Source organism: Pseudofrankia asymbiotica (assembly GCF_001983105.1).
Taxonomy (GTDB): domain Bacteria; phylum Actinomycetota; class Actinomycetes; order Frankiales; family Frankiaceae; genus Pseudofrankia; species Pseudofrankia asymbiotica.
The window spans coordinates 1-55127 of sequence record NZ_MOMC01000062.1 but is presented as its reverse complement, the minus strand read 5'-3'; the positions used below and the strand labels follow the sequence as shown (position 1 = coordinate 55127).

Here is a 55127-nt window from a genome sequence, read left to right as displayed (position 1 = left end):
CGAGCCGCCTGGCGGTGGGCGCCCGGCCGGGCTCGACCGGTCACGGACCGGGGGTCCGCCTCCCACGGTCCCGGCTCCGCCGACGGCCGCCTGTCCTTCTCCTTTCCGTGCTCTCGCTCCTTTCCGTGTTCTCGGCATTCTCGGCCGAGGGTTCCGGCCCTCAGCCGCGCAGGAAGTCGACGAGGGCGCTGTTCACTTCGGCTGGATGTGTCCAGGCGATGTGGTGCGGGCCGCCCTGGACCGGCAGGAACGTCACCTTGTCGACGAGAGCGGGCAGCCGGGCGGCCGTCGCGCCGATGGGGAGGATCCGGTCCTCGACGCCGTGCATCACGAGGGTCGGCACGTCGAACTTCCGCAGGTCCGGCCGGAAGTCGGTGAGCCACGCCTCCACGCAGGCATACATGGCGAAAGCCGACGCGCCGACACCCATGACGAAGCTGGCGTGCCAGGCCTGGTCGCTCACCCGGTCACCGCCGAGTACATCCATGTTGTAGAGATCGTTCAGGAAACTCTCGAGATAGGCATAACGGTCTTCCTGGATGGCGGCMTTCATGCCGTCGAAGACCGCGCGGTCCACCCCCTCGGGATTCTCGGGCGTCCTGAGAAGACAGGGCGGCAYGGCGCCGAGGAGAACGACCCGCCGGATGCGGGCCGACCCGTAGGCGCCGAGGTAGCGGGTCACCTCGCCGGTGCCCATCGAAAAGCCGACGAGGCTCACGTCGGTCAGGTCGAGATGCTCGACGAGCGCGTGCAGATCCGCGGCGAGGGTGTCGTAGTCGTAGCCGACCGTGGGTTTGCTCGACTGGCCGAAACCGCGGCGATCGTACGTGATGACCCGGTAGCCCGCCGCCACCAGCGCGCAATGCTGGCGTTCCCAGGAGTAACAGCTGAACGGGTAGCCGTGGACGAGTACCACCGGCCGCCCGGAGCCGTGGTCCTCGTAGTAGACCTCGATGTCGGCATCATTCTGCCTGCCGACCGCCAGCATGGGCATGGTTGTCTCCCGCCCCGTCGCCGCGCCGCGATCGTCTCCCGAGCGTTTTCAGCCCACCGTGCGCAGGGCCGCCAGAATGACGTCGGTAACCACGTCAGGACGCGACATCATCGGTACGTGGGAGGCGTCGACCTCGGTGATCTGGGCGCCGGCACGCTCGGCCATCGATCGCACCACGTCCGAGCCGGCGGCCTTGTCCGCCGTCGCGACGACCGCCCAGGAGGGCAGGCTCCGCCATGCCGGAACCCCGGACTTCTCCTCGAACGCCGCCACGGCGATCGGCCGTTGCGAGAGGCCGAGCACCGCCGCGACCGACTCGGGCAGATCGGCGGCGAAGGACTCGCGGAACTGGGCCGGGTCGATCGACAGTTCGACGGCGGTCTCGTCGCCCAGGCCGGCGGGATACTGCGCCGGCCGCAGCGCGGTGGGCAGCACGCTGTCAGTGGAGCGTGCCTCGATCTCGCCGAGGCTCTCACCTTCGTCGGGCGCGAAGGCGGCGACGTAGACGAGCCCGACCGCGTTGCTCACCGCCGACGCCGCGTTGGTGATGACCGCGCCGCCGTAGGAGTGACCGACCGCGAGAACCGGGCCGGGAATCTGGCCGATGACACTCGCGACGTATGCGGCGTCGGCGGCAATGCCCCGCAGCGGGTTGACCACGGCYCGGACAGGCACGCCGGCGGCCAGCAGCCGCTCGACGACGGGCGCCCAGCCAGAGGCGTCCGCGAAAGCGCCATGGACGAGGACGACGGTAGTGGTTCCGGTTGTGTCGCTCATTGCGGTCCCTTCGAATCGAGACGCCGGCCTCTACGGCACGGTCGTTCTCCCAGGGCTCACTGTCGGTGCGGCGATGACGGGCCGCTAGCGTCGTTTGACGACCTACGCCGCTGAGGTCGTCGGTGCCCCTCGCGGACGCGACAGCACCGTCGACAGCACCGTCGACGGTGCTGTCGACGCGACGTCAGACCAGGTCGGGTCGGGTCAGGCGRCCGACCACAGGTTGTGGCGGCGTAGAACGTCGCGCAGCAGCTCCGGCCGGTCGGTGATGATTCCGTCGACGCCGAGCTCGAGCAGCATGGACATCGACGCCTCGTCGTTGACCGTCCAGACGTGGACGGGCAGGCCGAGCGCGTTCATGTAGCGCACGAACCGTGCGTCGCACACCGGGAACGCCCGGAACGCCACCGGCACCTGCACGACGTCCCGCCCGATCAGGCCGCGAGGCCGCCGCGGGTGCCCGTTCGCCGGCCCGGTGGCCTGGGCCGGGACCAGGGCCGCGTCACCGTTCGATGTGTCACCGTTCGACGCGCCGCCGCGCTGGCCGGCGGCGGACCAGGAAAGGTCGCCCGACCTCACGACCGTCGGCGCGGCGTCGTCGTGGGTCTCGGCGTCCAACACGCTGTTCGCCCGTGGTCCGGCCTGGCCCGCGCCACGGCCGCCACGGCCGTGGGCGTCATGTCCATGGGCGGGGCCGTTGTCGCCGCGGTCGCCGTTCAGACGAAGGCCGCCGCTGCCGCTGGTGGGCCGTCGCCAGCCTCGTCTGGCGACGCTCAGCCATGGGGGGAGGACGCTGCACAGGCGGGCGACGGCGATCGCGGACATCCCCGCTCCGACGCACAGCCCTGGCCCGGCCAGCCGGCGCGCCTCGCGGGCGACCGCGTCGTCGAACGAGGTGACGCAGACGCGGTCCAGCGCGTTCGCCCGGCGCAGCGCCGCGAGTGTCGGCTCAAGCGCGGCCGGCTCCTTGACGTCGAGGTTCAGCCGGATCTCCGGCCAGCGGTCCAGCAACTCGTCCAGCCGGGGGATCGGCTCTCCTTCGTCCGAACCCGCCCAGGCGCTCTCCGAACGAACCTCGGCGGTGCCGGCGCGGTCGGCGCCCGGGTTGCCAGTCGGGTTGCCAGCCGGGCCGTCAACCTGGGCGCCATCGGCCGTCGAACCGCTGGAGGGAAACGCGGAGGAGAGGCGAGGAACGGCTTGGCCGGGCGCAGACGGCGACGAGGACGGCGTTCCGGAAGTTGTGGGCGTTGTGGGCGGGCGGCGGAGGCGGATGCGGCTGGCCTCGGCCAGGGGCAGGTCGGCGAGCCGGCCGGGCCGGTCCGCGACCCGTTCCAGGGTCGAGTCGTGCAGGACCATGGCCGTCCCGTCACGGGTCACGCGGACGTCGGTCTCCAGATAGCGGTACCCGAGCGCGACGGCGTTCTCGAACGCCGGCCATGAGTTCTCCGGCCACGGCCCAGCCCCGCCCCGGTGCGCCAACGGGATCGGCCCGGGGTGGTCAAGAAAGCGGTGGCGGCTCATCGTCCTCCATGGTTCCGCGCGGTCGTCGGCTGTGCCCTCCCCATTGTCCGCGAGAAGACCCAGGCGGCCACCTCCGCCGCGGGTGAACCGGCGTCCGTGGCGAGGTCAGCCGTCGATGAGCGCGGCGACGGTGCTGGCCGTCGTGGCTGTACGTCCTGTGGTGCGCTCATATCGCCGGATGAGGCCCTGGCCGCGGATTCGGTGTCCAAGCTGGCGATCGGCACGCAGCAGAGCGTTGCGGCGCGGGGGAGGGAAGCTGGCCGCCAGGTCGGCGACAAGCGCGTGCCCGTCGACGCCCGCGCTCGCGAGCACCCACGCGGCACCGGGGTCCAGCGTGCCGAGCGCGAGAGCCAGGTGTTCGGGTCGGTGGATGCGTTCGTGGCGGGCAAGCGCGAGGCGGAGCGACGCCTCGTAGGCCGCCTGCGCGTCGAGGCCCAGCGGCGGGCTCATCCGGGCGCAGCGCCGCCTCGCCGTTGCCGCGCCAAGGGGAAACAGCGGCTCGCGCAGGGGCGGTCGATCCATCGACCGCGCCCCCGCAAGGCGGAGCAGATTGTCGACATCGATGCCGAGCGTGGCCAAAGTGTCCCGGTCGGCGGCCACTCCAGCCCCGGCGGGCGCGGCCGCCAGGACGGCTTCCCGCAGGACGGCCGCCGTCGCTCCGTGCCTGACAAGCACGGTGGAAACGCCGTCGTCGCCCGTCGCCCGTCGCCCGTCGCCCGTCGCGAGCGCGAGCAGCAGATGCTCGCTGCCCACGCGGGCGTGCCCGAGGCTGCGGACCAGCGCGATGGCCCGGCCTACCGCTCGGCTCAGTTCCGGATGATCGCCGCCGAACATCGGCCTCCTCAGATCCCGTCAGTCCGGTGGTACTTGCGGTGCACGGTCTGTTTCGTGACGCCGAGCCGGACAGCGATCTCCCGCCACGACCAGCCCGCGCGACGAGCGGCCGCGACCTGCTCGGCTTCCAGCTGCTCCACGAGCCGACCGAGACGGGCTACGGCCCRCAGCCCCGTGTCGGGATCCACCGCTCGCACGGCATCACCAAGACCGGCTCCGAGCTCAGCCTCAAGATCGACGGTTGGCATTTCGTCAGCATATGCTGACGAAGGATGGTCGTCAACATATGCTGACGACCGTGGTGTCCGTACTCATTGGCTCGCGCGGCTCCGGCCCCATGAGGCTGTGACGGCGGCCGGCATCATGATCGAGCGCGGCAGGCGTCGGGGCGGGGAGCCGCGACGCCGCGAGCCCGGCGGGTGGCCAGGTACGGCCTGGCCTGGGCTGGCTCGAGGTCGCGGACGCGCTGGTGGCGGGACTTACCGGCACAGATCGGGCGACGGGTMCTGCTCGAGGGAAGGGCCCTACCCACCCGTCCGTCCCGCGAGCTGGTACAGTCRTCCACGTCGACGCGGAACCACGCTTGGCAGCAAGGCTGGCACCAAAGTAAAACCGAAACATGCGCCGCTAGCTCAATTGGCAGAGCAGCGGACTCTTAATCCGCGGGTTCGGGGTTCAAGTCCCTGGYGGCGCACCCGTGATCATGGCTCTGACCTGGGCGTTTGTCGCAAACGACAGATGCTCGGGCAGGGCTTCGGGTGCGTGTGTGCTCATTGTGTGCCCCATCAGTCTACGACGTGGCTCGCGGGACGAGCCGGGCGGCAGCCTCCGCGGCTTTGAACGCGATCTGGGGCAGCACCGAGGTGTAGATGTCGGACGTGAATGCCACCGACGAGTGACCGAGCATCTCCTGGACGACCTTCATATCCGCGCCGCCCGCCAGCGCCAGCGTGGCAGCTCCGTGGCGAAGATCGTGGAAGCGGATCGGAGGCAGCCCGGCCTCGGCGATCAGGACGCGGAACCGTTCTGTCACCTCGGCGGGGTGTAGAGGTGAGCCGTCGCGTCGGGTGAAAACCAGCCCGCTGTCGGTCCACACAGGGCCGGCGGCGAGCCGCTCGCGCGCCTGCCAGGCGCGGTGCCTGCGCAGCACGGCGACGGTCTCGTCGTCGAGCGCGACAACGCGGTTGCTGCTGTCCGACTTGGGGCGGGTCATCTCGGTCTCCCAGCCGAGCTGGACGATCTGCCACTGGATGGTGAGGGTCTTCTCCTCGAGATCGACATCGGCCCAGTGCAGGCCGCAGGACTCACCTCGGCGCAGCCCTCGGAACGCCGCGACGTGGAACAGAGCGTAGAGGCGGTCCTTCTCCGCGTGGTCGAGGAACTCCCCGGTCAGGTCGGGGGTCCAGACCATGATCGGGCTTGGGCGCTGTCCGGTGCGCTGCCAGTCCTCGACACGTCGGGGCGTCCAGACCAGCGATCGAGGTGCTTTTCCGGGCGGAAGCTCGACGTCCTTCGCCGGGTTGTAGGTGATCTTCTGTTGCCTGCAGGCGGTCGTCAGGGCGGATCGCAGCGTCGCTCGGATCCGCTGCTTCGTCGCCGGGCCTACTGTCCGGCGGAACGGCGGCATGTCCGCGAGTTGCTCCCGGATCTTGCGACGCTGGGCGAGTGCCGTCGTGCGCTCCAGTTCGGCCTTGAGCTCCCGCCGCGCGGCGTTGGCCTCCTCGATCTGGTCGTTGAGCTCGTCGATGGCATCGAACAGGTCGTAGAGGTGGGACACCGCGAGGCGGTCGAGACGCAGATGCCCGAGGTGAGGCCTCAGGTACAGGCGGACGTGGGACTCGTAGCTTCTGACGGTGTCCGCGGTGCGAGTCTTCTTCTTKCCTCGCAGCCACTGGTCGAGCCATTCGCCGACGGTGAGCCGTTCGGTCAGCGACTGACCAGAAAGCAGTCGCCGACGCACCTCCTCGGGCGAGGGAAGGGCGCCGCCTCGGGCTGTTCCTTGCGTGACGAGGTCGATGACCAGGCGCAGGGACTCGGTGTCGTCGGGGTCGGGTATCCGCAGCAGCGCCTTGACGTCGGCGATCTGCTGCTCCGCCTGGTCCAGTTCGGCAAACCCGCCGCGACGCAGCGTCTCGCGTCCCGTCGACACAGCCGGGAGTTCAAGACGGTAGTGCCAGCTGCCGTGGTTGCGATTCCACTTCCCGTTCGCGCGTCGCAGCTGGGGACAAGATGCTCCGAGCATCGCCCGGGTCTCCGGGTGGCGGCACCCGCATCGCTTGTAGATGTTCTCTGATTTCGGCGTCACGGTCCTCGTCCTGTCTAGCGATGTTCTCTGAGAGATTTCTAGAACGCCTATAGCCGACGGCGTCGACCGTCGGTTATAGGCGCAGTGGCGAGCGCGGAAACGTGTAGCCCTACGTTCCGTGGATCGCAGGTTCGAAGTATTACGTGGCCGGAGGCGCTCCGGCAAAGTGCTTCTTATCTCTCCGGTCCGTCATCCACCGGATCGGTGGAATCCTCGCTGACGCCGAGTACCCTCAGCAGCTCGGCGGTCGGCACGTGATAGATGTTGTTGATACGCAATACCCGGCAGGGAAACTCGCCCGCGCGGGCGAGGTCGTAAGCTTTGGTGCGTCCCATGCCGAACGCGCGCGCCGCCGTCTGAAGATCGATGACTGCGGGCAATGCGAGCAACTCTTCCCGGGTAAGCGCTGCTCGTCTCGACTCAGCCTTCATACGCTCTCCCTGGAATCCCGAGGACCGGATCCTGGGGCAAGGCGGCCAGCCAGCTTGGCGTCGAGGCGGATCGCATCGTCGATGAACGGTCCACGACTGTGCCCTTCGGGCCGGTGAGTGCCTCGACGGTGCCGCTCGCGCAGGGCGTGACCCTGGGGCTGGCGGGGCGCGACCGGGGCGGCAAGCTCACTGCATCACCTGTCCAATGCCCTCGCCGTGCGGGCCGTCGGAGCCGAGGAATTCCCACGGCAGGAGCCGCGGGCTGAACACTCCCTGACTGGCGGGAGCGAGGAGTTGGGCCCGGTGGAACGTCCGCCCGTCGATGATCGGTTCGTGCGCGTGTGGGCAGATGACCCACTGGTCGGGAGGGACGGGCTGGCCGTTGGCTGTTCGGCCCCAGACGGTGGCTCCGGTGTAGACGGGGTTGGCCAAGATCCGGCCGACCGATGTGGAGGTCCACGGCCTCGGCAGGCCCGTGGCAGGGTCGGAAATGTCGGACCACTGGTTCTGGATCCTTTGCAGGCTGGTGGCGATGGAACTGGTGGGGACCTGGTGGTCGACTCGCAGCCGGAAGATCGTCGCGACGAGGGCGGCCGGTCCCGGGTCGATCACGAGGCGGACGTGGCGGCGGGGCTGCCCCTGATGGTTGAACAGGGTGACTCGGTGGGGCTGGTAGCCGTAGGGCACAGGGCCGAGGTGGTAGCCGGCGCGGACGAGGTCGATCTGGGCTTGGCGGGCGCGTTCGGTGGTCCAGGCGTGGTGGGCGGCGAGCAGCCGGGCTTGGCGGGCGGCGCGGGGGTGGGTGAGGCGCCACCAACGGCCGGGCTGGCGTTGCGGCTCGGGCGGAGCGGGTGGCAGTGCGGGGATGGGCAGCAGGTCGGACATGCGGGGCTCCAACGAGAAGGGAGAGCCGGCCGCGGCGGTGCGTCAGCGCACGGGCCCGGCCGGCAGCGGGCTAGGCGGCCGGGCGGTGCGATGCGCTGAGGACGGTGTGGGGCGCCGGTGGCAGCGGCGGGTGCGGGTGACGGGCGCGTCCGCCCTCGGCGCGGAAGATGATCACGTCCTGATGGACCGGGTGGGCGCGTGCCGGTCCGGTCGGGCGGTGCGTGCCGAGTTCCCGGGTGTAGGGGACGGCGGTGAGTGCGACGGCGCGTTGCACCGGTCGCCAGCCGGTGTCCCGGCCGGCGGTGGCGATCTGGCTGGCCAGGTCCGTTCCGCCGCTGAGGTGGTGGGTGGCGAGGACGACGAGGTGGCCGCCGGGCCGGGGCAGCTCCCGGTAGGCCGCCAGCTGTGGGTGCAGCCGGTCCTCGACCGGACCGGTCGGCTCGGCGGGGCCGGGCGGTCCGATCGCTGTCAGGACCAGGTCGACCGGTCCGAGTCCGGTCCAGGACTCGCTGTCGGGTAGCCGGTCGAGGACCATACCGTCGCCGCGGGCGCCGCGGGTCTTCGCCAGGGTGAGCGCGGAGCGTGCGGCTTCCCACTGGTCGGGGTCGTTGGTGATGCCGATGGCGTGGCGGTGGGCGTGGACAGCCTCGGTTACGACGGTCCCCGGTCCGCAGTCCGGGTCGCACACCGTGTCTCCGGGCTGGCTGTAGACCGCGATCGCGTGGGCGGCGACCGCCGCCGACACCGCCGGGCCCCCGCGCGGCGCATCAGCCGTCGGTCCGTAGGTCCGTGAGGTGGTGATGCTGTGCCGGCCGGTGGGCCAGACCGTCGCCCACCGCGCGTCGCAGCGCCACGTCTCGGCGTCGCCGGTCATCGGGCGGCGCTCCACGCCGGCGGCACCTGGGGGAGTACTGCTGAGAACAGCAGCAGGTCGGAGTGCACTCGCTGGGCGACGATTCCGGCGGGGATGGGTGTGGCGGGCCGGTCGAGCTGGTCCAGCGGGATCTCCAGCAGGACGATGCGGTCGAGTAGGGCGAGCCCGCTGCGGCCCGCCGCGGTGGCCAGCTCGACGGTGGGGTCGATGAGCCAGCCGCCGATGCTGTCGGCGCGGCTGATGACGGCGAGGGTGCCGCCGACGGCGAGCAGGCCGCCCCAGTCGATGCGGGTGAACCAGCCGAGCCGGGTCGGTTCCACGACCGTGACGACCAGCAGAAAGCGGTCGGGGTCCGGACCGTGACCGGCCGCGAGGTCCGGTCCGCAGCCCGTCTCGGTCCATCGCGGCGGCGCGTCGCCGGGCGCGGTCCGGACCTGGACGCGCCGTCCGAGTCGGGCGACGGTCCCGGCGCAGCCGGCGAGGTTCTCGCCGAGCTCGTCGTCGCCGGGCTCGGCCGGCCGGGCGGGCTGGGACAGGGGTGGTTCGGTCAGCAGCAGGACCGGGTCGTCGGGCCGGCTGACGGTGACGACGAGGCGTTCCACGGCGGCCGGAAGCCAGCCGGTCGGGGTCTGGTCGGCGGTGGTGGGTGGGTACGGCCAGACGGTCGCCGGCCGGCCCGCAGGGACGACCGGCAGGATGGTGCGGCCGGAGTCGGATGAGGTGGGCATTGGTGGTCCTGCCTTTCACGACGGGCTTGTTTCCGCGGTCGTAAAAGGAGACCGGCTGCTGTGCCGTTTTTTGCCACCACCCCCACGACTTTTTCCAAGGTTTTTCCCGCTGTGCAGGGTCTAGTCCGACCGGACTATTGATCGCTGTCATCCCGCTGGCAGCACTCCGGCGAGTGGGCCGGAAACTTTTTTCAAGTTTTTTCTCGCCGGTGCCGGCGGGCGCTGATGGATGATCGCTGGCCAGGTGCCAGCGATCATGGCGGAACGCTGCTGTCGTCACAGCGCACCAGGTCAGGGGCCCGCTGTCAGGTCCGGTCCAGCTGCTGGCACGCGGCGGAGCCGGGGGCCTGGGGAATGCCTTGCACGGTCCCGCTGTGACTGTTCCGAATGCACAGCAAAGATCGCTGTGCATTCGCTGGGAGATCGCGCTGTCTTTTCGCTGTCTTTGATGTGGCGTCCTTGGGCTGTCCGAATTCCGCGACACCCGAAGGACGGCGAACCATGCCCGATGAAACGTCCTCCCTTCCTGCGCGAACCGCCGGTACGAACAAGCCGACATTGCCGCTGACAACCCTGCGGGACTGCTTCGCGCTCCTGGTCACCGAACCCGACCCGCTCGCCCTGGACGGCACACCGGTGCCCGGCCTGCCCGACCGGCTGGTGGCGCTGGACGAGCTGCGCGACCGGCTGTTGGCCCGGTCCTGCCCGCAGGCCACCAGCGACACCGCCTGGAAGACAGTGATCTGCCGCTCCCGCGCCCGCGGCGGCGCGTGGACGGTCGGCGCCGCCGGCATGGCGTTGCCCGCTCTACGGGCGGTGGCCTCCCGGCTCGGCGAGCACAGCGACCTCGACCCGGCCGACGTGCAGGCCGAGGTCCTGACCGGCTTCCTGTCCGCGCTGGCCACGATCGGTCTGGATCTGCCGCGGATCGCGGTGCGGCTGCGCTGGGCCGCCTACCGCGCCGGCCTGGACCTGCTCACCCAGTCGCTGGAAACCCCCCATCCCAACCCGGGCCTGCTCCTCACCCGCACCGTCGCCCAGACCCAGGCGGACGGTCCGTATGAGGTCCTCGCGGGCGCGGTCGCGGACGGGGTCCTGACCGAGACCGAGGCCGCCCTCGTCGCCGCGACCCGGCTCGATCACGTCTCGGTCGCCGCCTGGGYCACCCGCCACGCGACCCCGGTGCGCACCGTCTACCGGCTGCGCGACCGGGCTGAACAGCGTCTGCTCGCCCACCTCACCGGCCACAGGCCGCAGGCGACCGATGGCGAGCCGCCATCCCGGCCGCCCGGCCCGCCGGCCGGCAGCGCGACGCCTGCCACGGCGCCCGCCCCGGCAGGGGTGTTGGCGGTCACGGGGGTGCCGGCATGAGCCCAACCCCGCCAGCCCAGGCCCGCCCCTCGCGTTCGCGCCGGCGGGTCGCGTGGCGCCGCACGGTCCTGCTCGTCGCCGTCGTCGGGGTGCTCGTCCTGGCCGGCGGCACGGCGGCGTTCGCGGCCGTCGTCCCGCCGGGGCCACCCGTGGCGACGGACCTGAACACGGTCCTGAACAACATTCGCAACTGGATCATGGGGATCCTCGGGACCGTCGCGACGGTGTTCCTGTCCATCGGGGGCTTCCGCTACATGATGGCCCACGGCGACCCCGGCGAGATCAACAGGGCCAAGGACGCCCTGAGGAACGCCGGCTGGGGCTACGGCTTTACCGCGCTGGCGCCGGTCGTGGTCGAGATCCTCAAGACGAACATCGGCGGCTAGGCCATGGCCGCCTCTTCTCACCGCCGGGTCCGCCCTGCTGGCCTGCCAGGTTCTTCGTCCGTGCCCGCGCGTCGTCGGCTTGGCCGCCGTTGGCTACGGCGCCGGTGGCTGCTGGCCGGGACGGCGACGTTCGCGCTGCTGCTGGCCGTGCTGGTCCCGGCGGTGGCCTCCGCCGCGACGACACCCCCTGCCCCGTCGTCCGCGCCGTCCGCGGACACGCCCGGCTACACCGGTCCCACGCCCAACCCGCAGCCCGGTCCCGCCCCGACCCCTCCGGGGCAGGACCCGCCGACCACCCCGCCACCCTCGGGCGGCGATACCACCCCCGCCCCCAGCACTCCTGACACCCCGCCCGAGGGTGGCGGCACCGGGGAGCCGTGCCCGGCCGGCCAGCCGGACTGCGCCACCACTCCAGGAGCGCCGGCGCCGCCGGTGCCGCAGACGACGCCGCCAGCGCCGGATACCGGCGGTGGTGGTGGCGGGGTCGCCGGGTGGATTGCCGATGCGATCAGCGACGCGATCACGGCGTTTTTCCGCCTGTTGGTGACCGCCGCACTGAACTCGCTGCTGGATCTGCTCGGCCGCACGTTGCTGACGACGCCGGAACCGTCGCAGCTTCCCGCGATCGGGGAGATGTGGTCGACATCGTGGGCGATCAGCGCCACCGCCTACAGCGCCCTGATCATGTTCGGTGGGCTCACCGTCATGTCGCTGGGAACGGTCCAGTCCCGCATCTCGATCAAGGAGATCGCGCCGCGTATCCCGCTGGGTTTCCTCGCGTCCGGCCTGTCGCTGTTCCTCTCGACGAAAGCCATCCAGGCCGCCAACGCCCTGCCCGGCGCGATTCTTGGTCAGGGGTTGAACCCGGACACCGCCGCCGTACAACTACGGAACATCATTCTCGGGTCGCTCTCGCCGAGCGCCGGTGGCGTCGTCAACCGGAGCATTTTCACTATCTTCCTCGCCCTGTTCGTCGCTGGCACTGTTGCTGCGCTGCTGTGTACCTACATCGCCCGGATCATCGTCGAGGTCGCTCTCGTCGGGGCGGGGCCGATCGCGCTGGCCGGACACGGCCATCCGCTGACGGAGCGGATGGCGTTCTGGTGGTGGCGCGCGTTCTTCGGCTGTCTCGGCATCCAGATCGTGCAGTCGTTCGTCCTCCTCGCCGCGTTAAGGGTGTTCTTCAGCCCCGGTGGATTCACGCTGTTCGGCCCGACCCCGGACGGCGTCGTGAACCTGCTCGCGGCGCTGACCCTGATGTATTTCCTGTGCCGGATTCCGTTCTTGATGATCCCCAGGATCGGCCACGGCGGCGGGGGCATTGTCGGCCGGGTCGTGCGCGCCTTCGTCATCGGCCGGGCGCTGGGTCTGCTCGGGGGCCGGTTCGGACGCGGCGCCGGACGCGCCGGCCACCGGGCCGGCCGAGGTCGCGGCGGACGCGGCCGGGGCGGACGTGGCAGGGGTGGACGTGGCAGGCCGGGCCGAGGCCGGCCAGGAGGCGGCGGACCGCGAGGCGGGCCGGCCGACCCCTACGACCGCATCGAGGTGGACGCCGACGGACAGGGGCTCATCCCGCTGACCAGGGTGCCCCGGGTCCGCCGCCCCGGGCCGGCCCGGGGCGTGCCCCGCCCGCCACGGCCGGCGAACCCAGCGGGACGGTCCCGGCCGCGGCACCGCCAGCTGTCCATCCCGTTCGGCCAGGCCGTCGCCCCGGGCGGGCGCTACCTGCCCCGCGACGGCGGGGCCTGGGTGGACCGCGACGGCCAGCTGCTGATCCCGTTCGAGGTCGACCAGCCCCACCCACCGGCGACCCCCCAGCCAGGGCGGCGCCCGGCCGCCGCACCGGCGCGGGCCCGCGGGGGCCGGCCTGGTCCTGGCCGGCAGGCCCCGTCTCGTCCGGTGCCGCGGGGTCGGCAGTTGGAGCTGCCGTTCGACCCCTACCGGGGCATCCGGCCGGACCGTACCGGCCAGTACGCCCTCCCGCTGGAGGGCCTGCACCGCACCCCACGTCCCGCGCGGCCGGCCGTGCCCGCACCGCCCGCACCGCCACCGCCAGCGCGGCCGGTCCCGCCGCGCTACCGGCAGCTGATGTTGCCGAACATGCCCCGCCGCCCCCGCCCACCCCGAAACGAAGGTGACCAGCCACGATGACCCACCCCGTAAGAATTCCCGCCGATGTTGATCGTGAGGATCGGATCGTGGCGGGCCTGACCGCCCGCCAGGTGTTGATCCTCGCGCTGACCGCCATCGTGCTCTACCTGGCCTGGGCCGCGACCCGCAGCCTGCTGCCGCTGCCGGTGTTCGCCCTGGTCGCCGTGCCGGTCGCCGCGGTCGCCTGCGCCCTCGTCCTCGGCCAACGCGACGGGCTGTCCCTGGACCGGATGCTGGTCGCCGCGATCCGCCACCGCACCAGCCCACGACACCGCATCAACGCCCCCGAAGGCATGATCCCACCGCCGTCCTGGCTAGCCGCCCGCGCCACCAGCAGCTCGGGTGACCGCAGGCCAACCGCCGGCGGGCAGAGCGCGGCGCCGCTGCGGCTGCCGGCCCGCACCGTCACCAGCACCGCCGGGGTTGGCGTGATCGACCTCGGGCCGGACGGGCTGGCGGTCGTCGCGGTCGCCTCCACGGTCAACTTCGCGCTGCGTACCCCCGGCGAGCAGGACGGGCTCGTCGCTGTGTTCGCTCGCTACCTGCACTCGCTGACCGCGCCGGTGCAGATCCTCGTGCGGGCGATGCCCGCAGACCTGTCCGGCCAGATCCAGCTGCTCGACGACGCGGCGTTCCGGCTGCCTCATCCCGCGCTCGCGCACGCGGCCCGCGAACATGCCACCTACCTGGGCCAGCTGGCGGTCGAGATGCAGCTGCTGACCCGTCAGCTGCTGCTGGTGCTGCGTGAACCGCTCGTCGCCGCCGGGCCGGTCGACGGGCTCGGCGGGGCCTCCCCACTGGCCGCGCTGTCGGGACGGCGGGCGGCGGCCCGCGACGGCCGCCGCGCCGGGGCGGCAGCCCGCCGCGCCGCGCACACCCGGCTCGCCCGCCGCCTCGCCGAGGCGACCGACCTGCTCGCCCCGGCCGGGATCGTGGTCACGCCGCTGGACGCCGGCACGGCGACCAGCGTGCTGGCCGCCGCCTGCAACCCGGCCGGCCGGGTGCCGCCGGCCGCGCTCGCCGCACCCGACGAGGTCATCACCGCCGACCTGCCCGAGCCCGCCGACAGCTACCCGGCCTATCCACCGGACACCGACGGCGGCGGCTTCCTGGACGACGCCGGGTTCGACGACCCGGACGCGGCCGTCGGCCCCGGCTACAGCGACCGGTTCGACGACGCGGACGGGGACGGCCTGTCCGACGCCGACGACCCGGACTTCTGGGACCCACCCGTCCGCCGCCCGTCGGCCGGGCGATCCGAGGGCGGCTCTCGACGGCCAGCACGGCACACGGCGCGCAGGGGGCATGCCCGATGAGTAGACGAGCCCGACGCCGGGCCTCCGCACCGACCCACGGCCCGTCGCCACGGCCGGTGGACGCCGCCGCGGCGGCGTTCGTCCCGGATGCGCTGTCGATCGCGCCCCGCCATCTGGACGTGGGCGGGGACTTCCTGGCCACGATGGCGATCACCGGCTATCCGCGCGAGGTGCACGCGGGCTGGCTCGCCCCGCTGGTGACCTACCCCGGCAGGGTGGATGTCGCGGTGCATGTCGAGCCGATCGACCCGGTCACCGCGGCCAACCGGCTGCGCCGCCAGCTGGCCAAGCTCGAATCCGGCCGCCAGCTCGGCGACGAGAAAGGCCGGCTGATCGACCCGCAGCTCGAAGCCGCGACCGAGGACGCCTACGACCTGTCCGCCCGCGTCGCCCGCGGCGAAGGAAAGCTGTTCCGCCTCGGGCTCTACCTCACCGTCCACGCGACCAGCGAAGCCGAATTGGCCGACGAGGTCGCCGCGGTGCGGGCGCTGGCGGCCAGCCTGCTCCTGGACGCCAAACCGGTCAGCTACCGCTCCCTGCAAGGCTGGGTCAGCACCCTTCCCCTGGGGTTGGACCAGGTGCGGATGCGCCGCACCTTCGACACCGCGGCGCTCAGCGCGGCGTTCCCATTCACCAGCCCGGACCTGCCGCCCGCCGACCCGACCTCCTTGGCGCCGACCGGGGTGCTCTACGGGCTCAACGTCGCCAGCAACGGGCTGGTGCACTGGGACCGGTTCGGCGACATCGACAACCACAACTCGGTCATCCTCGGCCGCAGCGGCGCCGRCAAGAGCTACCTGGTCAAGCTCGAACTCCTGCGCTCGCTGTACCGGGGTATCGAGGTCCACGTCGTCGACCCGGAAGACGAATACGCCCGCCTTGCCGCCGCGGTCGGCGGGACCTACCTGCACCTCGGTGGCGACGGGGTGCGGATCAATCCGTTCGACCTGCCCATCCAGGTCACCCCTGACGGCCGTCGGACCGCGCCGCGGGATGCGCTGGTACGCCGCAGCCTGTTCCTGCACACCGTCGTCTCCGTCCTGGTCGGCCAGCTGACCGCGGCCGAACGGGCAGCCCTCGACACGGCGATCACCGCCACCTACCAGGCGGCCGGGATCAGCTCCGACCCGCGCAGCTGGAACCGGCCAGCACCCCTGCTGACCGACCTCGCCGCGACCCTGGCCCGCTCCACCGACCCGGCGGCGGGGACGCTCGCCGCCAGCCTGCACCCGTTCACCGCGGGGGCGTTCTCCGGCCTGTTCGACGGCCCCACCAGCGCGCCCGGCGACGGCCACCTCGTCGTCTACTCGCTGCGCGACCTGCCCGACGAGCTCAAAGCCATCGGCACGCTGCTCGTCCTCGACGCGGTGTGGCGGCGGGTCTCCAACCCGGCCGACCGCCGGCCCCGCCTGGTGGTGGTCGACGAGGCATGGCTGCTCATGCGCCAGCCCGCCGGCGCGGACTTCCTGTTCCGGATGGCGAAGTCCTCGCGCAAGTACTGGGCCGGGCTGACCGTCGCCACCCAGGACACAGGTGACGTGCTGGCGAGCGATCTCGGCAAGGCGATCGTCACCAACGCGGCCACGCAGATCTTGCTGCGCCAGGCCCCGCAGGCGATCGACGAGATCACTCAGGTTTTTGACCTGTCCCAGGGCGAACGGCAGTTCTTGCTGTCCGCCGACCGCGGACAAGGACTGCTCGTGGCGGGCGCCCAGCGGGTCGCCTTCCAGGCCCTCGCCTCGCAGGCCGAACACGCCCTGATCACGACAGATCCGGAGTTCCTCGCAACTGTTCAGGATTCAGAGTCGAACTCAGGGTGGCTGGACCTATGAGGCCGGGGTCTGGGACCCGGAGTTGGGCTACTGCGRCCATGCCCTCACTGTGTCGGCGCSTGGCAGCCGTCGATCGGACAGGGTGGCTTGGCCTTGGCGCGGCCTTGGGGCTTGTGAGCGAGCCAGACCTTCTCCATGTCCAGTTCATCGACCGCCTTTTGCATCTTTCTGACCGCATTATCCGAATACATTCGGTGACGTATCGAACCGAATATGAAATCGTGGCTACATGCCTCGTCGGTGTCGATACCAAGATGTTCGCGCAGGCTATGGCTGCGAGGAAGGCTCAACCCGAGGGCATTGGCCAGGTCGGTCGGCGACATATGGAACTTGCGCTGGAGATCGACCTCTCGGATTGCCGCTGCGGGTGCGGACTCGTCGGCGACGTATCGGACCGGGGCACCCTGCTTCTTCGTGAAGTGCACGGTGATGGCGAGACCGTCGCCGTCGACAGTTGTCGCGATGTCCTGAAGCCTAGGGAAGACCTGGTCGCGTGGACTGCCGTGGCGGATCCCGCGCTCGACACGGTCGACGTCTTTCTCCGAGACGTGAGCCTCTGGTTCAACGTGCGCTTCCATCGCGAGCAGAGTACGGATCCGGGCCCGGGCCTCGTGGCGGGCGCGTCGRCTGGGCGCCAGAAGCGCGGCGATCTGGCTGTACTCCTCATCGAGAACGACGGTCAAATCGCGCGGCGGATCGATCGATATGGGCAGTACGCGGGTCGGAAGGTGATTCGCCAGCCGCTCGCCAAAGACGCGCTGCATCAGGTCGTCGAACAAGGTTACCCCTGCGCGCGCATGCAGGTAGAGCAGCTGTTCCGATACCTCGTTGAACCAGTGTTGCTCATCGTCGCGCATCGCGTCGATGGCGCGCAGCGTGCCGGCGTCCTCTGTGCTGAGCTTGATAGTCGGGTGGCTGGCGGCGAGTCCAAGGCACTTCTCGAATCCGATCGACCGTCCGGTGCCGTGGTCGAATACCTTGACGCCTTTCTGGACAAGCGCGGCCTTGAGCAGCATCTCGAAGGCGTGCTGGAGATGCAGCAGGACCCGCGTGGGGCGGCCTTCGTTGTGAGGCGCGTTGAACGCCTCGATGGCGTGGGTCAGCGAGGCGAGTGCCTTGCCCTTGAGCACTCGACTTTCCTGCTTCAGCCTCACGAGATCCTCCGCACCCGCCGCCCCACGGATACTCGACTCTACACACGCCGAGGTCCAGTGAATTTCGGGGTCGCGCTAGTTCTGTGGGTCGGGGCTGCGCGCGAAGCGGGCGATGCCAGGGTGGTCGACGGTGGTGAGATAGCGGTAGGCGCCCGCGACCGACAGGCCGAACAACTCGCTGATCATCCGGATGTCGCCACCGCTGGTTTGGACCTCGTCGAGGATGCGGTCCATCCGGATCGATTGCGCCGCCAGGCCCAGCCGAATGTTGATCCATCGCGGCAGGACCGGGTTGGTGGTCGTGGCGTTGCGGTAGTGGATGAACAGATAGGGGTTGGCCGTGTTCGGCCAGGTCCGCTGCCGGTAGTCAAGGTAAGCGGCCAGCCGGTCGCGGGCGGGGGTTGCCAGCGGGACGACGCGGTTGGGCAGGTGCAGCCGGCCGTCGCGGGCGTCGGTCAGGCGCAGGTGGCGCAGTTCCCGGACGCGCGGGGCGTGGAACGCCAGCAGCGCGGCGAGCGCGGCGCGGGTCGGGTCGTCGCTGTTGAGAGCGTCGCGTACCGCAGTCAGGTCGATCGGGTCGGGCGCGGTCCTGGCCGGGTTCGGGACGCTGATCCTCGCGGTCGGGTTGACGAACACCAGCTTGCGGGCACGCAGCACCCGGAAGATCGACCGCAAGCCCTGAAGCGTCGTGGACCGGGGGGCGCCGCTCGGGGGCAGGGCCGCGCGGAGGTCCTCACGGCTGATCTCCCGCAGCGACGGGTGCGTGGCTGCCCAGGCGCGGATGGTCGGCAGCGCGAACTCGAGTTGGCTTTTCACGGTGGCTTCCGCGCGTGGCCGGAATCGTGGCGGTGTGYTGCTGCCGTTGCGCGCGATGTCGAACCACACGCCGAGTTCGGTGCGGATCTGCTCGGGCAGGTCGGCGACTTGCTGGTCGAACCAGCGCACGATCGCCGGCACGCGGTTGTCCACGAACATCCCCGCGGCGGCGAGCACCTCGCTGGTGGGCCGAACCGGCAACCCGATCGTGGAGAGCGCCGCAACGTCGCTGGCGAGGATCGGGGTGCCCGGGGTGTCCTGGAGCGCGAGCAGAATCCGCAGCGCGCGCCGGGTGCGCTCAAGCACCCAGACGCTCCAGCCATGCCGGTCGGCGTGCTCACCGGCGACGGCCCACAACGCGCCGTCGAGCATCGGGTCCGGCGGCGGTTCGAACCCGCGGGCCGCACCGGCGGCCAGGTCGCGGTGGGCGGGAAACAGCACGAGCTGGCGGTGATCGACTGGGCGGATCGGCGGCGAAGGCTTGTCCGAGGTGTCGGCAGGCGGGCGCGGCCGGCGGCTGTTCGCGCGGTAGAACATGTCGGCCAGGAACGTCTGCTGGCCGTACCGGTTCGCCTCGGCCAGCGAAACTCGTCCGCCGAACAGGGTGTTCACCATGCGCCGCTGCCGGACACACAGCCGGCAGGCGCCGTCGGGATCGACGGGCTTCTCGTGGCGGCATGCCGTGCAGGTACTGACGGGGTATTTCTCCCGCCAGTGGCCGCAACCGGCGCACAGCCAGCCGGTGGTCCTCGTGGCGCCCCACGCGTGGCAGTCAGGGCAGGAATCCACGACGACTGTCCGCCGCGGGTCGGCTGTTTTCCCGCCGGGGGCCTGCGGATGGCAGCGAGCACACAGCCCCGAGGTGTAGTAGTTCTCCGTCGATCTGCACTGCCGACACGGTGGCGGGGTGACCGGCCCGCCGGGCCAGCAGTCGAAACAGATCGGGATCTCCCGCATTGCCGGTGGCCGCTGCCCGCAGGACTCGCACAGATGCCGCCGACGGGTAGTCATGCCGGTGGAACCGACCGGTGCCGACCCAGCCGCGGGACGACCGGCGACGGAGCGGCAGTCTGGACCTGTCTGGGCCGGCGGGCCGCGACCACGTCCGGCTCGCAGAGGAGCAGATCGCTCGGCGTGCAGCCGAGCACCGCGCAGATCACGTCCAGGTCGTCGAGCCGGATCGTCGTCGGGTTCCCGATCCACAGCCCGGACATCTTCCCCGCCGAGATCTCCAGGCCGGCGTCCGCGAGCCGCCGGCGCATCTCGGTGGACTTCCAGATCCCCGCCTCGGCAGCCTTCATCCGCAGGTTCCAACGCATCGGGCTACCTTTCCTCCAGCTGTCCGAGACGTTCTTCGATTCGCCGGTTGGAGATGGCCCACGCCTGCTCGATATGGTCGGACTGGACGTGGATATACCGGGTCGTCGTCGACAGCCACTCGTGACCGAGGATTTCCTGGATCGCTTTCAAGTCCATTCCTCGCGAATAAAGCGACGAGGCGCAGTAATGCCGCAGCGTATGCGGAGTCAGTCGCCCCTCCCAGCCGGGCAGCCACCGCCGCGTCGCCGCGGCGAGCCCGTCCCGCAACGACTGATCGCACGCCCGCCGACAGAAGCCGGAGTGCGGGTCGCGCCGCTCTCCGGGCAGCAGTGGGGCGTCCGGCGCGTTCCAGTCGTCGCCGAACTGGTGGCGCACGTCGACCATCCACCAGTCGAGCAAATCCGCGACCGCGTTGATCGCGGGGACCAGCCGTGTCTTCGGGCCCCGGCCGCGGCTGCCTTTCCCGAACCGGATGTGCAGTTTGCCGAACTCACCGAGGTCGCGGCGCCAGTCCCGGATGTCGAGCATGTAGGTCTCCTGGATCCGCAGCCCGGCACGCCGCCACAACGACGCAGCCAGGTAGTCCCGCGCCGCGGTCAGAAACTTCCGCGCGTGCCCGAGCGAGTCCCGCCAGCCCGCGAACAGCGCCTCGACCTCCTCATCGGACGGCGGGACGCGGGCAACCCCGTAGTCCGCCTTCGCCGGCCGGTTGTGCTCGTCGATCGGCTGGGACACCACACAGCCAGTCAGCGCATGGATATCTGCCTGGTAGCGATCAATCAGGAAGTCGAAGAAGCGCCCGACCGCCCATGCCTTCTGCTGCACCGTCTGCCGAGCCCGACCCAAGTCCCTGCGCTGATGGACAAGGAAACGATCAGCATCCCGCGGCTGCGCCTTCCACACCGGACCATCCAGGAACCGGGTGAACTCGAAGATCACCGCCCGGTCCTGGGCGACCCAGCCGTCCCCGTTACCGGCTCCGAGCGACGCCAACAGGTACTGGTCGACCAGCTCCTGCTCGAAATCCTCACGTTCCTGCTCGGTCCGCACGCTCCGGGGCGCGTCGATCGACCGGACGATCGCCAACGCCACCGGACACCTCCGCAGGCCGATCCCTCACCTCGACGGGAACGACCATGCCTCGAACACCCGGGCGTCCTGTCGGAAATCCCGACGGCATGTCGACAACGGCCGTGGTCCACCAGTCCCTGCGGCACCGAAAGCATCCGGCCGCTCGCGATCGCTGGCCCGAGGCAACTCCGAGAAATTCCCGCAACGAACCCGGCTGAACTCGCCGCTGGCCCCCATGACGGGGACGACGACGGCTTCTTCGATCTCGCCGCACCGGATGACCCGGCCGATCCCGACGGCCAGATCTACCTCGACCCCGCCTGACCGCCGTAGCCGTATGGAGATCGTAACCATGGACCTGCTCGCCGCGGCGGCGACCACGCCGTCGTCGCCGCTTGCCACCTACCTGACCGACCCCTGGGGCTTCCTGCACCAGCTGCTAGGCCACCTGCGGGCATGGGCGGTGGCCTGGGGACCCGTCGCCGGCCCGCTGCTCGCCGGCACCGCCGCCGGCCTGGTCACCCTGCGTCGGCGGATGCGCCGCCGCTACCAGCAGCGGCTGATCGCCGGCGCCCGTCTCGTCACCGTGCTGGCCCCACCCACCGTCGACCCGGCGGGCGCGGGCGCGCTGTGGGCGAACCTGCTCGGCCTGCTACGACCGTCGTGGCGACGGCTGGTCGGCCAGCCGCACCTGGTGTGGGAGTACCTGTTCGACGCCGACGGGGTCCGCATCCAGATCTGGGTCCCCGGCGTCGTCCCCGAGGGATTCGTCGAACGGGCCATCGAGGCAGCCTGGCCCGGCGCCCACACCCGGACCGCCCCCGCCCGCGCGCCGCTGCCCGTCCTGGCCCGGCCCGGCAGGCGGCTGCTGGCCGCCGGCGGGGAACTGCGCCTGGGCCGGGCAGAAGCGCTCCCGATCCGTACAGATCATGACGTCGACCCGGTCCGCGCGCTGCTCGCCGCCCCCGGCGGGCTTGCCCGCACCCAACGGGCGGCCGTGCAGATCCTGGCCCGCCCGGTCACCGGCCACCGCGTCGCCAAAGCCCGCCGGTCGGCCCGCCGCGTGCGCGCCGGCGGCTCGGCCACCCTGCTCGGCGACCTGCTCGACCTACTCACCCCCCACATGGGCCGAACCCGGCGCACCCGCCGGACTCCCGCGCCGGCGAAGGTCGACCATCAGACCTCCCTCGCGCTCTCGGCGGAGGACCGCGCGATCGTCGCCAAGGGCCGCGGCGCCCAGTTCGAGGTCCGCGTCCGCTACGCCGTCGTCGCTGTTCTCGACGAGTACGCCGACGAGGACACCGCCGCCCGGGTCGGCGGGCAGCTGCGCGGCCGGGCGCACGCGATCGCGTCGGCGTTCGCCGCCTACGGCGAGCACAACTACTACAAGCGGGCCCGGCTGCGCCGCCCGCTGCCCGTCCTCGCCGCCCGCCAGCTCGGCCACGGGGACCTGCTGTCGGTCGCCGAGGTCGGCTCGCTGGCCCACCTGCCGGTCGACGAGGCGACCCCCGGCCTGCAACGCGCCGGGGCAAAAGCGGTCGCGCCACCGCCCGATGTCGCCGCTGCCGGTCCGAATATCCGCCCGCTCGGCCGCTCCGACGCGGGTCATGCCCGCCCGGTCGGCCTGCGGATTCCAGACGCCCGCCATCACCTGCACATTCTCGGCGCCACCGGTTCCGGCAAGTCCGAGCTACTCGCCCGGATGACGTTGGACGACGTCGCCGCCGGCCGTGGGGTGGTCAACGTCGACCCGAAGGGCGACCAGATCATCGACATCCTCGCCCGCTACCCGCTGGATGCCGTCGACCGCCTTGTCCTGTTCGACGCCGAATCCTCCAGGCAAACACCCTGCCTCAACCCGTTGGATCAGCCCGACCGGGCCCGCGCCGTCGACAACCTCGTGTCGATCTTCAGTCGGGTCTACCACGAGTCCTGGGGCCCACGGACCGACGACATCTTCCGTGCCGGGCTGCTCACCCTCGCCGCCCAGCCCGAGGTCCCCGTTCTGACCAACCTGCCCAGGCTCCTGACTGACGTCGCCTACCGGGAGCGCCTGGTCGGTGAGATCGACAACGCGATCCTGGCCGGTTTCTGGCAGTGGTACGAGGCCCTGTCCGGACCCGCGCGGGCACACGCCATTGCCCCGCTGATGAACAAGCTGCGCGGCTTCCTGCTACGCCCGTTCGTGCGGGCCGCGATCGCCGCCGGCCCGTCCACCGTCGACATGGACGCCGTGCTCAACCAGGGCGGGGTGTGCCTGGTCCGGATCGCCCAGGACGCCCTCGGCGTCGAGACCGCGGCGCTCATGGGCTCGATCGTCGTCTCAGCCGTCTGGCAGGCCACCACCCGGCGCGCCCGCATGCCCCAGGGCAGAAGGCCCGACGCCTCTCTGTATTTGGACGAAGCACACAATTTCCTCACGCTTCCGTACGCGCTGGAGGACATGCTCGCCGCCGCGCGCGGCTACCGCCTCGGCATCACCCTCGCGCATCAGAACCTCGCCCAGCTGCCCCGGCATCTCGAAGAGAGCATCGCCGCGAACGCCCGCAGCAAGATCTACTTCACGATGTCGCCGGCCGACGCGAAACGGCTCGTCCGCCACGTCGAGCCCCGCCTGTCCGAACACGACCTGGCCAACCTCGGCGTCTTCCACGCCGCCGCCCGCCTCGTCGTCACCGGAGAAGAAGCCCCGGCCTTCACGCTGCGCACCGAGAAGCTACCCGCCCCGGTACCGGGCCGGGCCGCCCAGATCCGTCGGGAGCTGCGCCGCCGTGCGCCCGCCCCTGCACCGACGCAGCCGGACCCGACGGCCCCGCAGGCGCAGGCCGACCCCCGCCGATCCGCAAACTGACCACCACGGAGATCTCATGGTCGCCTACCCGCAACCCCAGCGTGCCCTGCGCATCCCGCCCCGCGCCCCCGGCCGCGTCGTCGCCGACGCCGCGCTGGTCACCTACCTCGCCCGCCACCTGTCCCCCCGCGACCGGTGGATCACCCGGCTCGTCCACGAGCACCGGGTGCTGACCACCCACCAGATCGTCGAGGCCGGCTGGACCAGCCGCCGCGCCGCCAACCGCCGGCTACTCGAGCTCTACCGCTGGCGGGTCCTCGACCGCTTCCAACCCCTGATCCCCGTCGGGCAGGGACAGCCCCCAGCGCACTACGTCTGCGACATCGCCGGCGCCAGCGTGCTCGCCGCCGAGGACGGCATCGAACTCAAGGAGATCGGCTACCGCCACGCCCGTGCGATGGCCATCGCCCACTCGCTGCGTCTGGCGCACACCGTCGCCGTCAACGGCTTCTTCACCAACCTCATCGCCCACGCCCGCCAACCCACCCCACCCGGCACCCTGACCGCCTGGTGGTCAGAAACCCGCTGCCTACGCTCGTTCGGGGACTTGGTCCGCCCCGACGCCTACGGACGGTGGAAGTCCGCCCGGGGCGAGATCGAATGGTTCCTCGAACTCGACTGGGCCACCGAACAGCTCAGCCGCCTCGCCCTGAAGATCGGCGACTACGGGCGGCTCGCGACGGCCACCAGGATCAGCACACCGGTGCTGTTCTGGTTCCCCACCGCCGAGCGCGAGACCAACGCCCGCCAGGTCCTGGCCACGGCGCTGCGCGGGCTCGACCAGCCCGACATGGTCCCGGTCGCCACCACCGCCGCCACCCTCGCCCCCGCCGACGCCCAGCTCGATCCCACCCTTCCCCGCTGGCTACCCCTGACCAGTACYCGCGCCCACCGACTCCGCCTCGACCAGCTCACCCGCGCCTGGCCCAGGCTGCGCCCGCCCGACCCGGTCGACGGCCGGACCGGTGACACCGCGGCCGGGCCCCGACTGCGACCGCCCGCGCCAATGCCACCCGAGAAGTACCGGGGGTGAGCGGCCACGACCAAGTACCTCGCCGCCGCCGTCGCCACGATCGTGTTGCTCATCGTGATGATGGGCGCCGCCGCCGCCCAGATGGCCGAACGCGTCCTGTGCGCACCCGTCATCGGCTGGTTCCTCGGCTGTAGYAACGGCGGCAGCCCCAGCCAGACCGCCCTCGACGACATCCCCGCCGACTACCTCAACCTCTACATGCAGGCCGCCGCGACCTGCCCCGGCCTGTCCTGGACGACCCTCGCGGCCATCGGCAAGGTCGAATCTGATCATGGTCGTAGTCGGCTGCCGGGCGTGGCCAGCGGCACCAACACCGCCGGGGCCGGCGGCCCGATGCAGTTCCTCGCCCCGACGTTCGCCGCCGTCGTCGCCCACCACCGGCTACCCGCGGGCGGCGCGAACCCGCCGTCGCTCTACAACCCCCAGGACGCCATCTACGCAGCCGCGGCCTATCTGTGTGACAACCACGTCGCCACCGACCTGACCGGGGCGCTGTGGGCCTATAACCATGACGATTCCTACGTCGCCCAGGTCGTCACGCAGGCCACCCAGTACAGCTCGACCAGCGGCTTCGGGGCCGACACCGCCCCGTCCGACGCCGGCTACGCCGCCGTCGTCTACGCCCAGGGACAGGTCGGCCTTCCCTACCTGTGGGGCGGAGACGGCCCGGCCGAAGGCGGCTGGGACTGCTCCGGCCTCACCCGCGCCGCCTACCTCGCCGCCGGCATCGACCTGCCCCGCACCGCCCAGACCCAGTACGAAGCCGGACCCGTGGTCCCACCCGGACAACCACTCCAGATCGGCGACCTCGTCTACTACGGCACCGCCACCAACATCCACCACGTCGCGATCTACATCGGAAACGGCCAGATGATCAGCGCCCCTGGACAGGGCAAAGTGGTACACGTCGCCCCCTATAGGTGGACAGGAGACGACTATTTCGGGGCGACTCGTCCCCAAAAGTGAGATTTTGTAGGTTCTCAAAAGAGATGACAGTTTCTCAAAAGACTTGTCGCCGGTCTGTCGCTGGCTGACAGATCGATGAGAAGGCCGCTCGGCGTGGCGTCCTCGGGTCCGGTGGCGCGGTGTAACCATGATCTGGTGGTTGACGGTTCGTCGCGCTCTGGGCGGCGTGTCCGGATCCCCGGGATGGGGCCGATGTTGGCCGCGGTGTTCGTCACCGAGGTAACAACACCCCGGTTTGCCGGGATTCGGGTGTCGGCAGCGAGCGGCGTGCAGACGGCGACAACAGTCATCGCGCTGGCTGGCGGAAGCGCGGGTGCGTTCCGATTTCAGATCGTCACTGGCGTGCGAGGAGCCGCGCTCGGGTCGCGGCACGGGTACACATCCGATCTTGGTTAACACGACGTAGCCGACGGGCCATGGTCCGGGCCGGGACTGGTGACGTGTCGAGCCACGCGGGGCGGCCCGGGCGAGGCCGGCGAGCTCGGACAGTAGCGGGCTGGTAGCCGGGCTCATGTCGCAGGGGCTCATGCAGCCGGCGCAGCTCGAATTGCTGGCTGACGCCGGAGTGGGGCTGAGCTGCACGCCGACGCCGACGTCGCCGGTGAACTCGGCGTCGTCCAGGCACACAGAATCGCCGTCGACGCCGAGCACGCCCTCATCTACGCCCATCCCACGGTTCACCTCGGCTACCGTCCACACCGACGCGCAGCGTGATGTCGAAGGTTAAACGGCACCTTAAGGCGCAAATCCTCTGGGCCATTTAGTCTCGCCGTCGGTAATCACGCCATCTAGGCGGGTGGCGTCCAACGCGGCATCGGAAAGGTCGGCTCCGAGTAGCTTGGCGCCGCTAAGGTCGGCTCGGCTGAGGTCGGCACCTCGAAGGTCGGCGCGGCTGAGGTCAGTGCTACGTAGAATCGCATCGGAAAGGGTGGCACCTGCCAGCTTGGCGGCAATCATGCTGGCACCCGCAAGGTTGGAGTGGGCGAAGCACACGCGTGGCATGTCGAACGCGTCCAACTCGGCGTCGCGCAGATCGACTCGTTCCAACTCCGACCAGGCATCATCGAGGATCATCGAGCCTCGCTGGAGYGCGCCAAGGGCCGCTCCGACATCATCGGCTACGCCGCCATGGTACTGGCTTCGATCCGCCTCAACGTCCGGTTCCGGGCGCCGTGGCGGCCAAGGCGCGTTCTGACGTACGAAGGAGGTGAGCAGCGCGTGGACMTTCCCCTGGTAGCGCGGGTCGAGGTCGGACAGGAGTTCCAGCGCGTAGATTCCGCCGAACCGGACGGAGAGCACGTCGCTCGCCAACTGATCGATCGCCTTAACAAAGAGATCGATTGTCTGACCTTCGCGACTGACGCGGACCTGACGCAGGGTAATCGCCGCACCGAGGAACACACCGATGAGGGCGACTAATCCGCCGAGTCCCTGGAGCAGTGTGGAACGGACGTCGTTCTCGGCTCCCAACCGCTCCGCTTGCGTCAGAGCCGCACCGGAAGCGTTGCGGCGATCCACGATCCAGGTGGGCCCAAAGACAACACACACCGTGAGCGCGCCGCCTACAGCTACGAGGGCAACCAGCGCGATCGTCAGAACATTAATTGATCTTCGATTGCCCAGCCCCATGGAACCCCCTTGATTGAGACTGCCGCGGCGAATGTACCGTCTTGCTCCGCTGTCTGGGACGCGACTTGTCTTGTCCGGGGTGGTCTTCGTTTGATGTGGTGCTCCGCGGTACGAGTTGCTACCGACCTCGTCGCGCCAGTTCTCGGTACGCCGGCCGGTGGCGGCGCACGATCCGGCCGACCTCCTCACGGCCTCGTCCGGGCTGGTCGAGCCGCCGGGCGATCTTGTCCGTCAAGCGGTGGCCAAGTGGCATCGGCAGCTGGACCAGTCGGCGGCGGCCCCGGCTATCGGGCGATCTGTGTTTCGACCGCGACGGCGGCGTGAAGCAGTTGGCAGGATCCCGCTTACTGAGGATCCGGTACCGGTCGGTCGCCGGGACCGAGGTGGACACGACGCTGGATCGCGTCGCCGCCGATGACGTGGCGGTGTCGCTGCCGGTGCGGGAGTTCCGCTGGTACCAGGGCCGCAGGCGTTGTTCGGGCTGGTACTGGTCGTCGACCCTCAGCCGTCTGGTGATCTACGAGGGCAGCTCGGACGGTTGCCACCAGACGTTCGCCACCGCTGACGGGTTTTCTGCTTACCAACCCGAGGGCCTGTGTATCGGTCCCACCTCGGTCGGGATGACCCTGCACGAGGGGTACTGGCGGCTGGACGGGGAGCTTAGAGCTCTACGGCTTCGCGACGGGCGGTCAACCGGCGGCCCTCGAAACTAGCCGTGGCCATCTGCCAAGGCAGGGATTTGGCGGTGCGGCGACCGGCGCTCAGCGCGGCGGAGGCTTCAGTGCACCGAGCTGCAACAGCATCGCCAAGTCGTCGCGTACCGCCCAGCGTTCGGAGATCCGCCCGTCGACCAGCCGGTAGGCGAAGGCGACGTCTCTGCGGTAGGTCCCGCTCGGCACGTCGAAGCCTCGGAACGTTCCTCCGGGCCACTCGTGCTCTCGCACGCCGAACTGGACGACCAGGTCGCCCTCCGCGACGATGTGCGACTCCACCCAGCGAGCTGGATGCTGATCACGGCGGGCACGCAGCAGGAACTGCCGCGTGCCCTCGATCCCAGTCGGCATGTTGGGTGCCAATGCATGGTTGACCATGTCGGGCGTGCACAATGCATCTAGCCGACCAAGATCGCCACCACCGTTGCCCAGCTCGTCCAACTCGCGAACGACCGCCTTGTTGTGCTCCGTATCCACCCTGCCGAGTGTTCAGTAGTCCCCCGCCGAGCACAACGGAACGGTGGGTTTCGCGTGTCCGGCCTTCGCGCTCTTGATGTTGTCCAGGAGTTGGCGGCGTGCGTCGTCGGGTCCGTAACCGAACGGGTCAAACGAGACGACGCCGTTTCCGTCACGACGATCACCTTGGCTCATCTGTTCCCTTCCGAAGTCTTTCGGATTCGGCAGGTCGACACGCAGGCCGTGCCGCGCGGGCTGCCGGCGGGCGGCAGTCCCGCGTGGCGATCGCGGTCTATGCGGTGGTGGCGTGGGTGGGCGGTGGGTCAGGTTTCGGGGTGGGGACGGGCTGTGCGGGCGAGCCAGGCGAGGCCGAGGCCGGCGAGTAGCGCGGTGGGGGGGTAGGGCGGCAGGAGCAGCGCGACCGCGGTGGTGAGCCCGAGCAGCAGGCAGGCGGTCCGTGGCACGGCCCGGTGGCGCCATCCGGTGACGGCGAGGGCGGTGAGGCCAGCCGCGCCGATCAGCATTTTGGGGAGGTGGGCCACGAGCACGAAGGCGCCCCGGTGGTCCCACTGGGCGTCGGTGGCCACCCGGGCGGCTTCGACGCCGAAGGTCGCTGCCCCCCAGGCGACCGCGGCGATGGACAGGCAGCCGGCGGCGGCGGTGAGCAGCGCCCAGCGGGGTAGCCGGGTGTGCGCGGCGAGGGCAGGCAGGCAAAGGGCGACGACGGCGAAGCCGAGCGTCATGAGCATGTTCGCGGTGACACAGAGCGGGCTGCGCACCGCTTCCTGGCCGGTGAGGTCGGACAGCACGGCGAAGCTGGAGATGTAGGCGGCGGCGCCGACCGCGCCGATCAGGCCGCCCGCGACGACGGCGACCTGGGCCGCCGGGGCGCGTACGGCAGTGGACGGTAGGTGGGTAGCCGTCGTTGTCATGTGTGTTCTCCGAAACCGTGTGGAATGGGTTGGCCGTCATCGTGGTCTTTTGCCTGCTGGGTCGCAGCGGCCTACGGGCTGACACGGCTGTTCCCCCACCGGGGGGATGAAGCGGGTGGTTCCGCCGTGTGGGGGAATGCGGGTTCCGTCGTGCGGTGGTATCCCGGTGTCGGTATTGGCCGTACGGTTCGGATGTGGAGAGGACCGCGACCGGGCGGGACGGGCGGCCGGCGTTCTCGCCAGGCGGTGCCGCGGCCCTGGACCTGGCGAGGTCCAGCGGATGGCAGAGCCGGCACCAGTTGCTGGACGTAGTGCTCGCCCTCGCGCTGACCGCGGTGACGGTGGCCAGCCTGCTGACGCCCCACCCCTCGGTCACCTACAGCCAGCCCGACCCGAACGGCTGGCTGGTATTGCTCGCGCTGGCCGCGGGCCTGCCRCTGGCGGTKCGGCGGCGCTGGCCGGTCACCGTCATGGTGGTGGCGCTGGCCGCAAACACGGCGATCGTGTGGCACGGCTGGGACCCGGACCTGGTCAGCGTCTGCCTGCTGTTCGGGCTGTACGCGGTCGCCGCGTGGCGCTCCGTCTGGGTCTCGCTGTGCTGTCTGGTCGTGATCTACGCCGCCATGGGCACGGTGGGCATGCTGCGCGCACCACCGTCGTACGACGAGCCGGCCCTGCCCGATAGTTTGATCTTCGTCGTCGCCTGGTCGCTTGGCTTGTACGTGCGCCGGTGGCGGCGGGGGCAGGGGGCTGCGGTCGCGCGTGCCTTTGAGGCCGAGCGGACCCGGACCGTGGTGGCCGAGCGGGCGGTGTTCGCGGAGCGGCTGCGGATCGTCCGGGAGCTGCACGACGTCGTCTCGCACACGCTGTCGATGATCGCGGTGCAGTCGGGGACCGCCCGGCACCTGACCGGTGCCCATCCCGAGCGGGCGGCACCGGCGCTGGCCGCTATCGAGGACGCCAGCCGCACCGCGCTGAACGACCTTCGCCGCATGCTCGGTGTGCTCAGGGCCGACCCGCCGGGAAGCCCGACCAGCGCGGGCCCGGTGCCGGACGGATCACCACCTGACCAGGTGGATCTTGGTTGGCTGGGCCGGGCGTGGCTGCTGGATCTGCTGTTCGGGCTGGCACTGACCGCGGTGACCGTCAGCAGTGCCCTGACCAAGGACCCGACCGGCGGCTACGACTACCCGGCGCCGAACGGCTGGCTGGTCCTGCTCGCGCTGGTCGCAAGCCTGCCGCTGGCCGTCCGCCGACGATGGCCGGCGCTCGTGCTGGTCGTCGTCTTGGCCGCCACCAGCGTGATTATCGGGCTGGGGTGGAACAAGGGCGCGACTCCCCAGTGCCTGACGGTCGCGCTCTACAGCGCCGCTGCGTGGCGGCGCCGGCGGGTCGCGGCGGCCTGCCTGATCCTCGCCTACGCGGCTATGGGCGTGCTGGCACTCCTACGCGCCCCGTACTACGACAGTCCGCTGGCGCTGGTCAGCGCTGCCGCCTTCACCGCGTTCTGGTCGATCGGCCGGTACATCAGGCACCGCCGGCTGGCCCAACGGGCGGCACTTGCCCGAGCGGTGCAGGCCGAGCACGACCGGGCGCTGGCGGCGGAGCGGGCAGTACTCGCCGAACGGCTGCGCGTCGCTCGCGACCTGCACGACGTGGTCTCGCACACACTGTCGGTCATCGCCGTGCAGTCCGCGGTCGCCCGCCACCTCTTCGACACCCACCCTGAGAAAGCCGCCCCCGCGCTCACCGCGATCGAGGACGCCAGCCGCGGCGCACTCGACGACCTGCGCCAGATGCTCGGCGTCCTCGACGACCCCGCACAGCACCAGGCCGCGGCCAGCCTGGTACCGACCCCCGGGCTGGCGGAGCTGGAGCTCCTGGCCTCCACGCACCGCGCCGCCTACGGCCCCGTCGAGCTGACCGTGGAATCATCCGTGCGATCCGCGCCCGACAGCCTGCGGCTGACCGTCTACCGGCTCGTGCAGGAAGCACTGACCAACGCCCGCAAACACGCCCCGGGTGCCCCCGTCCGGGTGACCATACAGGCGACCGGAGACGACATCGTGGTGCAGGTCGACGACGACGGACCGCGCCCCGCGCCGCCCGACACCCGGCCCGCCGCCCCGCCCGGTTACGGGCTCACCGGCATGCGCGAGCGGGTGGCGATGTTCAGCGGAAGCCTGCGGGCCGGGCCGCGCCCGGACGGCGGCTTCCGGGTCCACGCCACCCTGCGCGGCGCCCCCGAATACGCCGAGACCCCACGATGACGGCACTTCGGGTGGCAGTCGCCGACGACCAGGAGCTGGTCCGGGCAGGCTTCGTCTCCCTACTCGCGGCCACCCCCGACATGCAGGTCGTCGGCGAGGCCGGCCACGGCGAACAGGCCGTGCGCATCGTGCGCGCCACCCGTCCCGACGTCGTCCTGATGGACATCCGCATGCCAGTCCTCGACGGCATCGAAGCCACCCGCCGCATCACCACCGACCCCGCCTGCGCCGGAACCAAAGTCGTCGTGCTCACCACCTTCGGCATGGACGAATACGTCTTCGGCGCACTACGCGCCGGCGCGATCGGCTTCCTGCTCAAAGACACCCCACCCGCCGAACTGCTCCGCGCCGTCCGCGCCGCCGCCGACGGCGACTCCCTGCTCTCCCCACCCATCACCCGCCGCCTCGTCGAAATCTTCGCCACCACCCCACCAGCCACGGCGGCCCCCACCCGCAACCTGCCCGACCTCACCAGCCGGGAGACCGACGTGCTCGCCCTCGTCGCCCAGGGCCTGTCCAACACCGACATCGCCCGACGCCTCTACATCGGCCCAGCCACCGTCAAGACCTACATCAGCCGACTACTTGCCAAACTCGACGTCACCACACGCGTCCACCTCGTGATCCACGCCTACGAATCCGGCCTCGTCGCCCCCAACCCACATACCAGGACAGCCGAATAGCAGGGCAGGTGCACCCTGTGCGGGCTCCAGAACCGGCTCGGGCGGGCCTCCAGGCTCCGAAGRAAATGACAGACCAGCGAGAAACGGCACTGGGACAGATCGCCGAGAAAACCGTAAACACCCAGGTCGTCGCGACGCCAAAGGACAAGCGAGATGAGAACCTACAGATTTATGGGTTCTCGCCTTCCTGATACGGCGGCTGCGGCGGCCGGACCGTCCGCCGCCGGACCGCAGGCAGCGCGAGGCGAGGTGGCGTCCACCATCGTGTGGGCTCCCCGCTCACCGTCTGTCGCTCTGGCCGTAGGAGGTCCCTGTCCTCGGGACCACTGGGCGAGTGTTGGGTTTCGTCCGATAGCGTCACCMAGCGCGGGCGGTTGACTGCTTCGACGGACTCTTTGCCGATACTGTCGACGCGTCCCGCTTGCCCACCGCGGTCACGGGGACCGGTCGGGCTTGGCGCTCGGACAGGGGGACGATGACGAACTGGGACTTCACGTCCGTCGCGCCTGAGGACACAGCGGGCAGCCAGCCTGCGGACCTGCGCACGGACCAGCCGACGCCGGCACGCATGTACGACTACTTCCTCGGCGGCAAGGACAACTTCCAGGTCGACCGGGAAGCCGCGGCCAAGGTCGACGCCGCGCTCGGCCGGACGGTGACCCACGACGTCGTCTGGGAGAACCGCCGGTTTCTACAGCGGGCGACCCGGTGGCTCGCCGGCRCGGGCATCGACCAGTTCCTCGACATCGGCACCGGCCTGCCCACCCAGGGCAACGTCCATGAGATCGCCCAGCAGGTCGTCACCGCTCCGCACGTGGTCTACGTCGACAACGACCCGATCGTTCTGGCTCATGGGCGCGCGCTGCTCGCCGACGACCACACCACCACGATCATCACCGCGGACGCGCGGGACCCGGCGGGCATTCTCACCCACCCGGAGCTGACCGCGCTGCTCGACTTCTCCCGGCCCGTCGCGGTGCTCCTGGTAGCCCTGTTCCACTTCATCCAGGACAGCGAGGACCCCGCCGGTCTACTCGCCCAGTTCCTGGACGCGGTCCCCGCCGGCTCCTACCTGGTCCTGTCCCACCTGACGACCGACGGGCCGCCCGCCGAGGGCGTCGCCCGCACCGAGGCGGCGTACCGCACCGCMACCTCGCCCATGACGTTCCGGCCGCGCGCCATGATCGCGAGCTTCTTCGACGGCCTGGAACTCGTCGAGCCCGGCCTCGTCCGGCCCTGGCAGTGGCACCCCGACGACGACGAGAGCCCCCGCACCGAGTGGCTGTACGGCGGAGTCGCCCGCAAGCCCTGATCCGAACCCCCAGCCCCTCATAGGGGTCCTTGGGCTTTCTTTCCGGACTTCACACGACGGGGTCACGGCAGCATGCTGGCCGCGTGGTCGGCGCCTGGCCGTGGCCGAGGTGATGGCCGCTGTTGGTGCGATTCCGCCGGTCACGCGGAGACCGGTCCTGCCGCGTGGCCTCAGTCCGGGGTCGGTGCTGTTATCCGCGTCGATCTATTCACACCAAACGCAACGTCTGGGGCCTTGGAGCATCGAGCTCGCGCTCGCCCAGCGCCCTCAGCGCACGCACGCTAGCGTGGTTCTCGGACTCATTAGAGCAACCTTGCGGGCTCGTCACCGAGGCGGGGCCCAGCCCGGAGCCCGCTCGCGGCGCTAGCAGGGCGACCTGGCCGTCTGGGTCGTGGCGCTGTCGTATCCCTGGGCATCGCCTGGCCGTGCCGTACACGGCCAGGTGCGTCGGTCTCGTGACGTCACCGGGACGTGAGGATGCAGGGAGTGCGTGATGGGCAAGTCGACACCGATGGATCACGAGGCCGCTGATCGGATCAGCGAGGCAGCGTGGCGTGAGCCGTGCTCGGACACCGCGCAGAGTGGTTTCGACGTGCGGGCGCAGGAGGCGGCCGACCGCAACGAGCAGGACGACGAGTAGGCCCGGAGAGGCTGCACGTGGCGGCCGAACCGCTCAGCGATGAACGGGTCGCCACGCGGTTGCCCTGACGTCTGTGGCCCACCGGCAGGCACTCTGCCGGCGGGCCACCGCTCCGTATCAGGCTCGCCTTCGACGGATTCACGATCTTCACGCGCGGCGGATCATGGGCAGCGCTCACTCGGCAGCGCGGCACACTGGTCGTGTGCCGCCGCGGGTGTATCGACCGGACCACACCGCCGATCTTCGCCGTCGCGTCGTGACGATGTCGATCGTCGGCGCCGCCGGCCTCGTCGTCGCCGCCGTAGCAGCCGGGATCACCGCGCGGTCGTTAGCTGGGCCAGCGACTCGCGGCATGCCCTGGTGGCCGCGGCGTGGATCACAGACGTGGTACTCGCCGGTGTGGCGACCGTGGACCTGATGATCACAGTCGTTGCCTGGGGTGTCTACCGGCGCCGGCGCGCTGAGCTTGACGCCGCGGGCGCTGAGGCCGTCGGTGAGTTCCACGCGCACCTCACCGTTGCTCGCCGCGACGACACCGACTGACGCATTCGGTCTGCGGGGGCCGGCCGTCACGACCCCAGGCAGCGGGTAAGCCTGCGGGCCGTACCCGAGCGTTGGGCATGGACCTTCGTGGGGCACGAGCCGGCCGGTGTCCCTGCGCGACTCATTTCGGGGGGGTTCGCTACTCGGGTGGGGTCGCCAGGTGCCCGGCGATGGCCGCGACGTGGCCCTCGATGCGGCGCAACACGGTAAGGATGTCGGCCGGCCCGGTGCTGGCCGACACGTCTCCGCCCGCGGGTGGAGCCACGGAGTGGGGCTCGGGGTTGACATCGGCTGGCGGCCTCTGGAGGAGGATCTGGAGGAGGTGGCGCTCGGGCCATCCAAGCGCCCGGGAGACCGCGGCGAGGGTGGCGTCGGTCGTGCGGCGCTGGCCGGTGCCGTGTTGAAGGACGCGCAGCGTGGCGACGGAGACGTCCGCCCGTCGGGCGAGTTCGGTCTGGGTGATCCGGAGGGTGGTCATGCGGCTGTTCAGGGCCGCCGCGACGGCCTGCCAGTCTTCTCGGGCGCCGTGGGCTGCACGGCCGCGGGTCCGGTGGGGACTGCGGGGGTCAGAAGGGGTTGTCATGGTGGCCTGCCTGGGTGTGGACAGTGGCGTCGAACGGTCGTGGCCTGGGTCGCGGACTTTCGGGTGGCGTCGACTTCTGATCGCGGACCGCGACGGGAGCCGGTCTGGCGGTCCGGGAGGTGGGATGCGGTTGACGGGCGGGAGCCCGGCCGACGGTGAGGGCCGGAGCCGGGTGCGGGGCCTGCTGGCTGTGGGTTCGCCGCTGGCCGTGACGCGGCTGGCGCACGGGTGGCTGCGAGACGGGATGGCGGCGCTCGCGATCCCACGGCCGCGCAGGGGTATGCCGCCCCTCGGTGGGCAGCCGCCCGCGCCACGGGCGCCGGCCGCTGCGTCCGGTGCGGTGGACGGTGTGGGCGTGGGCCGGGCGCGGTTGGCGGTGCTCATCGACGCCGACAACGCGCAGGCATCACTCGTCGAACACGTGCTCGCCGAGGTCGCGACGTTCGGCACCGCCCACGTCCGGCGTGCCTACGGCGACTGGACCAGCACCCATCTGCGTAGCTGGAAGGACCAGCTGCTCGCCCACTCGATCCAGCCGATCCAGCAGTTCGCCCACATCAGCGGGAAGAACGCCACGGATGCGGCGATGGTGATCGACGCGATGGACCTGCTTTACGGCGCCGAACTGGACGGCTTCTGCTTGATCTCTTCCGACAGCGACTTCACCAGGTTGGCGTCCCGGCTGCGGGAGTCCGGCCGGATCGTCTACGGCTTCGGGGAACGCAAGACCCCGCGGTCGTTCGTCGCGGCCTGCGACACCTTCGTCTACGTCGAGAACCTGGCACCAGCAGCACCGGCGCCGGCCGCGTCACCGTCCGCCCGGCCGGCCGAGGCCGCGCCCGCCGGTGACGTCACGACAGTTGCTGCGCGCCAGCCGGTCCCCGGCTCCCGCCTTCGCGGTGACACGAAGCTGGTGACCAGGCTGCGCGACGCCGTCGAGGAGGCGTCCGACGACGACGGCTGGGCCAGCCAGTCGAAGGCCGCCACCATCATCCGCCGGCGGGTCCCGGACTTCGACCCCCGCGACTACGGCTACCGGAAACTGGGCGAGCTGATCGCCGCGATCGAGCTGTTCGAGATCGAGCGCCGCCCCAACAGCGTGGGCACACCGATCCTCGTCTACCTGCGTGACAAGCGCCGCCGCCGCTCCCCCGCCGGTTAGGCCGCCCGCAGTGGGCGATCCGGCCACAAGGCCGCGGCGGGGCCCTCGCCAGATCTGGCGGCCGGCCAACGGCGTGGCTCGGCAGTAGACATTTCGCACGGGCCGGCGGGCGCTTTGCTCAGCTGTCGGTGAGCTGGCGCAGGAGGCGAACGCCGGGCATGCGGGTCTCGGCGCGCATCGGCACGTCGAAGATCTCCGGCTCGTCGAAGACGGGCTGTCCGCCCGGGCGGCGGGTGTAGGGGGCGAAGCCGAAGTCGGCGCCGTCGGTGGTGTCGTAGGCGGTCCAGGCGATGGTCTCCTGCTCGCCGGGGCGCAGTGGGTGGTTGGAGACTGCCCGGCCGTCGTAGATGCCGGGTTCGGTCTCGATGAGGACCTGGGGGACGGCGAAGGCGAACCGGCGCAGGTTCAGGGCGTGGGCGTGTTCGGCGGCCTTGTGCTCGAACGCGGCGGCGGTGTCCTGGTCGCGCTGGTAGTCGTAGTCGGACAGGATCTGGCGGCGCTCGCCATCGAGGATGACGATCGCGGGGGCCTGCTTGAGGCCGATCGCGCGCTGGACGCGGCCGACGACGTCGGTGACCAGCGTCCAGGTGTCGTCGTTCATGCCGCGTGTCCTTCGCGTCGGGGGGCAGGGTGAGGCAGTTTGGGAGCAGGCCGGTGGGCGGGCGATTTAGCGCTGCTCCGGGTTGCCTTCTCGCCGCAGGTCGGSGCCTAGGTGCAGGGTCTCGTCGAGGATCTCGCGCAGCAGCGCCATCCCGGGAAACTTCCGCGACGGGTTCACCGGGACGGTCACGGTAAACTTCTCGTCGCCGTCGAGGCCGAAGGTGTAGGTACCGTCCGGGTTGCGGGTGTAGAGCGCCATCCCGGTGGTGACGCCTTCCTCGATGTCGTAGAGCGTGTAGGCGATCACGTCGTACTCATCGAGGTCGTCGCGCAGCGGCCCGGTCAGGGGCGAGCGCAGGCGCATCGACTCGTCACCGACGAGCGGAAGCGGCGTGACGATCATCGGCACGGCGATGATCAGCCGGYGCAGGTCGATGCTGGCGACCTCGCGTGCCAGTTGCTGCTCGTACTTGACGGGGTCGCGCAGGTAGTCGGCGAAGCGGTGCTCGCGGGTGGGTTGGCCTTCCAGAACCGCGAGGGCGGGCTGGTCGCCGGCGCGCAGCGCGTCCTGGACCTGGCCGATGGTCGTGTCCAGCAGGAAGTGGGACTCGATGTTCATCGAGGCGTCCTGTTCGGTCGGGTCGGGTGTCGTGTCTGGGACCGGGTGGTTCCAGTCTGGTCTGGCGGGTAGCGGCCCGTCCCGGAGAAGAGGGCCGCTACCCGCGCGGCCTGGCCGGACCCGGTCCGTGCGCGTCACAGTCGTCTGATGTTGTCGCGGGTGGTGGTCACTGTGCCGTCGCGCCCGAGGTCGACGACGTACCGCTCGCCGTCGATCGTCGCGATCTGGCCGAACCTCCAGATGTGGCCGTCGCCGACCCGTACCCGCACCGGCGTGCGGAGGGTCAGTCTGTCCTGCTCGTATTCCATGATTGTCTGTCCTTTCACGCGGCGCGGGGGTCGGAGGGTGAGATCGGCGAAGTCGAGCTGGCCGACGATCTGGCGGGTCGGCCACGCGACGAGCCGGCCGCAGCGCAGGCAGCAGTAGCGGCCACGCCAGCGGATCGAGGTCGTCGTGGCCTCGCGGCGTCCGATCACCGGGACGAACCCGTCACGGTCCGGGGTGTTGTCACACCGGCACAGCCAGGTGTCGTCGCCGCGGCGGGCGATGAATTCAGGCACAGCAAGCACACCTTTCTCCCGGCAAGGGGCTGGGAAAGTTGGCAGGGAAGGGGCAGCGCGAGCGCGCATCCGGCTCGGTGGACCTGGGGCATATGAGCCGGTGCGCGGCGACGTGGCCGCGGCGCCTGCTCTGGCCGCGGCGTCGCCAGCGGCAGGTGAGGACCAGGCCGGTGCTCTGGAGGGCGGCATGCACAGCCACCGGCCGGCAGGGGCCTTCGACCCCGTCGGCTACCTGGCCGGCGTCCCTGGGCGGTGGGATCGCATAATCGGAGCCGGTCGCCCTGTCCCTGATCGGGATCTTCCATGTCGTCGAGGATCGCGACGACCCTTACGGGCTGGTCAGCGCCTACCTCGACGCGCTGCCGTCAGGCAGCTACCTGGCGTTGAGCCAGTTCACCGCCGATCTGACACCCGAGGAGGCCGCGCGGGCGGCCGAGGTCTACCACCGCGGCGGCCTGCCCGCCGTCGCCCGCAGCCGCGACCAGTTCGCCCGGTTCTTCGATGGCCTGGAGCTCATCGAGCCCGGTGTCGCGCTGGTGCACCGCTGACGGCCCGACCCGGCCGACACCGTGGACGCGCCCACCGATGTCGAGGTCAGCGTGTACGGCGCCCTCGGGCGGAAACCCTGACCGGTCCGGCCCCGGCCGGGTCGCCGCCGTCGAGCCCATGTCGCCGGCCGGTGAGGGCTCACTGGCGGGGGATGACGCGGGCATCCAGGGTGTGCGGGTTGTTGAGGGCGAGCAGGGCGGTGGCGTAGGCGTCGAACGGCTCGCCGTAGACCGTGGGCACGGTCTGCGAGACAGTGATCCACCGGTCGGGCCGGCGGTGTGACCGGGTCTGCACCCGGGCCGGTACGGCGCCGGTGAGGAGCGCGACCAGGTCGGCAGGAGCGTCGGTATCGAAGGCACCGGTGAGGAAGGCGCCCCCGGCGATGTCGTGGTGGCCGCGTAGCTCGGGGGCGTACATCCAGGTCAGCAGGGTGGCCCGCCCATTGGGCGGCAGGCCGAAGTCCTTGCCGTGCAGGTTGACGTAGAGCCTCGACGCCGCGCCGGACAGGGTGACCGGTTGGATCAGGCCGCCGACGAGGGCTTGGGCGGCGCGCGGGTCGGTCTCGTCGTGGTCGAGGACGCGGACCGGCAGCAGCGGGTCCGTGGGCAGCACTATCGCTTTGATCATGGCGGGCTGGCTTTCGGGTGGACGGCCCTGCCGGGTCTCGGCAAGTCCGTCAGGGTCCTGGGTCAGGATTGGTCGGTCTGGCGGTCGGGGGTGACCGGCCGGGTCCAGTGGCCGGTGCGCGGGTCCCAGACGGCTTCGCTGTAGAGGCGGTTGAGGTCGGGAAACTCCTGGAGCGGGGCGGGCATCATCCAGCCGAACGCGCGGCACTCGGCCTCACCGGGATAGGTGCCGGTCCACGGGTCGTCGCCGTGGTCGTGCGGCTGGTCGCAGCCGACGCGTTGCAGCCCGGTCTGGCGGCAGCGGGCGACGTCGCAGTCGGGGTGGTGGCGCCGGCCGGGAAGCGCCTCGCAGCCAGGGCACGGCGGTGCGGGCGGGGTGGACATCGGATGGCCCTTCGGGGTCAGGGGGCGTCGGTGACGTCAGGCCGCTCGGTCGGATTCGCCGCTGCGGGTTCCGCACGGTCACACGACGCCTCGGTCCGCGTGTGCTCGTCGTGGGCCGGGATGGGACCGCGCGCTGCGACGCGCCAGGGGACGGGGTGGCCGTGCTCAGGGTGGGCGCAGTCGGACCGGTCGACCCCGGTCAGGTCGCCGTAGACGTGGCCGTCGTCGACGTAGATCTCGAACGGTGGGGCGTCGGCGGCGAGGTGGAGGGTGACGGCGGTGTCGATGTGGATCAGCAGGGTGCCGGCCTCGTCGAGGGAGGCGCTGATCCTTAGCGGCATGTGGACGTTGCCGGGTTCCCAACTGGACATGGGGTGCGGCGGGACGGCCTCGAACACCTCGACGGTGCCGAAGCTGACGGACGTGTCAGGCATGACGGTCTCCTTACGCAGATCGAACAGAACGGCCGGATGGGGTTTGGCTGGCCCGCGCATGGCGGCGCGCCCGCGTGCCGAGAGTGGATATCGGGCCGCGCGGGACGGCCAGCTGAATCGGTGGGGAAAGCCCTCCCTGTTCGTCGCGCCGGTGCGTCGCCACGTGTTCGCTCGTCCGCCCGGATGGGCTCGCGCAGCACGGGCCTGGCCACTGGCATGCGCCGGCAGGCGACATCCCTGTCTCGGTCATCCGGGTGTGGCGGCTGGAGTTCGTCGAGCCGTTCTCGTGCCGGCGCGCTCGGCGCCGAGTTCGGTGTGTGCAGCGCCGTGCCCCCACCGTGGACGGTGCGGCACGGCGCTGCCGGTGGCCGACCTCTGATCACGTTGCCGGCATGCGCGGATCAGGCGGCGTCGGGGAGGTTCTCGATGTCGCTTGTGGGGTCGAGGGCCTTCCATTGCCGGAGCAGGTCGATCAGCTGGTCGGGGGTGCGGTCGTAGAGGGTGGCAAGGGTGCGCAGATCTCCGTGGCGGATCGAGAGAACCCGGCCCGCGTAGTCGCCGCGTTCCCGTTGGATCTCGGCGACCCAGCGGCGTAGCGGTCCGGCATCCTCGGCGGGCGCATGGGCCAGGGCGGGCAGGTTGAGCACAACGCGGGCGGTGCGCGCCGGGAGCGGGTCGGGTCGCCCGCCGGGCAGCAGATCAGCCACAGGGACGCCGTAGAACGCGGCGAGCGCGGCGAGGTTCTCGACGCTGATCATGCGGTCGCCGCGTTCGTAGGAGCCGACCGCCGCGACCTTCCACCGGCCTCGGGACAGGGTCTCGACCTGCTGGAGAGAACGGCCCTGCTGGGTGCGGATGGTGCGAAGTCGGGTGCCTACCTCGCAGGCGTAGGCACGGTTTTCGCTGGTCGTGGGCATGCTTCCTCCCGGCGGATGGGCGGGGGCGGTGCGAGGGTGCAGGGACCCACGCGGGCAAGGGGGCTTCACGCGGGCTGGGTGCGACATGAGACCCGCAGCAAGCGATGGGTCCGCTAGCTAGTCCGGCCGCCCGGCAGCGACCGTCAAGGCGAGCGGCGCGGCAGGCCGCGAGGCCCGCTGGATGCGGCTGTGTAGATTTCCGCCTTCCCCGCGGGGCAGTCGCGCCCAGGGGGTCGGTTCGCCGGTGGCGGGACGGACCCGACGCCGGTCCCGGATCTACGGGTCCGGGGCCGGCGTCGGTGTGGTCAGTGGCGGGTGAGCAGCATCAGCCTGCGGTGCGCGGTGTCCTTGACCTCGTCGTCGACACCGTCCAGGAGGCGGGCGCCTCGGGCCGCCAGCTCGTTGCCCTTCAGCACCCCGCTGGGCCGGATCGTGGCGTAGTGGTCGACGTAGTCGGTGACGGCGCGTTCCGCGGCGTAGGCGGTGCGCCCGACCCGGTCGGACTCCTGGGCGAACAGGTCCACCACGACCTCGGCGCGCTCGGCGGCGCGGCGGCGGGTCAGCGGGGACGCGTCGTCGTCAACGGGCCACAGCCCGTCGATCAGTGCACGGACCTCGGCGATCGTGGCCTCGGTCTGCGCGAGGAGGGTCTCCTCGTCGGCGAACTGCTGGTAGTACCRGCGAGACAGACCAAGCGAGCGGCGGGCCTCGTCCATCCGGTCGGCCGCGTTGGTGGTGTGGCGCACCGTCCACTTCGTGTAGGCGTCGCGGACGGCGAACCGCTCGGTGTTCGCGCAGACCGGCCGCCAGGGCGTGACGACCACGGTGAACGGGGTCGATCCGTCGTGGGAGTTCAGCGCGGCGACGAACGGGATGATCTCGTCGTTGATGMCGTCGGCGTCGACGACGACGCTGTCGGGCAGGCGCAGCGAGACGAAGGTCCGCCGGCCGCCGCGTAGCGCCCCGGCCGACTCGAACACGACGTGGTAGTTGTCGACGAGGTTTTGGAGGAACTCGAACGAGGCCCGGTTCTGCAACGGGTTGTAGACCTTCCCGACGACGCCGAGCGCGGCGCCGGTGTCCTCGCGGACGGTGACGAACCTGTCCTCGACGGTCCGGGACCCGTCCCGCCACAGGTAGTGGACCGGGCGCAGGGAGACCTCCCAGTCGATGTGGGCGAGGCGCAGCACCTCGTCGACGTCGCAGGTGCCGCCGGGGACGACGGTGCCTAGGCCGTGCCAGGCTGGGGTGGTGGTGTAGAGCGCGGCCTGCCCGGAGGTCGTGTCCAGGCCCTCCTGTCCGAGGACCTCGCTCTTGTCGGCGAACACCCACGACCCGTCGTCGCGGCGGGCCGCTCCGCCGCGCTCGATCACCGCGCGGCGCTGGTCGAACAACTGCTCGTTGACATCGACGACAGTGGACATGGAAGTTCCTTCCTTTCGATCCATACAGGACGTGGCGCAGAAACCGCTGACCTCACAGGTCACGGCTCCCCTACACAGCCGGTAGGGGCAGGCATGGCGTACGGGCGCGCAGGCGGCGGATGGCGCGGATGGCCGACCCGTGAGCCCTCAGCGGCTGGGGTGGGAGCGTGGGATCAGGCGTCGGTGTTGATCGGCATGACCAGATGGCGGAACGCCGCCGGATCGGCCAGTTCGTCGGGCGTCGCCGTGAGCAGCACCGGCTTGGCGACGTCCGCATGCAGGTGCAAGGCGATCGTCGGACTGGTGAAGCTGTCGATCGCATCGAGCAGGTAGCCCGGCTTGAACACCCAGGGCCTCGGCACGTCGAGGCCGGCTACCTCGGCGGGCACCTCGGGTGCGGCGACCTGCTCCGGGCGGTCGGTGAACCAGGGAGCGACGACGATCGCACCGGGGTGCACCGTGACCGTGGCCAGCGCCTGGCCGTGCCGGGCCGCCTGATGGGTCAGGGCGTGCGCGGTGCCGGTCGGCTGAGGGCATCGGCGCGGACGCGGACGAGGCGCACGATGGTCAGTACGGTCGCCCGGGTGCGGTCGAGGGGCGGGTGGAGGATGTCGCGGTCGTAGGCGCCGAGCAGCAGCCCTGCCGTGACGGTGTCGACGGCCTGCTCGGCAGCGTTGACGGCGGGTCGGTGTCCGTTCGTGGCGGGGGTCCAGCCAGCTGGCGGGACCACGACGCCCGGCTGTGGGTCCGGTGGTACGCGGAAGATCAGGGTGACGTGGGTGGGGTCGCCGTGGTGGTCGACGTAGAAGGCGCCGTCGGGCAGGTCGGCGAGGGCGGTGCCGATCGCGGCGCCGTCCGCAGCCGGGCGGACGGTCAGGTGGATGGTGTCGGGCCGGGGACGGCGGACCGACACGAGCGGCTCCGTGGACATAGGAAAGGTCCAATCGCGCTTTCCGGGCATGGGCGGCCCGGCCAGGGGTGGTGAGGTCAGGGCAGGTCGCTGTCTGTTCGGTCGAGGCGGCGCAGGAGCGCGAGCGCACGTGTGGCCTGCTGGACGCGGCCGGCGACGGCGACGGTTTCGGCGCGTTCGCGGAGGGCGCGGTCCTGCCAGTCGTCGGCCAGGACGTCCCCGTGGCCGATCAGGACCTGCGGCCCGAGATCCCAGATGATCACGTTGACGGCGAGGGTGGCGAGCGCGAGTTCGTCGAGGTCGAGCGCGACCCAGCGGATGGTGCGCGGATCGCCGCCGGCGTCGCGGATCGCTTGGGCGGCGGCGCGCAGCAGCCCGCCGGTGCCGGCGGTGGGCTCGAACACCCGCTCGCCGGCCTGCGGCATGCCGCCGTCGAACCGGGCGAGGAGGTCGGCGACGTCGGGTGGGGTGTAGTACTGGCCGCGTGCCGCGCGGGCGCCGCGGGTCCGTAGCACCGACAGCAGCGGGCCGAACAGGTCGATGTCGTAGCGGGCCGCGTCGAGCAGCTCGTGTAGCCCGGCCCGCAGCGTCGCGTCCACGACGCGGCGCACGGCGCGCAGCAGGTCGCGGTCGGGGGCGGGGTCGGTGAACCACGGCGCGGCCAGTAGCGCGACCCGAGGGAACAGGTCGGGGCGGACGTGGGCGAACAGCTGCCAGGTCGCGCGCAGAAACCCGAGCAGCCCGTCATCGTCGGTGTCGGTCAGCTGGGTGGCGACCCAGGCGCGTTCGTCGGCGTTGTCGGGGGTGCGCACCGCGAGGGCCGCGACGACCGACAGCGGGATCTCGATCCGGTCGCTGGCGGAGGCGGTGTGCCATGCCTGGTCGACGGCCTCGGCGATCCGATGGGCCTGCGCGAGCGCGCCGGCCGGCGTGGTGGGCCGGGGCCGGGCCGGGCCGGCTGCCCGGACGGGGCGTGATGATGCGCCCATCGCGATCTCCTTTCACAGGGCGGGAAACACGGGAGCGCCCCCGCCACCGGCAGGTGTGGCGGGGGCGCTCGCAGGGAGAGGGTGCGGTCAGGTGGGGCGGCGGGTGAGGTGGTGGATGGGGGCGGCCCGACTGGTGGTCATCGCCGCGCTCGCCAAGGTCAGGAGCGTTTCGGCGACCTCGCGGGGCGCGAGGGTGCGTAGCCGGATGTCGGCGTACTCGGCCGTGTAGGGACCCTCGATGCGCAGCATCAGTCGCAGGGAGGGTTTGAGGAGGTCGGCGACGATCCACCACTTGTCGTCGCCGGCCGGGTACAGCTCCAACTCGAAGCGGGGCGCGATGATGCGAGACACAGGAACCTCACAGGGAGAGGCGGACACGCCGCGTTCCGCGGACGGAGCACCGGGGCGTGACCCGAAGGAACCGGGGGGCGTCCGACCGCGCGTGCGGCGAAATCTCGCCGACGGGCTACCGGGCGGACAGCGGCACGCCGAGGTCGCTGGCGACGATCGCTGTCTGTCCGTCGCAGGACCGCAGCCCGCCGATGACCATGACCCGGCTGGCGGCGTGCAGCGTCCGGGCGGCTCGCTCGGCGAGCAGCCCGTGGGCGAGGACCGGCACGACGACGGCCTCACCGTTGATCCACCGGTCCTCGGACCGGTCGTAGACCCGTGGGACGTGGACGACGGTGAAGCGGACGGCGGTGCCGCCGTGCTGGTCGGTGACGGTGACCGGGTCGTCGGCCAGCCGGCCGCGCAGCGCCGCGGTACTCACCGAACCTCCCCGAAGATCGCCTGATCGGCGTAGGTGAGCAGGCCGGGCAGGTCCGTGTCCCAGCCTTCGGACCGGCTATCGGGGAGGTTCCGGCCGCCGTCGGTGATCAGGTAGAACCAGACGCCGATGTCGGCTGGGCCGTCGTCCTCGTCGTCGTTCTCCTCACCGCTGGACCCCACCGTGAAGTTGATCTCCACGGTGGTGGTCGGGCTGGTCTTGCGCAGGACCTCGAACCCCTCGCCGTGGTCGACGACGGTCCAGCCGGCGGGAAGCTGGTCGGGCAGGTCGATCGCGACGCCGGTGTGCCGGTCGACGGTCCGCATGTCAGCCGTCCTCGGTAAAGGTGGTGCCGAGGATGTGGTCGGCGGCGCGCTGGGCCTGGGCGGCGGCCTGAACGATCAGCTTGCTGTCCTCGCGCAGCACGTCGAGCCAGGAACGCAGGTAGGCGGCGCTGTTCTCGACGAGCGCCTTCTGGTTGATGCCGGCGATGGCGCACAGCAGGGCCGCGCCCATCTCGGCGACGAGTTCCTCTTTCGAGTAGACCGCGTCGCCGAACCGGCCGAACGAGCCCGTCCGGATGCCGTCCCGGTCGAGACGGGACTCGTGCCCGGTCGAGTGGGTCAGTTCGTGGAACAGAGTGGCGTAGTACGCCTCGGCCGAGTCGAACGCGTCGATCGGCGGCATCGTCACCCGGTCCACCGCCCCGGGCTCGTAATATGCCGCCTCACCGGTCCGGATCGCCGGGCCGTCCTGGTAGCCGTCGGCGATGGTCTCGGCGGCGGCGATGCGTTCGACGTCGGGCCGCTCCAGGGCGGCGTAGGTGGGTTCGGTGCCGTCTGCCCAGTCGGCCTGGTCGGCGTTGAACACCCGGTAGTAGCGCAGCAGGAAGCGGCGCTCGTCCTGCTCGTCGTCGGTCTTCGCCTTGTGCAGGTAGGACTTCCAGAAGACGACCAGGGTGGAGTGCTCGCCCTTGCGGACGGCCCCACCCCGCTCGTTGATCTTCTTGAGGGTGCCCCACCACGGCGAGCGGTAGCCGTTCGCGAGCGCGGTCAGCCCGAGCAGGAACGGGTTCACGCCCCGGTAGGGCTTCCCCGTCGCCAACGACAGGGGGACGCCGACCTCGACATTCCAGGGCTGATGCCACGGGACCGTGCCGTTTTCCAGAGCGTTGACGACCGTGTCGGTGACGATCTCGTACACGTTCTGCCGCGTCACCTCACTACACCTCCTTGTGGTTTCCAGCTCGATGCGCGGGCAGCCGGCTAGGGCCGCCCGCGCAGCCGGAGAGCTGTTCGTACGTGCGGGGATATCGGTGATCTGCCGGCATGTGGGCATGGCGATGCCCCGACGGCTGGTCGGGACGGGTGGCCGCCGGGGAAGGGCCTGCGCGGTGTTGTCAGAAGCGGTAGTCGGTGGCGTTGCCATTGACGTCGACCACGAGGGCGGTGCCCTTCGGGCGGCCGGTGTTCTCCAGGTAGACGTAGACCGACGGCTCGGTCTCGCCGTCGGCGTCCTCGCCGTCGTCCTCGTCGGCGACCAGCCGGAAGAGGATCTTCACGCCGTCGATCTCCAGCACGTACATGTCGCTGGCGTCGTTCGTGTCGGGCGCGGCGCCGTAGACGCGGATGAGGGCGTCGCGCACGGCGTGGACGGTCGGCCGGGGCGGGCTGACCTGCTGGCGACCCGCGCCGGGCGGGCGGACCTCACCTGGATAGACCTGGAAGCGGTCGCCCGGCTCGACGACCCCTTTGCCGATCTTCGGGTTGGCCGCCGGTTCGCCGGTGTAGGAGACGACCAGCATCGGGTCGTCACCGGAGTCGGTCGGGCCGGCGGCGTCGACCTCACCCGGATACCAGGTCCGCTCGAGGAGGAACTCGACGCGGCTGCCCGGTACCAGCGCGGCGAACTGGCCGGCGGTCAGCGCGCCCGGCAGGCTCGCGGGGTCGTCGTGGTCGTGGACATGGGTCGGCGTGTCGGTCAGCCAGGTGAGGAACGCCGCGAGCTGGCCGGCGGGCTCGGCCGCGGCGACGGGGATCTCGGCGTAGGCGTCGAGCCCCTCGGCCACGACGGTCGGCGGACCGACCTCGACGTCGGGATGCTCCCGCTTCCAGGCGTTGACCGCGAACGTCACACTGTCGCGGCTGGCGACCTCGACGATGTCCTCGCGGGAGTCGAGGCGGGTCAGCCGCGCGTGGACCACGTAGTAGCTGTCGGGCGGCATGGATACCTCCGCATCCGTTCAGGGAAGGTGCGGGCGCGGCCCGACGCTCGCGTCAGGCCGCGCCCGATCGGTCCGGCCGGGGCCGGGGTTGAGTGCATCGGGCTCCCGGTCTCGTCAGGGCGTCACGGTTGCCGCTGGCCGGGGTAGGGCGGGTAGCTGGCGGAAGCAGATGGTGACGCTGTCGGCGTTGGCGGTGACGGCCCATTCGTCGAGCAGTTCCACGATCTGGTCGCGGACGGTGTCCTCCTGCTCGTCGGTGACCTCCTCGTCCTCGTCGGTGTTGACCGCGATCAGCCGGCCGCGCGGCTCGCCCAGCTCGTCGGCGTAGACCTCGACATCCAGGTCGGTCGCGGCCGGGCAGACCGCACGGGTCTCGCCTTCGATGAGGTCTTCCAGGACGGCCCGCAGCTCGTCGCGGGCATCCAGGAACGCGTCGTGGACCTGCTCCCGGCGCCGCTGCGCCCGTGCGTAGGGCGTCTCGGCCCACCGGCCCACCGCCGCTGTCCACAGGCGACGACCCAGCCACGTCCATGCACGCCTCGCGCCGGCGGCGCGCATCACTGATCTCCATGGGCAACGCCGGTGACCGGGGCGGTAGCCGGCGGGGACGCTTCGCTGGCGGCGTCGGCGGGCGGCGTGTCCGCCAGATCCACGTACAGCGGTTCGCCGGTGGTGTCGGCCTGGCGCAGCGCGGCGAGGGTCTGCTCCGCGAACGCCCGCAGGCCCTTGCGGGAGTACCGGGCCACGGGCTCGCGGCGGTGCCACACCGGGTCGTTCATGCCGTACTTCGTGATCCCAATGCCGTGGTCGGTCTCGGTCTCGTTGCGCAGCTCGGCGTAGTACTCCTTGCTGCTGCCGAAGTGACGGATCGTCAGGTTGACCAGCAGCGTCCCCGGGGTTCGGGCCTCCTCGACCCGGCGCACGGTCCACTGGTAGGTGAGGCGCCGGTCGGCGTCATTGACGAACAGCTTCGGTTCGCGGTCGGCGATGAGACTCATCGCTGTCGTTTCCTTTCTCCTCGTCCCGCCCGGGTTACGGGCGCGGGGTGGTGCTGGGTGTTTCACGGAGGTGGCCGTCGTCGGTATAGGCGAAGGTCCGTAGCCGCAAGTAGGGTGTCGGCCGAAACAGCGGCATCCCGTCGACGACGTACGCGGCGAAACCCCGGCAGATCCACATCACCCACCGGTCCGGCTTCTCCTCCGTGCCGGTCGTCGGCAGGACCCCGGTGGATCGACGGTCCGTTAGCCGGCGCATGTCGCGGCGCGAGAGATGCGGACACATTTCGGTGGACGCCTCGGCACAGGATTCATGCATCGGCGGATCGTGGTAGGCACCGGCCTCGACCGCACCCGGGCCGCCGAGAAACGCGACCAGCGAGTCCAGCGGGTTTCCGCAGATACCGCAACGGCCCTCGGCCGCGAGGCGCAACGCCTCACGGCCATCGACGGTGGAGAAGTCCGGTCCCCCGTCCGGGTGGCGCGCGGTGACCGCCGGAATGGGCAATCCCCGATGCCGGTCGATGGGCAGCGACCGCATCAGGTCTGGGAGTTCACGGGCAGGGTCCACTCCCACTCCTTTCTCACAAGGAATCGAACAGACTTCCCGGGCAGGAGGCGGCGGGCCGCCGTCTAAAGGGAAACCGGCGCACGCGGCATCAGCGGCCCGTTCCGCGCAGCGGGCAGCGCTATCCGCGCTGCTCCCTGCCCGGCGACGGCCCCGTCGGCACGCGGCGCGATGTCGTCTGGTCCGTTTCTGCCGGCAGCGGGGCCAGAGATCGGCCGTGGGCGATGTGATCAGCCGACGTAGGTGGCGTTTCGCGCTCGCGCGAGCGCTTGAAGTGCCTCCATCTCCGTGTCGTACCACAGGATAGGCGAGCATCGTTGGCCGTCAGTCGAGCGGACGGTGGCCAGACGGCCGGTGTCGATGATTTCGCCTGTCTCGATGGTCTCGCCATCCTGGCGAACCTCGTAGCCGTAGTTACGGAAACCAGGAAGGACGGTTCTGTGGACGGTTCGATACGTCATTAACGGTCCTTTCGCGAACGCGGGGAACCGGCCATGGCGGTGTCGCTGCCGCCTGCCCCGGTCGGCGGACGGAGATTCGACCGGGGCAGGTCGGAGCGTCGTGCAACTACCGGCGGGCCTTACGCCAGATATCGGCTTTCTCACGCATCCAGTCGAGGGCCGAATCCCAACCAGGAATGTCGTACAAGCCGTCGAAACCGTCGAAGCCGTCCTGGTCGCTGTGAAGCAGCCCGACGTGGAACTCACCTGGCCGGGTACTTTCGGCGACCACGGCCCACAGCGGCGCGTAAATACCCGCGCGAGGAATGTAGATACCGGCTACCACGGGGCCGCCGAAAAACCGTGCGGGCAGGGGAAATTCAGGTGTCATCGCTGTTCGTCCCTTCGCGGGAGGAATCCAGAACCCCGGGCCGCCGGGGCGTCAGCGGTCCGCGGTGGGTCGTGGGCGCCAGACGGGCCGGCCATCGTCGTCGACCCATTCCAGGCCGAGCGCGTCGGCCCAGACCGCACAGCTGTGGCAGGGGCGCGGGCAGCGGGCACAGCCGCCGCGTTGCAGAGCGTCGCGCCAGTGCCGCTCGACCCCGGCCCGCGAGACCCGGCCATAGGTCCAGGTGTCGATCTCCTGGGTCAGCCGGTCGCGCAGCGCGGACAGGATGCGCACGACCCGATCCGGGTCGTAGCCGGGCATCGAATGATCACCGATCCCGGCGGCACGTAGCGCTTCGTACCGCTCACCGTGGCCGCCGGTCAGCGGGGCCAGCAACGCGGCGGCGTCGAGACGATCGTCGTCGGTCGGCGGGCCGCCCCGATTGACCGGCCGTCGCCGCAGCTCGTCGAGGTCAGCCGCCGCGCTGGCCGCGCGGCGCCGTGGCGGGCGGCCCATCGTCAGCTCCCGGCCGCATCGGCGACCGCGGCAACCACCGGTGCCGAGGCGGCGGCGGGTGGCGGGTCGAAGCGGATCAGGTAGCCGTGTTCGTAGTCGTCGCTGATGGCGCCGTCGACGGCGGCCAAGTTGGCGACCTCGTCACAGATCTCGCCCCACTCCGGCGGGGCGCTTTCCGGGGCGACGTGAATGGTCCTGTTGTCGGCGAGCAGGACCCCTTCAGCCGAGGCGGTCGGGTAGTCCTCCCAGACGACGTCGCACAGCACCGCGACCGCGCTCGGCCAGGTCTGGTGGACCAGCGCCGCGAGCCCACCGTCGCTGGTGATCCGGCGCCGCAGCTCGCCGTTGATCGCGGACAGGGCCTCGCCGAGGTCAGTCTCGTCGGCAGTCGGGAGCATGGACAGGTCGAACAGCATGGGCCTGCCTCCTTCGGATGGTGGACGTGGTGCGTGGAAGTTGAAGGAGCCGGTTGTCGGCGTGGAAGTGGCCGGTGTCGCCGATGCGGAGCAGGTCGGCTCGGATCTGCGCGGCGAGCTGTTCGACGGCAGGGTCGCCGTCTCGGTCGGCGAGGACAGCGGTCAGGGTGCACACCACATCCAGCTGATGATCACTGTCGACGCCGATCTCGGTCGCGTCGCGGAAGGCGCCGACGCGGCGGACGTCGCGGGCGATCCGGGTCGCGAGCAGGGAGACAAGCCGGTCGGTGGTCTGGGAATGGGCGGACGCGGTCCGGCGGTAGTCGGCGTCGGCTGCCGCGATCGCGGCGTCAAGGTCGTCCATGGCGGTACGTCGCTTCGGGTGATGGCCGCACGCGGCGGCGGGCAGGTCAGGTGGTGGGCAGGGGCACCCATTCGGTCGGTGGGGTGGGGTTGGCCTGTTCGGTGTGGATCAGCTCGCGGATCTGTCCGTGCAGGTAGTCGTCGGGGTCCGCGAGGGCGGGGTCGTCGGCCCAGACGATCGAGTCGACCAGCGACGTCGTGTCGACGACCACCCCGCCCAAGACGTCGGTCGTGTAGCGACGGCCGCAGCGCGGGCACTCGACGACGGTGCACAGCAGGTAGGCCGTCCAGGTTCCGTCGGCGAAGTGGCGGCGTTCCTCGGCGATGATCTCCGGGTCGCCGACCGGTGTGGCGTAGTAGTCGCGGTCTTCGGCGATGTGCACGCCGACCCGGGGCGGGCCGGCGGAGGGCGCGGTCATGGGCGGCTCCAGTACGGGAAGGGGTGCGGAGTGATGGCCGTGCCCCGGGCGCGGTGGCCGGTCCACGGGCGGGCGGGCGGCGGGCGATCAGGCAGCCGGATGCGCAAGAGAGACGATCTCCCAGGCCCACTCGTAGGCGCCGATGTAGTAGAGGCCGTCCGGGGCGGGCTCGACGACGGTCGTGGAGTTCGATTGGCCGCTGTGGACCGAGACGGTGTCGTCGTTGCCGATCGTGATCGTGTCGATCTCGTCGGCGGGTACKGTCGCGGCCAGTGCGGCGGTCTCGGCCGCCAGCTGGCGGACCTGGCTGGCGGTGAAACCGGGAACCGCCCAGCCGTTCCACCGCTCGTCGGTGGCCGGGACCTCGTACTGGCTGTAGACGCCGCTGATGGTGACGTACATGGTTGCGGCGGGTGTCATGGCGTGTCCCCAAACGTGAGCACCATGGACCTACCGGCCGGGCCTGTGGCCGGCCCCGGCCACAGGTCAGCCGGTCAGCTGGTCAGCCGGTGGGCAGGCAGCAGGTCAGCGGGACGCCGGGTAGGTCGAAGCTGGTGGCCTCGGTGGGCACGACGAAGCGGGACTGCGAGGCGTAGCGCAGCCGATCGGTGGAGTCGGCATCGAGCGTGACCGTCGCGTGCTTGCCGTCGATCCGGGCGATCTGACCGGTTAGCTCGTTGAGGTACTTCGGCCTGATGCCGGCGATCCTGACGGCGGCGCCGGTCGTCAGGGTGGCGGTCCGGATCGAGCCCAACGCGGCCCGACGCTGCTTCATCGCGCCGGCGAGCCGGGTCAGGTCGTCGTCGGTCGCGTGGGAGAGCACGAAGTTGGTCGCGCTCTGAAGGGTCGGAATGCTCTCGGGCATGCGGCGGCCTACCTTCCTTCAGTGGGTGGGGAACAGACGCGGGCCGGTAAGCCGGCCCGCGACAAACGGGGTTGTCAGCCGGGGAATCAGCCGACGGTGAAGCTGACCCGGCCGGACACGCACAGCGGCTCCGGGCACATCACCGTCGTGCCGTCGTGGCGGCGCGCGTCGTTGTAGTCGAAGTCGGCGTGTGCCCGGTTGGCGCGGAAGATCCACGACCCGTCGTCGGCGTACCAGTCGGCGCCGCAGCTGTCGCACACGGCATGGCAGGTGAACACGTCGGACTCGTCGCGGATCGCGTAGATCAGCGCATCGGTGTCCAGCTCGGGCGGGCCGGCGTACACCAGCCCGACGTCACGCAACCGGTAGTCCCCGACCGCGCCACGGACGTACACACCGGGCCAGATCACCCCGGGGCGGGTGACGATGTCCCAGGAGTCGGGCGGACCGAGCAGCGCGCGGCGCCACCGGTAGACGACCCCGACGGTATGGAACGGCCGCAGCACCCGGATCGCGGTCAGGCTGCGGCCCTCGTCGAGATAGCTGGCACTCGACGTCTCGTCGGCGAGGTCGTGCACCGTGAGGTAGCCGAGCCGCTCCAGCTCCCGCATGCCGTCCGCGATGGCCAGGCAGACCGGCCCGTCCGCGTCTGCGGGCGAGACATCCCCGTGGTCGATCTTGGTGAGGGCGTCAGCCACGAACAGGCTGGTATCCGGGTCATGGCCGCCAGGCTGGCGGATCATCTGGAGCACGGTCGCCAGCGCGGGCGCGTCGGCGACCCGAACGCTGCTGAGAATCTTGGTGACGGTGTCCTGCGCGTCGACCGACAGCTCATGACGGTCGACGCGCGTCTCAACATCCACGGCGTCACTCCTTCTGTCCGGCCCGCCCGGTCACAGCGGGTAGGCAGGCTGACGCCGTCCCCGGACCGAAGGGTCCGGGGACGGCGGGTGCGGGAGGGGGTCAGCTGCCGATCAGGTAGGTGCCGTCGCGCAGCGGCGTGAGCGGTCCGTGCCCGCCCGGAGCGTCCGGGTGCGGTACGTCGAGCAGCAGCCGACCGGCGAGCACGCTCTCGGCGTCGTCGGGTATCCGGCGCGCGGCGAGCGCGAACGACTTGGTCCCGACGCGGAGGTAGACCGTTACGGAGTCCTGCGACTCGTCGGCGTGGACGCGGACGTGGTTGCACCAGCTCAGCGGCACCGCCGCCGGCACATGCCCCCCGCCTTTCCCCTCGTTGTCGGGGTCGGCGTCCGGGCAGTCCGCGCCGCCGCATTCATCCAGCCAGTGGCCGTCGGCGGTCTCGGACAGCGCGTTGCCGCAGCTGGAGCACCGGTAGGTCGTGTCGTCGCCGCCGATCTCGACGGTGACGCTTTCGTCGTCGTCCACGGTGTCGACGGTCCGGCCGTCGACCAGCACCGAGAACATCGCCCTTTGCGCCTCCTTCAGGTCGGGTCAGGTGTCGGTGAAGATCCGCCCGTGGTCGTCGCGGTGGAAACCGGCCTCGCCGAGCGTGATCGGGAAGCTGAACGGCCGGCCGTCGTCGTCGAGCAGCTGCACCGCGGGCGACCGTCCGTCCGGTGCCTGGATCTCGCAGCGCATCCGGTGGCCCGCGACCCGCAGGTACATGCACACCTCCGAGTACGGCAGCACCACGCTGCGGGTCTCACCCGGAGCCACATAGCTGATCACTTTGGATTCCCTTCTGCTCGGCTCCGACTGGGCGGGCGTGCTCAGAGCACGTCGACCGTCCAGCTGTCGCAGTCGTCGGCCTGGCCGGACACCTGAAGCTCGATGTCGCCCAGCAGCCGGGCCTGTTCGTGGAGTCGGTCGCCTTCCGGGCCGAAGCCGCAGTCCCACAGGCCCGTCCCGGCGCGCTGGCGTGACAGCACGTACTCGGCGCCCAGCTCCTCCGGCGTCGGCGCCTTGTCGCCGAGACGGCACGCGAGACTGAACAGGTCACCGATGCCGCCAACCAGGAATTCGCGGATGTCGTCGACCGGCGCGCCGTCGAGGAACTCGATCTCGGTTCCGTCGAAACCGCTGCCGTACAGGTTCACGGTCTGATCGGGCGCCCACTCGACGACCGCCGACCTGATCAGCCCACGCCAGACCCCCAACTGGAAACGCGTCAGAAAGTCCGGCGAGACAGTGTCACGGACAGACACAGTTCTTGTCCTTTCTCCGTCCTTTTCTGTCCGGTCGCGACCGGACGGTGCGGACGGGAGGCACACCCACCTGAGCGGGTGTGCCTCCCGTCCGTGCCGGTCAGTCGGACGACGCGGGGTCGCCGCTTCGCAGGCACGCGTCGACCACGTCCCGCCCGAAGATCGCCACCGCCATCAGGACGTGGATGAGCAGGACCTCAACGGAGACGAGCAACAGCAACTCCAGAAAGCACAGAAGCGCAGCCACCCCCAAGTGGTGGCGCCCGTCTCGCGCCGACAGGTTGGACGCGAGGTTGGAACCGAAGCGACGCATAGAAACCCTCCGATCAGACCGACAAGTACCGAAGCGGCTAGCTCCTGAGTGCGAGGACCCTTCACCCTGATACGTCCACCGGAACACCCCAACCCTCCGGGCCGGAGCATTCAGAAGACCGCACCAGGACACGAG

General features: G+C 70.8%; 65 protein-coding genes, 1 tRNA gene and 1 pseudogene. 17 read left to right on the top strand and 50 right to left on the bottom strand.

Annotated elements, in window-relative coordinates; translation table 11 throughout:
• Nucleotides 1-160: 160 nt before the first annotated feature.
• From BL253_RS28590 to BL253_RS45535, 5 genes are all read right to left on the bottom strand, one after another.
• A complete protein-coding gene (locus tag BL253_RS28590; protein WP_076820410.1) occupies nt 161-994 on the bottom strand; it encodes an alpha/beta fold hydrolase in 834 nt (277 codons plus the stop codon).
• Between the two features lie 48 nt (nt 995-1042).
• The gene (locus BL253_RS28585) at nt 1043-1771 is read right to left on the bottom strand and encodes an alpha/beta fold hydrolase (protein ID WP_076820409.1); all 729 of its coding nucleotides are present in this window, start codon (nt 1769-1771) and stop codon (nt 1043-1045) included.
• A gap of 204 nt (nt 1772-1975) precedes the next feature.
• Nucleotides 1976-3292, bottom strand: coding sequence for a glycerophosphodiester phosphodiesterase family protein (locus BL253_RS40545; protein ID WP_096336107.1), 1317 nt, complete (start codon nt 3290-3292; stop codon nt 1976-1978).
• A gap of 105 nt (nt 3293-3397) precedes the next feature.
• Nucleotides 3398-4126 carry a Clp protease N-terminal domain-containing protein gene (locus BL253_RS28570; RefSeq protein ID WP_076820408.1) on the bottom strand — a complete coding sequence of 243 codons (729 nt, stop codon included), beginning with the start codon at nt 4124-4126 and terminating at the stop codon, nt 3398-3400.
• 8 nt (nt 4127-4134) lie between these two features.
• Nucleotides 4135-4203, bottom strand: a complete 69-nt coding sequence (locus BL253_RS45535) for a hypothetical protein (protein ID WP_420801729.1) — start codon at nt 4201-4203, stop codon at nt 4135-4137.
• 544 nt (nt 4204-4747) lie between these two features.
• On the opposite strand from BL253_RS45535, the gene BL253_RS28560 reads away from it, so the two are divergent.
• A tRNA-Lys gene (locus BL253_RS28560) sits at nt 4748-4820 on the top strand.
• A gap of 96 nt (nt 4821-4916) precedes the next feature.
• Here BL253_RS28560 and BL253_RS28555 read toward each other — a convergent pair.
• The 5 genes from BL253_RS28555 to BL253_RS28535 all read right to left on the bottom strand — a co-directional run bounded on the left by BL253_RS28555 (nt 4917) and on the right by BL253_RS28535 (nt 9349).
• Nucleotides 4917-6431, bottom strand: coding sequence for a site-specific integrase (locus BL253_RS28555; RefSeq protein WP_241835237.1), 1515 nt, complete (start codon nt 6429-6431; stop codon nt 4917-4919).
• Nucleotides 6432-6604: 173 nt separating this feature from the next.
• Nucleotides 6605-6862 carry a hypothetical protein gene (locus tag BL253_RS28550; RefSeq protein ID WP_076820405.1) on the bottom strand — a complete coding sequence of 86 codons (258 nt, stop codon included), beginning with the start codon at nt 6860-6862 and terminating at the stop codon, nt 6605-6607.
• Between the two features lie 186 nt (nt 6863-7048).
• A complete protein-coding gene (locus BL253_RS28545) occupies nt 7049-7747 on the bottom strand; it encodes a recombinase family protein (RefSeq protein WP_076820404.1) in 699 nt (232 codons plus the stop codon).
• A gap of 70 nt (nt 7748-7817) precedes the next feature.
• Entirely contained in the window at nt 7818-8621 is an 804-nt protein-coding gene (locus tag BL253_RS28540) for a TRM11 family methyltransferase (RefSeq protein ID WP_076820422.1), read from the bottom strand.
• On the bottom strand, nt 8618-9349 hold the full coding sequence (locus BL253_RS28535) for a hypothetical protein (protein WP_076820403.1): 732 nt from the start codon (nt 9347-9349) through the stop codon (nt 8618-8620). Before BL253_RS28535 ends, BL253_RS28540 begins: the two co-directional genes overlap by 4 nt.
• A gap of 558 nt (nt 9350-9907) precedes the next feature.
• On the opposite strand from BL253_RS28535, the gene BL253_RS28530 reads away from it, so the two are divergent.
• Genes BL253_RS28530 through BL253_RS28510 form a run of 5 tightly spaced genes read left to right on the top strand, consistent with a single transcriptional unit; the run spans nt 9908 to nt 16405 of the window.
• Nucleotides 9908-10720, top strand: coding sequence for a hypothetical protein (locus BL253_RS28530; RefSeq protein ID WP_241835236.1), 813 nt, complete (start codon nt 9908-9910; stop codon nt 10718-10720).
• The gene (locus tag BL253_RS28525; RefSeq protein WP_076820401.1) at nt 10717-11106 is read left to right on the top strand and encodes a pilin; all 390 of its coding nucleotides are present in this window, start codon (nt 10717-10719) and stop codon (nt 11104-11106) included. The genes BL253_RS28530 and BL253_RS28525 overlap by 4 nt, the downstream gene beginning before the upstream one ends.
• 60 nt (nt 11107-11166) lie before the next feature.
• Nucleotides 11167-13257: a hypothetical protein gene (locus tag BL253_RS28520; protein WP_241835243.1), complete on the top strand. Its 2091-nt coding sequence runs from the start codon at nt 11167-11169 to the stop codon at nt 13255-13257.
• Nucleotides 13254-14573 carry a PrgI family protein gene (locus BL253_RS28515; protein WP_076820399.1) on the top strand — a complete coding sequence of 440 codons (1320 nt, stop codon included), beginning with the start codon at nt 13254-13256 and terminating at the stop codon, nt 14571-14573. The genes BL253_RS28520 and BL253_RS28515 overlap by 4 nt, the downstream gene beginning before the upstream one ends.
• The gene (locus tag BL253_RS28510) at nt 14570-16405 is read left to right on the top strand and encodes a VirB4 family type IV secretion system protein (protein ID WP_076820398.1); all 1836 of its coding nucleotides are present in this window, start codon (nt 14570-14572) and stop codon (nt 16403-16405) included. The genes BL253_RS28515 and BL253_RS28510 overlap by 4 nt, the downstream gene beginning before the upstream one ends.
• A gap of 44 nt (nt 16406-16449) precedes the next feature.
• On the opposite strand, the gene BL253_RS28505 is transcribed toward BL253_RS28510, so the two are convergent.
• The 4 genes from BL253_RS28505 to BL253_RS44125 all read right to left on the bottom strand — a co-directional run bounded on the left by BL253_RS28505 (nt 16450) and on the right by BL253_RS44125 (nt 20787).
• On the bottom strand, nt 16450-17559 hold the full coding sequence (locus BL253_RS28505) for a DUF3644 domain-containing protein (protein ID WP_076820397.1): 1110 nt from the start codon (nt 17557-17559) through the stop codon (nt 16450-16452).
• A 75-nt stretch (nt 17560-17634) separates the two neighbouring features.
• Nucleotides 17635-18990 carry a site-specific integrase gene (locus BL253_RS28500; protein ID WP_198946432.1) on the bottom strand — a complete coding sequence of 452 codons (1356 nt, stop codon included), beginning with the start codon at nt 18988-18990 and terminating at the stop codon, nt 17635-17637.
• 392 nt (nt 18991-19382) lie between these two features.
• Nucleotides 19383-19694, bottom strand: coding sequence for a helix-turn-helix domain-containing protein (locus BL253_RS28495; protein WP_076820395.1), 312 nt, complete (start codon nt 19692-19694; stop codon nt 19383-19385).
• 4 nt (nt 19695-19698) lie between these two features.
• Nucleotides 19699-20787 (bottom strand): tyrosine-type recombinase/integrase, encoded by a 1089-nt coding sequence (locus tag BL253_RS44125; protein ID WP_076820394.1) that lies wholly within the window; start codon nt 20785-20787, stop codon nt 19699-19701.
• Nucleotides 20788-21118: 331 nt separating this feature from the next.
• On the opposite strand from BL253_RS44125, the gene BL253_RS28485 reads away from it, so the two are divergent.
• Genes BL253_RS28485 through BL253_RS28475 form a run of 3 tightly spaced genes read left to right on the top strand, consistent with a single transcriptional unit; the run spans nt 21119 to nt 25616 of the window.
• Nucleotides 21119-23617 carry a DUF8128 domain-containing protein gene (locus BL253_RS28485; protein ID WP_076820393.1) on the top strand — a complete coding sequence of 833 codons (2499 nt, stop codon included), beginning with the start codon at nt 21119-21121 and terminating at the stop codon, nt 23615-23617.
• Nucleotides 23618-23633: 16 nt separating this feature from the next.
• On the top strand, nt 23634-24650 hold the full coding sequence (locus tag BL253_RS28480; protein WP_076820392.1) for a replication-relaxation family protein: 1017 nt from the start codon (nt 23634-23636) through the stop codon (nt 24648-24650).
• A 39-nt stretch (nt 24651-24689) separates the two neighbouring features.
• Nucleotides 24690-25616 (top strand): C40 family peptidase, encoded by a 927-nt coding sequence (locus tag BL253_RS28475; RefSeq protein ID WP_241835240.1) that lies wholly within the window; start codon nt 24690-24692, stop codon nt 25614-25616.
• Nucleotides 25617-26351: 735 nt separating this feature from the next.
• Here BL253_RS28475 and BL253_RS28470 read toward each other — a convergent pair.
• A complete protein-coding gene (locus tag BL253_RS28470; RefSeq protein ID WP_076820391.1) occupies nt 26352-27245 on the bottom strand; it encodes a pentapeptide repeat-containing protein in 894 nt (297 codons plus the stop codon).
• Nucleotides 27246-27628: 383 nt separating this feature from the next.
• On the opposite strand from BL253_RS28470, the gene BL253_RS28465 reads away from it, so the two are divergent.
• Nucleotides 27629-27958 (top strand): hypothetical protein, encoded by a 330-nt coding sequence (locus BL253_RS28465; RefSeq protein ID WP_131831599.1) that lies wholly within the window; start codon nt 27629-27631, stop codon nt 27956-27958.
• A 48-nt stretch (nt 27959-28006) separates the two neighbouring features.
• Here BL253_RS28465 and BL253_RS28460 read toward each other — a convergent pair whose 3' ends face one another.
• The gene (locus BL253_RS28460; RefSeq protein ID WP_076820389.1) at nt 28007-28435 is read right to left on the bottom strand and encodes an ester cyclase; all 429 of its coding nucleotides are present in this window, start codon (nt 28433-28435) and stop codon (nt 28007-28009) included.
• A 302-nt stretch (nt 28436-28737) separates the two neighbouring features.
• Nucleotides 28738-29346, bottom strand: coding sequence for a hypothetical protein (locus BL253_RS28455; RefSeq protein WP_076820388.1), 609 nt, complete (start codon nt 29344-29346; stop codon nt 28738-28740).
• Between the two features lie 194 nt (nt 29347-29540).
• Here BL253_RS28455 and BL253_RS28450 point away from each other — a divergent pair, with 194 nt between their 5' ends.
• The 5 genes from BL253_RS28450 to BL253_RS44880 all read left to right on the top strand — a co-directional run bounded on the left by BL253_RS28450 (nt 29541) and on the right by BL253_RS44880 (nt 34794).
• Entirely contained in the window at nt 29541-31616 is a 2076-nt protein-coding gene (locus BL253_RS28450; RefSeq protein WP_076820387.1) for a sensor histidine kinase, read from the top strand.
• Nucleotides 31613-32299, top strand: a complete 687-nt coding sequence (locus BL253_RS28445) for a response regulator transcription factor (protein WP_076820386.1) — start codon at nt 31613-31615, stop codon at nt 32297-32299. The genes BL253_RS28450 and BL253_RS28445 overlap by 4 nt, the downstream gene beginning before the upstream one ends.
• 475 nt (nt 32300-32774) lie before the next feature.
• Nucleotides 32775-33611, top strand: coding sequence for an SAM-dependent methyltransferase (locus tag BL253_RS28440; RefSeq protein ID WP_076820385.1), 837 nt, complete (start codon nt 32775-32777; stop codon nt 33609-33611).
• A 493-nt stretch (nt 33612-34104) separates the two neighbouring features.
• The gene (locus BL253_RS42515; RefSeq protein ID WP_158230439.1) at nt 34105-34251 is read left to right on the top strand and encodes a hypothetical protein; all 147 of its coding nucleotides are present in this window, start codon (nt 34105-34107) and stop codon (nt 34249-34251) included.
• Between the two features lie 417 nt (nt 34252-34668).
• A complete protein-coding gene (locus BL253_RS44880) occupies nt 34669-34794 on the top strand; it encodes a hypothetical protein (protein ID WP_274535260.1) in 126 nt (41 codons plus the stop codon).
• A 139-nt stretch (nt 34795-34933) separates the two neighbouring features.
• Here BL253_RS44880 and BL253_RS28430 read toward each other — a convergent pair whose 3' ends face one another.
• Nucleotides 34934-35272 (bottom strand): helix-turn-helix domain-containing protein, encoded by a 339-nt coding sequence (locus BL253_RS28430; protein WP_241835234.1) that lies wholly within the window; start codon nt 35270-35272, stop codon nt 34934-34936.
• Nucleotides 35273-35501: 229 nt separating this feature from the next.
• Here BL253_RS28430 and BL253_RS28425 point away from each other — a divergent pair, with 229 nt between their 5' ends.
• Nucleotides 35502-36539: an NYN domain-containing protein gene (locus tag BL253_RS28425; protein WP_241835233.1), complete on the top strand. Its 1038-nt coding sequence runs from the start codon at nt 35502-35504 to the stop codon at nt 36537-36539.
• A 118-nt stretch (nt 36540-36657) separates the two neighbouring features.
• On the opposite strand, the gene BL253_RS28420 is transcribed toward BL253_RS28425, so the two are convergent.
• The 3 genes from BL253_RS28420 to BL253_RS43045 all read right to left on the bottom strand — a co-directional run bounded on the left by BL253_RS28420 (nt 36658) and on the right by BL253_RS43045 (nt 38318).
• Complete coding sequence (locus BL253_RS28420) at nt 36658-37140, bottom strand: hypothetical protein (RefSeq protein ID WP_076820382.1); 483 nt, start codon at nt 37138-37140, stop codon at nt 36658-36660.
• Nucleotides 37141-37206: 66 nt separating this feature from the next.
• Nucleotides 37207-37758: a hypothetical protein gene (locus BL253_RS28415; protein ID WP_076820381.1), complete on the bottom strand. Its 552-nt coding sequence runs from the start codon at nt 37756-37758 to the stop codon at nt 37207-37209.
• Nucleotides 37759-37892: 134 nt separating this feature from the next.
• On the bottom strand, nt 37893-38318 hold the full coding sequence (locus BL253_RS43045) for a hypothetical protein (RefSeq protein WP_198946431.1): 426 nt from the start codon (nt 38316-38318) through the stop codon (nt 37893-37895).
• Between the two features lie 278 nt (nt 38319-38596).
• Between BL253_RS43045 and BL253_RS28405 the strand changes: the two are divergent.
• Nucleotides 38597-38866, top strand: a pseudogene (locus BL253_RS28405) (SAM-dependent methyltransferase); the annotation flags it as partial.
• A gap of 139 nt (nt 38867-39005) precedes the next feature.
• On the opposite strand, the gene BL253_RS28400 reads toward BL253_RS28405, so the two are convergent.
• The 29 genes from BL253_RS28400 to BL253_RS28260 form a co-directional block, all read right to left on the bottom strand.
• Entirely contained in the window at nt 39006-39494 is a 489-nt protein-coding gene (locus BL253_RS28400) for a DUF3846 domain-containing protein (protein ID WP_131831598.1), read from the bottom strand.
• Between the two features lie 62 nt (nt 39495-39556).
• A complete protein-coding gene (locus BL253_RS40540; RefSeq protein ID WP_076820379.1) occupies nt 39557-39877 on the bottom strand; it encodes a hypothetical protein in 321 nt (106 codons plus the stop codon).
• A gap of 17 nt (nt 39878-39894) precedes the next feature.
• Complete coding sequence (locus BL253_RS42510; RefSeq protein WP_158230438.1) at nt 39895-40311, bottom strand: hypothetical protein; 417 nt, start codon at nt 40309-40311, stop codon at nt 39895-39897.
• Between the two features lie 401 nt (nt 40312-40712).
• Nucleotides 40713-41228, bottom strand: a complete 516-nt coding sequence (locus BL253_RS28385; protein ID WP_076820377.1) for a transcriptional regulator — start codon at nt 41226-41228, stop codon at nt 40713-40715.
• 305 nt (nt 41229-41533) lie between these two features.
• Nucleotides 41534-42652 (bottom strand): DUF932 domain-containing protein, encoded by a 1119-nt coding sequence (locus tag BL253_RS28380; RefSeq protein ID WP_076820376.1) that lies wholly within the window; start codon nt 42650-42652, stop codon nt 41534-41536.
• Between the two features lie 173 nt (nt 42653-42825).
• The gene (locus BL253_RS28375; protein WP_076820375.1) at nt 42826-43110 is read right to left on the bottom strand and encodes a hypothetical protein; all 285 of its coding nucleotides are present in this window, start codon (nt 43108-43110) and stop codon (nt 42826-42828) included.
• Between the two features lie 44 nt (nt 43111-43154).
• Nucleotides 43155-43583, bottom strand: a complete 429-nt coding sequence (locus tag BL253_RS28370) for a hypothetical protein (RefSeq protein WP_076820374.1) — start codon at nt 43581-43583, stop codon at nt 43155-43157.
• 56 nt (nt 43584-43639) lie between these two features.
• On the bottom strand, nt 43640-44551 hold the full coding sequence (locus BL253_RS28365; protein WP_076820373.1) for an N-6 DNA methylase: 912 nt from the start codon (nt 44549-44551) through the stop codon (nt 43640-43642).
• A gap of 87 nt (nt 44552-44638) precedes the next feature.
• Nucleotides 44639-44902, bottom strand: a complete 264-nt coding sequence (locus BL253_RS28360; RefSeq protein ID WP_076820372.1) for a hypothetical protein — start codon at nt 44900-44902, stop codon at nt 44639-44641.
• 115 nt (nt 44903-45017) lie between these two features.
• Nucleotides 45018-45323 carry a single-stranded DNA-binding protein gene (locus BL253_RS28355; RefSeq protein ID WP_076820371.1) on the bottom strand — a complete coding sequence of 102 codons (306 nt, stop codon included), beginning with the start codon at nt 45321-45323 and terminating at the stop codon, nt 45018-45020.
• Nucleotides 45320-45646 (bottom strand): hypothetical protein, encoded by a 327-nt coding sequence (locus BL253_RS28350; RefSeq protein WP_076820370.1) that lies wholly within the window; start codon nt 45644-45646, stop codon nt 45320-45322. The genes BL253_RS28355 and BL253_RS28350 overlap by 4 nt, the downstream gene beginning before the upstream one ends.
• Before the next feature lies 1 nt (nt 45647).
• Nucleotides 45648-46538 carry an ArdC family protein gene (locus tag BL253_RS28345; RefSeq protein WP_076820369.1) on the bottom strand — a complete coding sequence of 297 codons (891 nt, stop codon included), beginning with the start codon at nt 46536-46538 and terminating at the stop codon, nt 45648-45650.
• Between the two features lie 181 nt (nt 46539-46719).
• The gene (locus BL253_RS28340) at nt 46720-47544 is read right to left on the bottom strand and encodes a hypothetical protein (RefSeq protein ID WP_076820368.1); all 825 of its coding nucleotides are present in this window, start codon (nt 47542-47544) and stop codon (nt 46720-46722) included.
• A gap of 114 nt (nt 47545-47658) precedes the next feature.
• Nucleotides 47659-48039, bottom strand: coding sequence for a hypothetical protein (locus BL253_RS28335; RefSeq protein WP_096336104.1), 381 nt, complete (start codon nt 48037-48039; stop codon nt 47659-47661).
• A gap of 62 nt (nt 48040-48101) precedes the next feature.
• Nucleotides 48102-48542: a hypothetical protein gene (locus BL253_RS28330; RefSeq protein ID WP_076820367.1), complete on the bottom strand. Its 441-nt coding sequence runs from the start codon at nt 48540-48542 to the stop codon at nt 48102-48104.
• 34 nt (nt 48543-48576) lie between these two features.
• Nucleotides 48577-49110, bottom strand: a complete 534-nt coding sequence (locus BL253_RS28325) for a hypothetical protein (RefSeq protein WP_076820366.1) — start codon at nt 49108-49110, stop codon at nt 48577-48579.
• A 227-nt stretch (nt 49111-49337) separates the two neighbouring features.
• Nucleotides 49338-49568 (bottom strand): hypothetical protein, encoded by a 231-nt coding sequence (locus BL253_RS28320; RefSeq protein ID WP_076820365.1) that lies wholly within the window; start codon nt 49566-49568, stop codon nt 49338-49340.
• Nucleotides 49569-49674: 106 nt separating this feature from the next.
• Nucleotides 49675-49938, bottom strand: a complete 264-nt coding sequence (locus BL253_RS28315) for a hypothetical protein (protein ID WP_076820364.1) — start codon at nt 49936-49938, stop codon at nt 49675-49677.
• A 51-nt stretch (nt 49939-49989) separates the two neighbouring features.
• Nucleotides 49990-50451 carry a hypothetical protein gene (locus BL253_RS28310; RefSeq protein WP_076820363.1) on the bottom strand — a complete coding sequence of 154 codons (462 nt, stop codon included), beginning with the start codon at nt 50449-50451 and terminating at the stop codon, nt 49990-49992.
• 2 nt (nt 50452-50453) lie between these two features.
• Entirely contained in the window at nt 50454-50867 is a 414-nt protein-coding gene (locus tag BL253_RS28305; protein ID WP_076820362.1) for a hypothetical protein, read from the bottom strand.
• The gene (locus tag BL253_RS28300) at nt 50824-51231 is read right to left on the bottom strand and encodes a hypothetical protein (protein WP_076820361.1); all 408 of its coding nucleotides are present in this window, start codon (nt 51229-51231) and stop codon (nt 50824-50826) included. The genes BL253_RS28305 and BL253_RS28300 overlap by 44 nt, the downstream gene beginning before the upstream one ends.
• Nucleotides 51232-51277: 46 nt before the next feature.
• Nucleotides 51278-51649: a hypothetical protein gene (locus tag BL253_RS28295; RefSeq protein WP_076820360.1), complete on the bottom strand. Its 372-nt coding sequence runs from the start codon at nt 51647-51649 to the stop codon at nt 51278-51280.
• A gap of 87 nt (nt 51650-51736) precedes the next feature.
• The gene (locus BL253_RS28290; RefSeq protein WP_076820359.1) at nt 51737-52069 is read right to left on the bottom strand and encodes a hypothetical protein; all 333 of its coding nucleotides are present in this window, start codon (nt 52067-52069) and stop codon (nt 51737-51739) included.
• Between the two features lie 82 nt (nt 52070-52151).
• On the bottom strand, nt 52152-52514 hold the full coding sequence (locus tag BL253_RS28285) for a hypothetical protein (protein WP_076820358.1): 363 nt from the start codon (nt 52512-52514) through the stop codon (nt 52152-52154).
• An 86-nt stretch (nt 52515-52600) separates the two neighbouring features.
• On the bottom strand, nt 52601-53377 hold the full coding sequence (locus tag BL253_RS28280) for a hypothetical protein (RefSeq protein ID WP_076820357.1): 777 nt from the start codon (nt 53375-53377) through the stop codon (nt 52601-52603).
• A gap of 100 nt (nt 53378-53477) precedes the next feature.
• Complete coding sequence (locus BL253_RS28275) at nt 53478-53939, bottom strand: hypothetical protein (protein ID WP_076820356.1); 462 nt, start codon at nt 53937-53939, stop codon at nt 53478-53480.
• A 27-nt stretch (nt 53940-53966) separates the two neighbouring features.
• Nucleotides 53967-54203 carry a hypothetical protein gene (locus BL253_RS28270; protein WP_076820355.1) on the bottom strand — a complete coding sequence of 79 codons (237 nt, stop codon included), beginning with the start codon at nt 54201-54203 and terminating at the stop codon, nt 53967-53969.
• A 41-nt stretch (nt 54204-54244) separates the two neighbouring features.
• Complete coding sequence (locus BL253_RS28265; protein WP_076820354.1) at nt 54245-54679, bottom strand: hypothetical protein; 435 nt, start codon at nt 54677-54679, stop codon at nt 54245-54247.
• A 100-nt stretch (nt 54680-54779) separates the two neighbouring features.
• Complete coding sequence (locus BL253_RS28260; protein ID WP_076820353.1) at nt 54780-54992, bottom strand: hypothetical protein; 213 nt, start codon at nt 54990-54992, stop codon at nt 54780-54782.
• Between the last annotated feature and the right edge of the window lie 135 nt (nt 54993-55127).

Excerpts from the sequence above, each read along its gene's own strand:
- BL253_RS28570 (WP_076820408.1), bottom strand. The coding sequence starts at position 4,126 with ATGTTCGGCGGCGATCATCCGGAACTGAGCCGAGCGGTAGGCCGGGCC.
- BL253_RS28550 (WP_076820405.1), bottom strand. The coding sequence starts at position 6,862 with ATGAAGGCTGAGTCGAGACGAGCAGCGCTTACCCGGGAAGAGTTGCTC.
- BL253_RS28545 (WP_076820404.1), bottom strand. The coding sequence starts at position 7,747 with ATGTCCGACCTGCTGCCCATCCCCGCACTGCCACCCGCTCCGCCCGAG.
- BL253_RS28540 (WP_076820422.1), bottom strand. The coding sequence starts at position 8,621 with ATGACCGGCGACGCCGAGACGTGGCGCTGCGACGCGCGGTGGGCGACG.
- BL253_RS28535 (WP_076820403.1), bottom strand. The coding sequence starts at position 9,349 with ATGCCCACCTCATCCGACTCCGGCCGCACCATCCTGCCGGTCGTCCCT.
- BL253_RS28525 (WP_076820401.1), top strand. The coding sequence starts at position 10,717 with ATGAGCCCAACCCCGCCAGCCCAGGCCCGCCCCTCGCGTTCGCGCCGG.
- BL253_RS28515 (WP_076820399.1), top strand. The coding sequence starts at position 13,254 with ATGACCCACCCCGTAAGAATTCCCGCCGATGTTGATCGTGAGGATCGG.
- BL253_RS28495 (WP_076820395.1), bottom strand. The coding sequence starts at position 19,694 with ATGCGTTGGAACCTGCGGATGAAGGCTGCCGAGGCGGGGATCTGGAAG.
- BL253_RS28485 (WP_076820393.1), top strand. The coding sequence starts at position 21,119 with ATGGACCTGCTCGCCGCGGCGGCGACCACGCCGTCGTCGCCGCTTGCC.
- BL253_RS28455 (WP_076820388.1), bottom strand. The coding sequence starts at position 29,346 with ATGACAACGACGGCTACCCACCTACCGTCCACTGCCGTACGCGCCCCG.
- BL253_RS28445 (WP_076820386.1), top strand. The coding sequence starts at position 31,613 with ATGACGGCACTTCGGGTGGCAGTCGCCGACGACCAGGAGCTGGTCCGG.
- BL253_RS42515 (WP_158230439.1), top strand. The coding sequence starts at position 34,105 with ATGGGCAAGTCGACACCGATGGATCACGAGGCCGCTGATCGGATCAGC.
- BL253_RS44880 (WP_274535260.1), top strand. The coding sequence starts at position 34,669 with ATGATCACAGTCGTTGCCTGGGGTGTCTACCGGCGCCGGCGCGCTGAG.
- BL253_RS28430 (WP_241835234.1), bottom strand. The coding sequence starts at position 35,272 with ATGACCACCCTCCGGATCACCCAGACCGAACTCGCCCGACGGGCGGAC.
- BL253_RS28425 (WP_241835233.1), top strand. The coding sequence starts at position 35,502 with ATGCGGTTGACGGGCGGGAGCCCGGCCGACGGTGAGGGCCGGAGCCGG.
- BL253_RS28420 (WP_076820382.1), bottom strand. The coding sequence starts at position 37,140 with ATGAACGACGACACCTGGACGCTGGTCACCGACGTCGTCGGCCGCGTC.
- BL253_RS28400 (WP_131831598.1), bottom strand. The coding sequence starts at position 39,494 with ATGATCAAAGCGATAGTGCTGCCCACGGACCCGCTGCTGCCGGTCCGC.
- BL253_RS40540 (WP_076820379.1), bottom strand. The coding sequence starts at position 39,877 with ATGTCCACCCCGCCCGCACCGCCGTGCCCTGGCTGCGAGGCGCTTCCC.
- BL253_RS42510 (WP_158230438.1), bottom strand. The coding sequence starts at position 40,311 with ATGCCTGACACGTCCGTCAGCTTCGGCACCGTCGAGGTGTTCGAGGCC.
- BL253_RS28385 (WP_076820377.1), bottom strand. The coding sequence starts at position 41,228 with ATGCCCACGACCAGCGAAAACCGTGCCTACGCCTGCGAGGTAGGCACC.
- BL253_RS28370 (WP_076820374.1), bottom strand. The coding sequence starts at position 43,583 with ATGTCCACGGAGCCGCTCGTGTCGGTCCGCCGTCCCCGGCCCGACACC.
- BL253_RS28365 (WP_076820373.1), bottom strand. The coding sequence starts at position 44,551 with ATGGGCGCATCATCACGCCCCGTCCGGGCAGCCGGCCCGGCCCGGCCC.
- BL253_RS28350 (WP_076820370.1), bottom strand. The coding sequence starts at position 45,646 with ATGCGGACCGTCGACCGGCACACCGGCGTCGCGATCGACCTGCCCGAC.
- BL253_RS28340 (WP_076820368.1), bottom strand. The coding sequence starts at position 47,544 with ATGCCGCCCGACAGCTACTACGTGGTCCACGCGCGGCTGACCCGCCTC.
- BL253_RS28330 (WP_076820367.1), bottom strand. The coding sequence starts at position 48,542 with ATGAGTCTCATCGCCGACCGCGAACCGAAGCTGTTCGTCAATGACGCC.
- BL253_RS28320 (WP_076820365.1), bottom strand. The coding sequence starts at position 49,568 with ATGACGTATCGAACCGTCCACAGAACCGTCCTTCCTGGTTTCCGTAAC.
- BL253_RS28315 (WP_076820364.1), bottom strand. The coding sequence starts at position 49,938 with ATGACACCTGAATTTCCCCTGCCCGCACGGTTTTTCGGCGGCCCCGTG.
- BL253_RS28310 (WP_076820363.1), bottom strand. The coding sequence starts at position 50,451 with ATGGGCCGCCCGCCACGGCGCCGCGCGGCCAGCGCGGCGGCTGACCTC.
- BL253_RS28305 (WP_076820362.1), bottom strand. The coding sequence starts at position 50,867 with ATGCTGTTCGACCTGTCCATGCTCCCGACTGCCGACGAGACTGACCTC.
- BL253_RS28300 (WP_076820361.1), bottom strand. The coding sequence starts at position 51,231 with ATGGACGACCTTGACGCCGCGATCGCGGCAGCCGACGCCGACTACCGC.
- BL253_RS28295 (WP_076820360.1), bottom strand. The coding sequence starts at position 51,649 with ATGACCGCGCCCTCCGCCGGCCCGCCCCGGGTCGGCGTGCACATCGCC.
- BL253_RS28285 (WP_076820358.1), bottom strand. The coding sequence starts at position 52,514 with ATGCCCGAGAGCATTCCGACCCTTCAGAGCGCGACCAACTTCGTGCTC.
- BL253_RS28275 (WP_076820356.1), bottom strand. The coding sequence starts at position 53,939 with ATGTTCTCGGTGCTGGTCGACGGCCGGACCGTCGACACCGTGGACGAC.
- BL253_RS28260 (WP_076820353.1), bottom strand. The coding sequence starts at position 54,992 with ATGCGTCGCTTCGGTTCCAACCTCGCGTCCAACCTGTCGGCGCGAGAC.